The 57,671-nt window shown below is 62.6% G+C and carries 50 protein-coding genes (2 of these 50 running past the window's edge); 41 read left to right on the top strand and 9 right to left on the bottom strand.

The features are described 5' to 3' along the window. From V5F67_RS11960 to V5F67_RS11935, 6 genes are all read left to right on the top strand, one after another. Positions 1-1,342: the final stretch of a TM0106 family RecB-like putative nuclease gene (locus V5F67_RS11960; protein ID WP_394017821.1), read on the top strand. Its footprint begins 2,054 nt before the window's first position; 1,342 of the gene's 3,396 nt are visible here — the last part of the coding sequence; its start codon lies beyond the left edge, outside the window; its stop codon occupies positions 1,340-1,342. A gap of 89 nt (positions 1,343-1,431) precedes the next feature. Next, positions 1,432-3,060, top strand: coding sequence for a hypothetical protein (locus V5F67_RS11955; protein WP_394017640.1), 1,629 nt, complete (start codon positions 1,432-1,434; stop codon positions 3,058-3,060). Between the two features lie 247 nt (positions 3,061-3,307). Continuing rightward, the gene (locus tag V5F67_RS11950; protein WP_394017641.1) at positions 3,308-4,759 is read left to right on the top strand and encodes a hypothetical protein; all 1,452 of its coding nucleotides are present in this window, start codon (positions 3,308-3,310) and stop codon (positions 4,757-4,759) included. Beyond that, positions 4,746-5,471: a hypothetical protein gene (locus V5F67_RS11945; protein WP_394017642.1), complete on the top strand. Its 726-nt coding sequence runs from the start codon at positions 4,746-4,748 to the stop codon at positions 5,469-5,471. The genes V5F67_RS11950 and V5F67_RS11945 overlap by 14 nt, the downstream gene beginning before the upstream one ends. Then, complete coding sequence (locus V5F67_RS11940; protein ID WP_394017643.1) at positions 5,464-9,810, top strand: coiled-coil domain-containing protein; 4,347 nt, start codon at positions 5,464-5,466, stop codon at positions 9,808-9,810. Before V5F67_RS11945 ends, V5F67_RS11940 begins: the two co-directional genes overlap by 8 nt. Positions 9,811-9,946: 136 nt before the next feature. After that, the gene (locus V5F67_RS11935) at positions 9,947-10,849 is read left to right on the top strand and encodes a Wadjet anti-phage system protein JetD domain-containing protein (RefSeq protein WP_394017822.1); all 903 of its coding nucleotides are present in this window, start codon (positions 9,947-9,949) and stop codon (positions 10,847-10,849) included. Positions 10,850-10,979: 130 nt separating this feature from the next. Here the strand turns inward: V5F67_RS11935 and cap2-3 are convergent, their stop codons facing one another. Beyond that, positions 10,980-13,256, bottom strand: a complete 2,277-nt coding sequence (gene cap2-3, locus V5F67_RS11930; protein ID WP_394017644.1) for an anti-phage 6A-MBL system cap2_3 protein — start codon at positions 13,254-13,256, stop codon at positions 10,980-10,982. Further along, on the bottom strand, positions 13,243-14,430 hold the full coding sequence (gene mblB, locus V5F67_RS11925; protein ID WP_245303458.1) for an anti-phage 6A-MBL system MBL-fold protein: 1,188 nt from the start codon (positions 14,428-14,430) through the stop codon (positions 13,243-13,245). Before mblB ends, cap2-3 begins: the two co-directional genes overlap by 14 nt. Positions 14,431-14,772: 342 nt before the next feature. Between mblB and V5F67_RS11920 the strand changes: the two genes are divergently transcribed. The 3 genes from V5F67_RS11920 to V5F67_RS11910 are packed head-to-tail and all read left to right on the top strand — an operon-like array spanning position 14,773 to position 16,949. Next, positions 14,773-15,114, top strand: coding sequence for a helix-turn-helix domain-containing protein (locus V5F67_RS11920; protein WP_086089410.1), 342 nt, complete (start codon positions 14,773-14,775; stop codon positions 15,112-15,114). Then, positions 15,104-16,396, top strand: a complete 1,293-nt coding sequence (locus tag V5F67_RS11915) for a type II toxin-antitoxin system HipA family toxin (RefSeq protein ID WP_086089411.1) — start codon at positions 15,104-15,106, stop codon at positions 16,394-16,396. The genes V5F67_RS11920 and V5F67_RS11915 overlap by 11 nt, the downstream gene beginning before the upstream one ends. Positions 16,397-16,430: 34 nt before the next feature. Next, positions 16,431-16,949, top strand: coding sequence for a hypothetical protein (locus tag V5F67_RS11910; protein WP_086089412.1), 519 nt, complete (start codon positions 16,431-16,433; stop codon positions 16,947-16,949). Between the two features lie 93 nt (positions 16,950-17,042). On the opposite strand, the gene V5F67_RS11905 is transcribed toward V5F67_RS11910, so the two are convergent. The 5 genes from V5F67_RS11905 to V5F67_RS11885 form a co-directional block, all read right to left on the bottom strand. Then, a complete protein-coding gene (locus V5F67_RS11905; RefSeq protein WP_086089413.1) occupies positions 17,043-17,867 on the bottom strand; it encodes a hypothetical protein in 825 nt (274 codons plus the stop codon). After that, positions 17,864-18,937 carry a ComEC/Rec2 family competence protein gene (locus V5F67_RS11900; protein ID WP_394017645.1) on the bottom strand — a complete coding sequence of 358 codons (1,074 nt, stop codon included), beginning with the start codon at positions 18,935-18,937 and terminating at the stop codon, positions 17,864-17,866. The genes V5F67_RS11905 and V5F67_RS11900 overlap by 4 nt, the downstream gene beginning before the upstream one ends. A gap of 147 nt (positions 18,938-19,084) precedes the next feature. Continuing rightward, complete coding sequence (locus V5F67_RS11895) at positions 19,085-20,020, bottom strand: hypothetical protein (RefSeq protein ID WP_394017646.1); 936 nt, start codon at positions 20,018-20,020, stop codon at positions 19,085-19,087. An 8-nt stretch (positions 20,021-20,028) separates the two neighbouring features. Further along, on the bottom strand, positions 20,029-20,880 hold the full coding sequence (locus V5F67_RS11890) for a hypothetical protein (RefSeq protein ID WP_086089416.1): 852 nt from the start codon (positions 20,878-20,880) through the stop codon (positions 20,029-20,031). A gap of 6 nt (positions 20,881-20,886) precedes the next feature. Next, positions 20,887-21,660 carry a hypothetical protein gene (locus tag V5F67_RS11885; RefSeq protein ID WP_086089417.1) on the bottom strand — a complete coding sequence of 258 codons (774 nt, stop codon included), beginning with the start codon at positions 21,658-21,660 and terminating at the stop codon, positions 20,887-20,889. A 331-nt stretch (positions 21,661-21,991) separates the two neighbouring features. Here V5F67_RS11885 and V5F67_RS11880 point away from each other — a divergent pair, with 331 nt between their 5' ends. From V5F67_RS11880 to V5F67_RS11790, 19 genes are all read left to right on the top strand, one after another. Next, the gene (locus V5F67_RS11880) at positions 21,992-22,954 is read left to right on the top strand and encodes an ArdC family protein (RefSeq protein WP_394017647.1); all 963 of its coding nucleotides are present in this window, start codon (positions 21,992-21,994) and stop codon (positions 22,952-22,954) included. A 104-nt stretch (positions 22,955-23,058) separates the two neighbouring features. After that, positions 23,059-25,170, top strand: coding sequence for a ParB/RepB/Spo0J family partition protein (locus tag V5F67_RS11875; RefSeq protein ID WP_394017648.1), 2,112 nt, complete (start codon positions 23,059-23,061; stop codon positions 25,168-25,170). Positions 25,171-25,401: 231 nt separating this feature from the next. Continuing rightward, entirely contained in the window at positions 25,402-29,736 is a 4,335-nt protein-coding gene (locus tag V5F67_RS11870) for a strawberry notch-like NTP hydrolase domain-containing protein (protein WP_394017649.1), read from the top strand. A 2-nt stretch (positions 29,737-29,738) separates the two neighbouring features. Then, positions 29,739-30,788: a DUF7146 domain-containing protein gene (locus V5F67_RS11865; protein ID WP_394017650.1), complete on the top strand. Its 1,050-nt coding sequence runs from the start codon at positions 29,739-29,741 to the stop codon at positions 30,786-30,788. A 320-nt stretch (positions 30,789-31,108) separates the two neighbouring features. Continuing rightward, entirely contained in the window at positions 31,109-32,044 is a 936-nt protein-coding gene (locus V5F67_RS11860) for a DUF2493 domain-containing protein (RefSeq protein ID WP_086089423.1), read from the top strand. A gap of 177 nt (positions 32,045-32,221) precedes the next feature. Next, positions 32,222-32,665, top strand: coding sequence for a hypothetical protein (locus tag V5F67_RS11855; RefSeq protein WP_086089424.1), 444 nt, complete (start codon positions 32,222-32,224; stop codon positions 32,663-32,665). Between the two features lie 575 nt (positions 32,666-33,240). Then, on the top strand, positions 33,241-33,564 hold the full coding sequence (locus V5F67_RS11850) for a DUF736 domain-containing protein (protein WP_394017651.1): 324 nt from the start codon (positions 33,241-33,243) through the stop codon (positions 33,562-33,564). A 214-nt stretch (positions 33,565-33,778) separates the two neighbouring features. After that, complete coding sequence (locus tag V5F67_RS11845; RefSeq protein ID WP_086089427.1) at positions 33,779-33,991, top strand: helix-turn-helix domain-containing protein; 213 nt, start codon at positions 33,779-33,781, stop codon at positions 33,989-33,991. A gap of 164 nt (positions 33,992-34,155) precedes the next feature. Next, positions 34,156-34,419, top strand: coding sequence for a DNA -binding domain-containing protein (locus V5F67_RS11840; protein ID WP_086089428.1), 264 nt, complete (start codon positions 34,156-34,158; stop codon positions 34,417-34,419). A gap of 140 nt (positions 34,420-34,559) precedes the next feature. Next, positions 34,560-34,856, top strand: coding sequence for a transcriptional regulator domain-containing protein (locus tag V5F67_RS11835; protein ID WP_394017652.1), 297 nt, complete (start codon positions 34,560-34,562; stop codon positions 34,854-34,856). Further along, positions 34,780-35,379, top strand: coding sequence for a DNA -binding domain-containing protein (locus V5F67_RS11830; RefSeq protein ID WP_509210662.1), 600 nt, complete (start codon positions 34,780-34,782; stop codon positions 35,377-35,379). Before V5F67_RS11835 ends, V5F67_RS11830 begins: the two co-directional genes overlap by 77 nt. Positions 35,380-35,518: 139 nt before the next feature. Continuing rightward, entirely contained in the window at positions 35,519-35,800 is a 282-nt protein-coding gene (locus V5F67_RS11825; protein ID WP_394017653.1) for a helix-turn-helix transcriptional regulator, read from the top strand. Between the two features lie 11 nt (positions 35,801-35,811). Further along, on the top strand, positions 35,812-36,690 hold the full coding sequence (locus V5F67_RS11820) for a replication initiator protein A (protein ID WP_086089432.1): 879 nt from the start codon (positions 35,812-35,814) through the stop codon (positions 36,688-36,690). 238 nt (positions 36,691-36,928) lie between these two features. Beyond that, complete coding sequence (locus tag V5F67_RS11815; RefSeq protein WP_120265346.1) at positions 36,929-37,183, top strand: ribbon-helix-helix protein; 255 nt, start codon at positions 36,929-36,931, stop codon at positions 37,181-37,183. Beyond that, on the top strand, positions 37,180-37,689 hold the full coding sequence (locus V5F67_RS11810) for a DUF2840 domain-containing protein (protein ID WP_086089433.1): 510 nt from the start codon (positions 37,180-37,182) through the stop codon (positions 37,687-37,689). Before V5F67_RS11815 ends, V5F67_RS11810 begins: the two co-directional genes overlap by 4 nt. Continuing rightward, positions 37,686-38,231 carry a S26 family signal peptidase gene (locus V5F67_RS11805; RefSeq protein WP_394017654.1) on the top strand — a complete coding sequence of 182 codons (546 nt, stop codon included), beginning with the start codon at positions 37,686-37,688 and terminating at the stop codon, positions 38,229-38,231. The genes V5F67_RS11810 and V5F67_RS11805 overlap by 4 nt, the downstream gene beginning before the upstream one ends. A gap of 45 nt (positions 38,232-38,276) precedes the next feature. Further along, entirely contained in the window at positions 38,277-38,612 is a 336-nt protein-coding gene (locus V5F67_RS11800) for a DUF736 domain-containing protein (RefSeq protein WP_086089435.1), read from the top strand. Between the two features lie 251 nt (positions 38,613-38,863). Then, positions 38,864-39,604, top strand: a complete 741-nt coding sequence (locus V5F67_RS11795) for a lysozyme family protein (RefSeq protein WP_086089436.1) — start codon at positions 38,864-38,866, stop codon at positions 39,602-39,604. A 259-nt stretch (positions 39,605-39,863) separates the two neighbouring features. Continuing rightward, positions 39,864-41,603 (top strand): relaxase/mobilization nuclease domain-containing protein, encoded by a 1,740-nt coding sequence (locus V5F67_RS11790; protein ID WP_394017655.1) that lies wholly within the window; start codon positions 39,864-39,866, stop codon positions 41,601-41,603. Between the two features lie 16 nt (positions 41,604-41,619). On the opposite strand, the gene V5F67_RS11785 is transcribed toward V5F67_RS11790, so the two are convergent. Beyond that, on the bottom strand, positions 41,620-41,949 hold the full coding sequence (locus tag V5F67_RS11785) for a VpaChn25_0724 family phage protein (protein ID WP_086089437.1): 330 nt from the start codon (positions 41,947-41,949) through the stop codon (positions 41,620-41,622). Positions 41,950-42,103: 154 nt separating this feature from the next. Between V5F67_RS11785 and V5F67_RS11780 the strand changes: the two genes are divergently transcribed. Then, positions 42,104-44,134 carry a conjugal transfer protein TraG gene (locus V5F67_RS11780; RefSeq protein ID WP_394017656.1) on the top strand — a complete coding sequence of 677 codons (2,031 nt, stop codon included), beginning with the start codon at positions 42,104-42,106 and terminating at the stop codon, positions 44,132-44,134. A 1-nt stretch (position 44,135) separates the two neighbouring features. Further along, on the top strand, positions 44,136-44,573 hold the full coding sequence (locus V5F67_RS11775; RefSeq protein ID WP_086089438.1) for a ribbon-helix-helix protein, CopG family: 438 nt from the start codon (positions 44,136-44,138) through the stop codon (positions 44,571-44,573). 56 nt (positions 44,574-44,629) lie between these two features. Here V5F67_RS11775 and V5F67_RS11770 read toward each other — a convergent pair whose 3' ends face one another. Continuing rightward, positions 44,630-45,586, bottom strand: a complete 957-nt coding sequence (locus V5F67_RS11770) for a LysR substrate-binding domain-containing protein (protein ID WP_394017657.1) — start codon at positions 45,584-45,586, stop codon at positions 44,630-44,632. 263 nt (positions 45,587-45,849) lie between these two features. Here V5F67_RS11770 and V5F67_RS11765 point away from each other — a divergent pair, with 263 nt between their 5' ends. The 11 genes from V5F67_RS11765 to trbL form a co-directional block, all read left to right on the top strand. Then, a complete protein-coding gene (locus tag V5F67_RS11765) occupies positions 45,850-46,224 on the top strand; it encodes a cupin domain-containing protein (protein ID WP_086089440.1) in 375 nt (124 codons plus the stop codon). A 70-nt stretch (positions 46,225-46,294) separates the two neighbouring features. Next, entirely contained in the window at positions 46,295-47,458 is a 1,164-nt protein-coding gene (locus V5F67_RS11760) for an efflux RND transporter periplasmic adaptor subunit (protein WP_157699684.1), read from the top strand. Continuing rightward, positions 47,455-50,634, top strand: coding sequence for an efflux RND transporter permease subunit (locus tag V5F67_RS11755; RefSeq protein ID WP_394017658.1), 3,180 nt, complete (start codon positions 47,455-47,457; stop codon positions 50,632-50,634). Before V5F67_RS11760 ends, V5F67_RS11755 begins: the two co-directional genes overlap by 4 nt. Positions 50,635-50,740: 106 nt before the next feature. After that, positions 50,741-51,658: a LysR family transcriptional regulator gene (locus tag V5F67_RS11750; protein WP_394017659.1), complete on the top strand. Its 918-nt coding sequence runs from the start codon at positions 50,741-50,743 to the stop codon at positions 51,656-51,658. A 141-nt stretch (positions 51,659-51,799) separates the two neighbouring features. Beyond that, positions 51,800-52,798: a P-type conjugative transfer ATPase TrbB gene (gene trbB, locus V5F67_RS11745; RefSeq protein WP_086089443.1), complete on the top strand. Its 999-nt coding sequence runs from the start codon at positions 51,800-51,802 to the stop codon at positions 52,796-52,798. A 65-nt stretch (positions 52,799-52,863) separates the two neighbouring features. Then, positions 52,864-53,127, top strand: a complete 264-nt coding sequence (locus tag V5F67_RS11740) for a TrbC/VirB2 family type IV secretion system protein (RefSeq protein WP_245303882.1) — start codon at positions 52,864-52,866, stop codon at positions 53,125-53,127. Continuing rightward, the gene (locus V5F67_RS11735; RefSeq protein ID WP_394017660.1) at positions 53,127-53,396 is read left to right on the top strand and encodes a VirB3 family type IV secretion system protein; all 270 of its coding nucleotides are present in this window, start codon (positions 53,127-53,129) and stop codon (positions 53,394-53,396) included. Before V5F67_RS11740 ends, V5F67_RS11735 begins: the two co-directional genes overlap by 1 nt. A 10-nt stretch (positions 53,397-53,406) precedes the next feature. Beyond that, entirely contained in the window at positions 53,407-55,842 is a 2,436-nt protein-coding gene (trbE, locus tag V5F67_RS11730) for a conjugal transfer protein TrbE (RefSeq protein WP_394017661.1), read from the top strand. Beyond that, positions 55,839-56,576: a P-type conjugative transfer protein TrbJ gene (trbJ, locus tag V5F67_RS11725; RefSeq protein ID WP_086089447.1), complete on the top strand. Its 738-nt coding sequence runs from the start codon at positions 55,839-55,841 to the stop codon at positions 56,574-56,576. Before trbE ends, trbJ begins: the two co-directional genes overlap by 4 nt. Beyond that, the gene (gene trbK-alt / locus V5F67_RS11720) at positions 56,573-56,893 is read left to right on the top strand and encodes a putative entry exclusion protein TrbK-alt (RefSeq protein WP_183044159.1); all 321 of its coding nucleotides are present in this window, start codon (positions 56,573-56,575) and stop codon (positions 56,891-56,893) included. The genes trbJ and trbK-alt overlap by 4 nt, the downstream gene beginning before the upstream one ends. Further along, positions 56,893-57,671, top strand: the 5' portion of a protein-coding gene (gene trbL / locus V5F67_RS11715) for a P-type conjugative transfer protein TrbL (protein WP_394017662.1). It continues 571 nt past the right edge of the window; 779 of the gene's 1,350 nt are visible here — the first part of the coding sequence; the start codon lies at positions 56,893-56,895; its stop codon lies off the right edge, out of view. The genes trbK-alt and trbL overlap by 1 nt, the downstream gene beginning before the upstream one ends.

The following is a 57,671-nucleotide window of genomic DNA, read 5'->3' as shown; positions in this document are numbered from 1 at the left end:
GGAGCAGGCAGAAGCCCTCGTGCGTATCGCCGAATATGTCATCGCAAATGGAATGAAGGGGCCGGGACGCTATCAGGCGGCGCGCGATCTCCTTCTATTCGATGCGCCGAAGATCGGTGGGCAGCCGATCAGAAACGTGGATGAGACGACGCGCAGTGCAGCGGTTCGCATCTCGCCGGCATTCGAGCCTTGTGTGTTTCCCATTCAAGGACCTCCGGGCGCGGGTAAGACGCACATCGGCGCTCGCATGATTTGCGCCCTTGTTGCAACGGGAAAGAAGGTCGGTATCACCGCGAACAGCCATAAAGTCATCCGCAATCTGCTGGATGAGATTCAGCGCGCGTGCAAGCAGAGCGGCAAGCCAATTCAGAGCATCCAGAAGCTATCGGAAAAGGCGGACGACGTTCCCGGCATCCGGTTTACGACCGACAACGCCAAAATCTTCTCTTCGCTCGGGCCCGATTGTCCGGTGGCCGGTGGAACGTCGTGGCTATGGGCTCGCCCGGAAGCTTTCGAAGCCCTTGATGTATTGTTCGTTGATGAGGCGGCGCAGATGTCGCTCGCGAACGTCCTGGCGGTGTCGCACGCGGCAAAGACGGTCGTTCTGCTCGGCGACCCGCGCCAACTCGAACAGCCATTGCAAGGCAGTCACCCGGAAGGAACGGACGTATCGGCGCTCAAGCACATCCTGGGCGAACATGCCACCGTCACTGCCGACCGCGGGCTGTTCCTGGAAGAAACATGGCGGCTGCATCCGGAGATATGTTCGTTCACTTCTGAGCTGTTCTACGAAGACAGGCTGCGGTCGAAACCCGGCCTGCAGCAACAGGCGATCAAATCACAAAGCGGCGTGAATGGCTCTGGCTTGCGCTACCTAGCGGTCGAACATGAAGGCAATCAAAGCGCTAGCCCTGAGGAAGCGGACGTTATCAAGGCCTTGGTCGAAGAGATCCTTGCATCGAAGGCGACATGGATAGGACCGGACGGAGAAGAGGCTCCTGTTGCACTCGACAACATCCTGATTATTGCGCCGTACAACGCGCAAGTGTTCGAATTGCAAGATCGCTTGCCGGGTGCGCGGATCGGCACCGTCGACAAGTTTCAGGGGCAGGAAGCACCGATCGTCATCTATTCAATGACCACATCAAGCCACGCGGACGCGCCGCGCGGTATGGAGTTTCTTTACAGCGCCAACCGCTTGAACGTCGCCACGTCGCGGGCGCGCTGCGTTTGCATCCTTGTCGGCTCGCCGTCGCTGTTCGAAGCGGAATGCCGTACGCCGCAGCAGATGCAGCTTGCGAATGCCTTCTGCCGTTACTTGGAGATGGCGCAGGCAATATGACGCGCGGGCTAAGAATATCGGCCGTTGCTGCCTGACCATGGTACAATCGGCTATGCGACGTGATTCAATGACCAGGCGGATGTTGACCCATGCGCTTCAAGAATTTGGAGAGTTACAGGATCGGCGGGGTCGGCAGCGACATGCAGCTTGGAATTCCCCTGCCGAAAACGCCGGACGGCCGTGTCTATCGGTACTCACCGAACGAAAATGCGCATCCGCGACTTTTTCTGCTTGGCGACCGGGTGGAAGGCTTCGCTCTCCCGGAAACCATGAGCGCGCGTATGTCCCATATGCCGGGAACGCCCGGCACAATCTGTCCGTATAGCGGCACATTGGATGAAGACGATGCCTTCACACATCCGGACGACGTAGCGGCAGCGCAGGAAGTGGTCGCGCACGCCGCTGCGGCCGACGTCGCTGAGGCCTTTCATGGCATGTTCGCCGATCTTGGGCGCAAATTCGCCGGGAATAAGTTCGTCAAGATCAAGCCGGGTCCGCAGCCGCATCCGAAACCTCGACCCCGTTTCGCGCGCCGCGATTTGCTGCGCGAGTTGGTATGTGACGAATGCGGCCGCGATTACGGGGTCTTTGCGATCTCGCTGTTCTGCCCGGATTGCGGAGCGCCGAACATCCATCTGCATTTCGCCCGCGAGGCGATGCTCGTGCGGGAGCAAGTGGAGATGGCCGGCAAGCTGGGTGCAGAGCAGGGGGAACTGGCTTACCGGCTGCTCGGCAATGCGCATGAGGATGTCCTGACCGCATTCGAGGCAACTCTCAAAACCGTCTATCTCTACAAGCTCACGACGCGGCCCGCAGACGCGCCCGAGGTGAAGCCAGTCGGAAATGCTTTCCAGAACATCGAGCGGGGCCGGAAGCGTTTCGCCGAATTCGGCTTCGATCCATTCGGAAGCCTGAGTGTTGATGCGCTTGCTGTGCTCACGCTGAATATCCAGAAGCGTCATGTCATTGGGCATAATCTCGGGATTGCCGATGCGATGTTCACCGAGCACGCGGCTGATGCGCGCCTTGGCGAAACGGTGCCCTTGGTTGGCGAGGACATTCTTCAGTTCGCGGACATCTGCAAAATGACCGTCGACCACATCGATGCGTGGCTTGCGAGCGGCGCGCTGCCTCCAAGCCGCGATGTGCCGCCTGTAAAGCCGATTATCGCGCCTCCAGCGAAGGAGCCGGCGACATTGAGGGTCGGAAAATTAGGCAAGCTGGCCGTACGCATTGCACTATGGGTTGCGGAACGATCAGAAAAAGGCCTCGGTGATTTCATCGCCGAAGAGGAACTGACGAAGGCCTTTCCGGATTCCAGCATGGACGAGTTGGCGTTCGCCGTGGCCGAGCTTGCGAAGGACGGTTATCTGCGGACGAGCGCCGTAATCTCCAAACGCATTCCACGGATACGCGTCGCCGCCGAGCTGTTCATCACTTTCGATCCGCATGCGATAAAGACTGACCCGGCGTCGGATGTGGTTACGCTCGTGGACTTGGCGCTTGCCAGGAGCAACACGGTAGGCGTCGAAGAATTGCATGCAGCGACGGGATGGCCGCTTAGACGCTTCAATCCGGCCTTTGCTTATATGGTCTCGCAGATCGACGGACGGCGCGTTCTCGCCGGCGGGACCAATGATTATCCGGCTCGCGGCTTTTTTTTGATGGATGAGGATCGGGTTGATCTCAAGCGTTTTGCCGATCGCCTGAGGGGCTGAGACCCGTCCAGAGGAGGGGCGCATTGCGTCGTCCGGAGGGGAACGGCCGCCACGGCTGGCGGCCGTTGGGTTTGCATTTGTTCTCTAATTGTTCCATACTTTGGGTTCCGGGACAAGCCAGAGCTCCTGATTTGGTGCGGGTAGACCCCGCCTCAATCTTGGTGTGTGCTCACCAGGGGAAAAGCGCATCAAAAGTTGCACTCCGTAATGCCTGCAGGGGCGATCCACAGACAAATCGAATGCGTCCATGTCCGACCAGCGTTTCATTTCCGCCGATGCTGCGCCGCGCCTGACCAGCCATCTGCGAGCTCTGTCCTTGATTGCGCCCCTGCAGCGGGCCGAAGACAACAAAGGAATGCTGCACGTCTCCGCCAAGACGGCGGAGCGCGTGGACATGCGCTATCTGGCTCTTGCCGCCATCGAATTGCTGATCGACCGAATGGGCGCCGGCGGAACGGCGGGCCGCGCAGAGCTGATTGAATATCTTGCGGATTTGGCACGGCTTCAGTCGCGAAATCTCTCTGACCCGGATGCGACCGCGCTGGCAGAGCATGTGTTCGACGGCTTGACCAACGCTCGCGACCGCCGCGCGCGCTTCAAGGTCCGTCTGTTCGATCCAGATCAGCCTGAGGGGGTCTTTTTCGAATTCGCATTGCTGCGAGCGGAGCCGCTCCCGGACGGGACGGTGGGTTACCGGCTGACCCAGGAAGCGATTGAAATCCATCTCAGCTTGCTGGCGCACGATCCACTCACAGCGACGCAGGTCAGCGAGATCATCGTTGGAGAGTTTCTCAAGCGGGGACTCTACGATCATGCGGCGTCTGCGGCAGAACGGACGAGAACCAACAGTATTCGTCTTGCCGAAGCGATCCGGCTGCTTATGGCGGAAGCGCGCCGCGCCATCCTCAAGGTCATGTGGCATGAGGAGCTTGGCCCGAAGATGGAGGAGGCGCGCAGTCTGCTGGATGCGTCCATCATGCGCGAGGGCGCCATGCTGGCCCAATTGAGCGATACGGCGGCTGATGTAACGGATGAGACGGACCGCCGCCATCTCTCGCGCATCCGCACGCTGCTGCTCGATGTGCAAACGCGTCACCGCAAGCTCATCGTCGTGGTGCAGAAGACGGCAGATGAATATTTGCACCTCCAGGCTGACACCCTCAAGCTGCGGCCCTTGGCGCGATTGCCCGATCTCGAAAATGAGATTCTCGATCCTTTGTTGCGGGTTCCGGCGAACTTCTTGATTGAGAATGCATCCGGAGTTTTTGGCGCGATTTCCGGAACGCTGCCGCCGCTTGTCCTCGACATCGCAGCCGCGGTTGCCGCATTCGAGCCGGATGTTGAAGAGGCGGGCGTCTTCGATCCGATCATTGAATTCGATGATCCTACCGTGGGGCTGGAATTGCCTTTCGACGAGGCAACCATCACGCGGGCTGAACAATTTGCACGCGCGACCATCCTCGCGACGGGAGCCATCACCCTCGGTGAGCTTTTATCGCGGGCGGCCTCGGATCGACCTGATGACGCAGCCTTTCAACGCTGTCTTTTTCTTATCCTGGAACAGGCGATCGATCCGCGCACGACAGACGTTGCCGGCGGCGCGTCGATTTTGAGCACGCGTTTCGATGCGGGGTTCGTTGAGGGCACCGATGTGAGATTCTCGCGCGCCACGGGCGGAGGAGTTCATGCTTCCCAATGACGTGAAAGACGCCTCGAGACTTGTCGAATGGGGCTTGCATCCGCGTGCGCTGCCCGAAGCTCATCCAGAATACCGCGATCTGGTCCGTCGTTGGATGGATGACGGAGGCTTCAAGGCCATTGTCGCTTCCGTCGCCGAAGGTCTGAAGCTGCGGGTGGTTGGTGTGAACGCGCGCACGGGCATTGTGCTGGGTACGGAAATGGAGTCCGTCTTCGCCTATACGATCTCGCGCTTCCGCCGGAACTTTTCAAATGACGACGCTGCGGTTGTGGCGCTCGTGTTGGTGGCTGCGTGCGCGACCTTTTATCCGGTACAAGATGCGCTCGACAGCGATGAGATCATGTCGCCTAGCGCGACATTGTCCGAGATCAGAGATCGTCTGACCAAGCTATGTCAGGCGTTGGAATCGCAGGATCGTACGGGCGATGCGGCAGCTGCACGCTGGCGAAAGGGCTGGCAATATATCCGGGCATTACCCGAGATCGTCGAGGATGCGCGACGGACGGCACGTAGCCACCTGCATGGCCTTGTCGGGCTGGTCCTCAATCATCTTTTTGAAGCGGGTTTCGTGGCGGTCGATGAGCGTCAAGACGGAAACCATCTTTACGTTGCCACGCCGCGTTTTCGGATGATGCTCGCAGAGCATGCCTCCGTGCCGCTTCTCGATCTGGCCCGCGGCGCCAGTGAGGCGAGGGAGAATGCTCATGCTTAAGATCAGTCGCGCATATCTGGACGCCTGCGGTTATGTCGATGGCGTGTTTGAGGAGCTTCTGATCAAGCCGACAGACGCGACCGGTTCGGCACTGCATCACGTTATTCACGCGCCCAACGGCGTTGGAAAAACCACGATCCTCGCGCTCCTGTTCAGCATCTTCGAGCCGGATCGTCGCAAGTTTCTGCGCACGGAAATCAACCGCCAGCACAGGATCGAGCATTATTTCATGCCGGGACGCCTTGGCGTGGTCGCGCTTGAGCTGATCAAACCCGGCGTGAACAATAAACCGGTGCGTCATGTCATCGGCCAGGTATTTTGGCTCACGCCTGCTTCCAAGGGAGATGATGGAGAACCGGGACACCGGCGGTTCTTTGCATTCCAGGCCGACGCTGACGCCTCATTGGATACGTTGCCCTTTCGCGGGCTGTCGGGTGACACGCCATTGCGCTCGCTCGATGACTTCACGCGTTGGGCGCGCGATATGCGCAGCAAGCCGACATTCTTTTCCACCGACTCGCTCACTGCATGGCGCAAGCATTTGACCTCCGAACTCGGGGTGGAGCTGAAAGTCATCGAAGTGCAACGCCGGTTCTGCGGCACAGAGGGCGGCATCGGTGCGGCATTTCTCGATTTCAAGTCCGAGCAACAATTTCTCGAAAAGATATTCGCTTTTATGATTCCGCCGGATGCCGCCGACAGTGTCGTGCAGGCGTTGGAGACGGGACTTACGAAAATCCGCGGCCTGCCGCAGCGAAAGGACCAGCTTAAGGTTCTTACGCAGCTTGCAGATGGCTTCACGCCGTTCATTTCCGCCGCCGGAGCTCTGGAAGCCGCCGAAGCCGAGCGTGCCGACGACTTCAAGCGGCTCGGCCGTCTGTTTTCCCGCTTCAAGATCGATCAGACCAAGCTGGAAGTGGAATGGGAGATCGTCGGCGGAGAATTGGCTATCAAGAGGCAGGGTGTCGAAGACGCTCGCGCCCGCGAGCGCAAGCTCCAAGGAGAGGTTCTCTTTCTGGAGAAGGCTGCTGCCGACCGGCGATTTAGCGATGCCAAGGCGGCAGTAGAACGGGCAAAAGACAGCTCAGCAGCCGCAAGTCGCAGACTCCAAGCGGCGCGCGCCACTGATATCGGTCGCAAACTATCGTCGGCGCAAGGACAGCGAGAAGCCTTCGAGGCGGAGTTGGATCGCATCGATCGGGATCTTGCTCCTGACCGTGCACTCCTTGCGCGCGCCGGAGCGAATCTTCATGCCTTATTGGATCAGCTGGCTGCCGAGGCCGAGCGTGATGCCCATATCTACGAACAGCGGGCCCAAGAGGCAAATCAGCTGGCTGAAGCGCACGCCGAGGAGGATCGTGCGGCGAGCATTCGCGCACAGGAGTTGAAGGCCGAAGTCGAACGTCTCGCCGCACGGGTGGCGGAGCATGACCGCGAGCGCAAGGAGCTCGAGCGTCAGGGTGCCCTTCGCGCGGCAGAAAGTCCTGCTGCGGCGTTGGCGCGCATCGATAGCGAATTGAAGGTTCAAGGCGATGCCGTCGCCGATACCGAATTGCAAGACGAGCAGCGAGAAAAGGAAGCGCGCGATCTTGAAGGCCTCCGCACTGCGGCACTTGCGGATTCGCGCCGCTGCGCAGAGGAGGCTGCGCGTCTCGCAAAGCTCGGCGAGGCTGGCCGGACTTTGGAGCAGGCCATTCTTGCCAGCGAGGTACTTGCCGCAATACTGGCTGGCGAATCCAAAGACCCATATCGACCGGATTTGCCGGAGCGCGCGCGCGCCGCGCGGACGTTATCCGAAGAAGTGCACCGCAAGCTTGCGACCGAGCGCGAGGCGATCGCAGGCGAGCTTAGTTTTCTCGACGCTGAAGGCGTATCGTCCGTGCCGGCCGATGTCGCTGTGGTCGCCCAAGCCCTTAAGGAGGCCGGTATTGTCGATGCGCAGCCGGCAGAACACTATCTGGCGCAGTTCAAGCCGGATGCCGACGAAGCATTGGCGCTGTTGCGCGATGATCCGGCACGCTTTGGCGGCGTGTTCGTTGCGCGCCTTGACCGCAAGCGCCTGTCGACGCTCGCAAGTGATGGCCGTCTGAAACTCAAGGGCCCGGTGGTCGTCTCTGAAGCGACGCTGCAGACCACGGCCACGTCTGCCACGGATACGGGAATCGTCTTTGGCCCCTTCAGCGCGGCGCGCGTTAACAAACAGGCGGCTGCGGAAGAAAAGTCCCGGCTTGCGGATGCTTTGTCAGCCAAGGAAGCGGAGCTTGCGTCCTGTGTGGCACAGATCGAGGCGATTGGCACGCTCGTCGATCAACTCCGCGAGCTTCACAAGAACTATCGCGATGACCGCCCTGACGACATATTGCGCCGTTGCGAGCAGTTTAAGTCCGATAAGGAGCGCGCGGATCAGCAGGTCAAGGATGCCATTGCCCGGCAAAAGGCGATTGCGCAAGAGCGCGCGCAATTCCGCGACCGTCTGCATGAGCTTACCGATGGAATCAGCCGGCTGAAAATGGCGACACAGGCTGTCGATCAGTTCTTACGTCGGTATGTTGATATCTCCGAAATGTCCGCGCGCATTCCGGTGGCAACTGCTGAACAGCAGCAACAGCAGGATGCCGCGCTGAAATCTCGCGGCGCTGCCGTGAAAGCGCGCGCGGCGGCGACCGATTCCGGGGGCCGTGCGGTGGCGCTTCGCGCCGATGCAAACGCACGCCGATCCGACAAGGCGCACTATCCGGAGACGGACGGTGCGGCCGCCGATCGAACGGGCACGTTTGACGATCTGCGCAGCCAATACAAAACGGCTGAACATGCCCTCGCCAGCAAGCGGGACGCGCAACAGGCGACAGTTTCGCTCCAGCTCTCGGCAGTGAAAGAGAGCATTTTTAAATTTGAACAGGAATACGCGCAGGCCAGCGACGGATTGGGGCCGGCCGATTTTGGGCCGTTTAGCGCTGTCGCCGATCTTGCGCGTGCAATCAAGGAAGCGGATCAGAATGACTTGGAATGCCGCGCGGCCGTCGTCCAGGCAGACGCGACGCTAACGTCGGCTCAATCGGCGCTTGGTCCCGTCAGTGGGAAGATCGAGCGGGCTGAAAAGAAAAGCGGTCTAAAACCCATTCCGGTTCCGGAATTCGCGCAAGTGCCAGCCGAACTGTGCGCCAATGAAGCTGCGCTGCGTGAGCAACAGGGAGAGGCGCTTGAAATTGAAATTCGCAACATGGAACGCGAGCATTCGGGTTTGCGCACGCGCCATGCTGACATCAAAGGCAAGCTGACCGGCGTCCAAGCGCTTGCCAAGCGGGCTGAAGGGCACCTCCCCGAAGCGAGCCGGGACGAATTGCCAGACCTAAGCCTGAATCATGATGAGCTCGAGCCTGCGCTCGATCAGGTTATCAGCCGGATCGGAGAAACGCGTGCCACAATCAGCCGGCTAGACGACGAGGCCGAAGCATGTTTCGAGCAAATTCGCCAACTGATTGAAAGCGAAAGCTTCCGCCGTCTTGAACCTCAAGTCGCCGATCACCTGCGCCGTTACTCGCACCGCTCGGCGGGAGCGGAGCGCGAGACGCTTCAAGCACGTATCACCGAGCGCATCGGAATTGTCCGCAGCGAGATCGAAAATCAGATGCGGGACCAAAATGCGTGTCTGGAACAGCTTCGGCTCCATGTCATACACGCTGATGATCTCCTGCTGCGCGCTGCTCGCTGTTCGAAGATTCCGGACCACATTGCCTTCTACGGCGGCGAGCGCATTTTGAAGATCAAGCGGCGCCTGCGTGACGTGCCAGTCGAAATGGTACGCAACCAACTCTCGATCTGGTTGGACGAGCAGGTACAGACCGGACGTGTTCCCTCAGATGGTGCCGTCCTGGCTGCCGAATTGCTGAACCGTGTACACGCCGGTCGTGCGCTTGAGATCGAAATTCTCAAGCCCAAGCGAGATGCAATCCAGCCGTATATGCGCGTGGACCGTATGGGTCTGTCAGGCGGTGAGGGCGTAACCGTTGCGATGATGCTCTATACGGTGATCCAGAAGCTGGCGATGGACGAGCGTACAGACGGAAAGAACGCAGCGTCGGGCGGCTTCTTGATGCTCGACAATACGTACGGCATGTCCAACATGATGGAGCACATTGTGTTGCAGAAAACGATGGCGGACCTACTGGACATTCAGCTGTTCGTGACGACGTGTAGCGAGGACAAGCACGTTCTCAACATGTTCCCCGCAATTACGCGTTTGGTGCAGGGCGAGCGCGTGCTGTTGGATGGCCAGCCGAAATACATCCGGGTGCGCTCCGGCGACTATCTCCTGAAGGGGGACGAGCGTGCCGCCTGAGGCCGCGCGTCGCTTTGTACGCGCTCTCAAGAAAACGGGGCGAAGGCGTATCCCGTTAGACATGCTCCGCCGGGAATTCGCCTCGGCATGCCCCGAGCTTGCCGAGCAGCCGGATCGGCGCACCCGCTTGGCTGAGGTGCTCCTCAATGCCGCGGATACGGGAGAGATACTTCTTCCCAAGCAAAGACGAAGCTGGGACCGCGCCGGCGGCGCGGCCCTGCCGGGATTTGTTATGCTCGCCGGGCAACGACAACCACGCCCACCCGTCGTTATCGCCGGCTATGCTTGGCATCCATTGCTTAGTTTTGCAGCAGGGGAGCGCAACCGGTTGCGGTTGGAATCGGCGAAGCGCATCAACGAGTGGCTCAAAAGTGATCCCGATTTGAGCCTCATCGTGCCGATCAAAGAACGCTCACTAGAAATTTTCGGCGACGAGAAGCGGCTCGATCACCTACGCGGCGGCACAAACAATCTCTTCGGGCAAGTCAGTCTCACTTCACTTGGTTGTCGTCTATGCCCCATTCCTTTGCCGTTCGAAGCGGGACCCGCAACTGCGCGCGGCCAGCCGATCCTCATTGTTGAGAACAACGACACATGGGCCTCGTTCTCCGCCTGGAACCGCGGTGCGGGACGCTACGCCGCCGTCGCCTATGCCGGCGGCGGTCACGGCAAGAGTCTGGCCTACGATGAGATGTTTATCGATGAGTTGATTAATCGTTTCCGGGCCGAAGGGCTTTTCTACTTTGGCGATCTCGACCCCGCGGGGCTGCGCATTGCGAGCCGAGCAGCGGAGCGCCGTGCTCAGCGCGGTGGGTTGCCGCTTGAGCCTGCTGCGTCTCTCTATGCGTGGCTTCTAAACCGAGGTGCGCGAACGGCCCTTCGCCCGAATGAAAGGGCTACGCTAGCCGATCTCGCCTGGCTTCCGGAAGATCTGCGGGGCGCGGTCGAATCTCTATTCGCCGACGGACATCGAATCCCGCAAGAATCTCTAGGTACGCGTGTGCTCACCGCTGGCGAGAGTCCATTTCATCCACGTTGAACGCGTCTGCTTGCTTGACCTGCACATGACTTGAGACGGATACCGCCACAATCAGCCGCCTGATCAGACCGATAACAATCAGATCAACGGCAGGAAAGCGTACCGGTTTAGGCTACGCAGCCGTCTCCGCTCATTTTATCGCTCCATCATGCATAAGAGCGTAGAGGCGTGTGGGAGCCTGGATCAGCAATACAGAGGGAGGTGGTCGTTCCGCCGCGAGCTGCCGAGCCGTGGCGCGGTCGAGCGCGGAAGGGCCTTGATCCGCCAGATGCGAGTGCCATGTGCCGACGTCGAAAAGCGTCCCGCCGCTGGCTCGATGCCGCACTTTGATGGCAGCTTTCAAGCCGGCGGTCCCCAGCACGAAGCGGGTCGCTGAGCGCTCGCTGTCCGGCGGGGCCTCGATCAAGTCGACCACGATGATCGTTCTCAGGCGTGCGCTGCATGTGCCGATCAGGACTCCCCCGGTCTCCACGGTAGGATAGCGCGCCACCTCTTCTGCGATCTTGGTCATGACACGTGAGGAGGCCCGAACGGTCCATCCCTGCGGACCCTCAATGGTCACGACCTCGAAGGGAGCGACGCGTTCGTGCGTCCAGGTAGTGTTGGACGATCCTTCAGCTCTTGTTCCGACAACGATGCATCCCGGATCCTCATCGGCCTGCATCAGGCCGACAAGCTCTTCAGTGAGTGCCGCCGTCATCGCGGACAGACGCATGTCGGTCATCGGCATGGTGAGCGATCCGCATCCTTGACCGATTTGAATTTCCGTCAGGCCGAATTCAGGGTCAAACAACAGCTTGCGGACCCGGTCGTCCGTCACCGTGGCGTTGAGCTCGTCGGTCAGGTCGCAAAGCGTTGGATTGCGGGCAGCACCCTCAAACAGCAGGAAACCGCCATCGCCGCGCCCGAAGAGTGCCGCTTCAGCAAACCGGGCTTTGGCCTGCTTCGATCCGATCGTTGAGAGAGCTTCACGGACGGCGAGTGATGCCGTGGTATTGACAGCATAGCGCGCGTCCTTCGGCAGAAACATTTTGCGCTGCTCGTTCTTGGGAAGGTCGGCGACCATATCGCCGTCGTGCACCGCGGGCGATTGTCCGAGCAGCCCGAGCTCACTGGCGAGCTCTTTTGCCTTTGAACCGGCGAACGATGCACGGGCCAGCGCGTGTCGCGCCATGTTGTGCGGTCGAAGCATTCCATTGTCGCTGACCGCGCTAATAGTTACGCCCGACCGCGCGAGATGCATCGCCATCTTTGAACCGACGCTGCCGCAGCCCAGCATCGACACGGGAGCAAGTTCGGGAGCGCCGGAGACGTCGCGCAACAGCGTGGGATTCGTCGCATCGATCTGCATGGCCGGCACAACGGGCTCCGCATCACCTGCCGCGAAGAGTGCGGCGCGTCCCTTCATGGCCTTGATGTCCACCAGATAAGGCAGCAACTCGATATTGGATACCGATCCCACCAGATGCTCGGGCCTCCGCGCGCAGAGGATGATTCCGATTGGAACAGGCGCCTCGAGCACATAGCCCTGCCAACAGCGGTTGAGATTTTCGAGAAAGACGTCCAACCCTCGACCGCATCCAAGTTCGTTGGCGCGCTCTTTCAGACGGGCCAGGGTGTCGACGGTCTCAGGCATGTAGGCCGCAGCGACGAACTCGTCTCCACTCGGCTTCTTATCGGGCCAGACGAGGCAACTCACCGTGTCGCCGAACCAGTATCCATCCCGCGTATTTCGCCCGAATAGCTTCTTGTCATCCCGCTTGAGTGCAGCTTGAGTCTGGCTGACGTCCAGCCACGTGGTGCCTTGCTTGTCGACGAGCGAACCGTCCCCGCCGCTACGGAAGAAGGTGGACTTGAAAACCCGATATCCACCGTTGCGATCAACGACCGCGCGGCAAGCTTCGGCATTGAGCGCGATCACGTCGTTAAGGTCACGACGTAAGGTCGGCTCCCATCCTCGTCCGTGATGGATCAGCGTGCCTTCGGCTGCGCGCTGAAGCCAGAGAATAAGCTGATGCACGAGGTTGAAGATGCCGAGCTCAACCAGGCCAAACTGGAAGAAATACTCTCGCTGGTTGCCATCGATCAGGCAGGGGCGCGGCGGCTCGGTCACCGGACCTGGCTGAACGTGGGGAAGATCCCTCGGGAAGTCCATCCGCAAGGAGAACGAGGGCGATGACCATGGGTAGCTGGGCCAGAGCCTCACGTTGACCGTCTCGACAACGCGAACGCCGTTCGGGCTCGCGCCGTCGACCTTGAACTGGAGCGGCATCTCGACGTTCAAATCGAGCTCAATACGCGAGCCGCCAGCATCGACAGATACTAGGCGGCCGCCCCGGCACTCCGGATGACGAAGCGCTGCCGCAAGAAAACGTTCGGCGTGGCCGCGAAAGTCATTTCCCGCCATGCCCGGTTCCATGCGGGCGGGCCTGCGAGGCGGTCGCGCTGATGCCGAGAGCCGGTGCGGCGAGAGCCGATGCCTTGCCGATTTTCCGCACGATGCCGTTCGACTTCACCTCGAACTCCAAGGCGACCTTCTTGTCGTTCCAGTATTCGTCGGTGCAGAAGAACCGGTCGGCATCATCGTCGAGAATGTCGACGTACTCGCGCTTCGCCCGCTCGTGCGGCGGATTGTCGTCGTCCGCCTTGATGGGCTTGCAGCTCGCCACGATGATCGCGCCTTTGCGCGTCTGCGAGAGCGCGCTTCGCGCGTCAGGATCGACCTTGACCGCTTCGCCCATCTCGCTCCAGCGATCAAAGCTCAGACTGCGCCAGGAACAATGATGCGGTGTCTCCATGATGTCGTAGGTGAACCAGTCCGCGCGCTCTGCCTTGTGCAAATTCCACAGCCGATTCCAGATCGCGACTTCGGCGTCGCCGCCGGTCAGGAAGCGGCAACGATCGCTGATGCCGCCACCGCGCAGCGAGAAGCGGATGATGACCGACGACTGATTGTGCCGCAGCGTCTCCTCGTCGTCGTCGTCAATGGGAGGAAGGGGGGCCAGCAACCGCCCCTGGAACGAGCCGTCCTCCACCCGGTTGCAGGCGTCGATCGTCTCATCGCGCTTGATGACGATGTCGAGAATATCGTCGGTCTTCCCGTCGATGTCCTCGCCCATGATCAGAATGCGATCGCCTTCCCCCGTCGAAAACCCGTTCTCGCGGAAGAGCGCGACGCGTCGCCGTGCTTCCTTTTGCCAGGCTTTGGCATCCTCGCAGAGCGACTCGCCGTTGGCGCCGGCGCGGCGGAACACGACAGGTGACGACCACATCTCGCGGATCAGGATCTTGTCGTCGTCTTCGTCCCAGGAGTCTGGTGGCCCAAGATGAAAATGATTGCGCAGGCCCGCGACGTGGTCGCTATGGGGATGGCTGACCAGGAAGGCGTCGACGTAGAGGCGGCCCTGGTTGTCCCGCTCAAGCCTACTTCGCAGATCTTCGGCGACGTCCGGCGTGTCGTCATCGTCGTCGTCCGCCTTGCCGCGGATATTGATGTCGATGAGGATGCGCTGACCGTTGTCGAGGCACATCAGAACCATGTCTCCGTTGGAAACAGGGAAAAAGGTGAGAGAGGCGGTCATGGTCGTTCCCGTACTGGATTTGTTCTATAAACGTGGTGCGTCCCAAAAATGATGGGTCGCCGGCGCTTTGGAACCTGAGATAGGAACTCATCGGAGTTCCGCAATATTTGGTTCAATGTGATTCTTTTTCCACAAGATATTGACTCTGGGAGTGTTTGGAGTCCGCACATTTCCGCGATTCGGTAGGCTTGGTCGCTGCTCGCCTATTCGAGGTGAGTGCTCTTAAGAGCACTGAATGACCTTTTTGGTGCTCTTAAGGGCATAAGATACTTGCCGTTAAGGAGTTGCCTCCTATATGCTCTTAAGAGCACGAAAACCGGGATTTGGAGCCCTTAAGAGCCCATGACTGCCAAGAACAATCTCGTCCAGGCGCCCCCCTTCGAGGTCGATCGAACCTTGAAGAAGCTAGGGGCCGATCTGCGGACCGCCCGCCTGCGCCGCAACCTGACCGTCGACGCCACCGCCGCCAAGATCGGGACCGGCCGTCGTGCCATCCTGGACGCCGAGAAAGGCAAGGTCTCGACGCAGATCGGTGTGTATGCGGGCTTGCTGTGGGCCTACGGCCTGATCGATCGCCTTGGTGATGCAGCCGATCCGCGCTTCGATGAGGAGGGTCAGCGTCTCGCCTTGATTCAGGATCGTGTCCACGCCCGTAGCCCGAAGGGATTGGACAATGACTTCTAAGGTCACGCCGACGGAATGCTTCGTCTACATCACCTTGCCCGGTCAGACCGCGCCGGTCACCGCGGCGCGGTTTGAACTCACCAAGGACAGGCGCGACATTGCGATCGGCAGACTGGTCTACGGCCGTAGCTATCTCGCCCGCGCCGACGCGGTGCCGATCGATCCGATCGAACTCAGGCTTGCCGGCCAGACCTACGAAACTGTCGGCATGAAAGGCCTGTTCGGCGCGCTGCGCGACGCGGGACCGGACTATTGGGGGCGCCGCGTGATCGAGCGACATGTCGGTGCAGCCCAGCTCAACGAGATGGACTACCTGCTGCACTCACCCGACGACCGCGCAGGCGCGCTCGGCTTCGGACTGAATCAGCAGCCTCCAGCGCCCAAGCGCGATTTCAACAAGACGCTGAGCCTCGCTCGGCTGCAGAAGATCGCCGATGCCATCATCGATGAAGAAGATCGCCCAGACGATGCCGAAGCCGCTCAGGTCGAGGAGTTGCTGCTGGTCGGCACGTCGATGGGCGGCGCGCGGCCGAAGGCCGTCGTCGAGGACACCGACGGCCTATGGATCGCCAAGTTCAACAGGAAGGACGACAAATGGAACAGCGCGCGCGCTGAGCATGCGATGCTCGTGCTCGCACGGGCGTGCGGTGTCACAACGGCGGAGAGCAAGGTGATCGTCGTCGGCGGCCGTGACGTCCTCATGGTCAAGCGATTTGATCGCGAGCGGGCAGAAGGCGGCTATCTCCGCGCCCGCATGCTCAGCGGCCTGACACTCCTGCGCGCCGAAGAGGGGCACGACACACGCGACCGGTGGTCCTACGTTCTGCTGGTTGAAGAGCTGCGGCGAATTTCGGCCAACCCGCGTGCCGATGCTGCCGAATTGTTCCGCAGGATGTGCTTCAACGCATTGATCTCCAACACCGATGATCACCCGCGCAATCATGCGGTTATGGCGATGACGCCGGATTGGAAGCTCTCGCCTGCCTACGATCTCACGCCCACGCCGTTGATCAGCGAGGAGCGACGCGACCTCGCCATGGTCTGCGGCGACGCTGGCCGCTATGCCAACGCCGAAAATATCGTCTCGCAAAGCATGCGCTTCCTGCTTGAAAAAGACGAAGCCGAAAAAATCGTGTTGGAGATGGAAGAGCAGGTTCGAAACAAGTGGTACGAGGTCGCGCGGCGAGAGGGACTCTCGGAAGCGGACTGCAACACGATCAGCCGATCGTTTGTTTATCCTGGCTTTCGCCTCCCGATGTCGCCAGCCGCACCACCGGCCTGACCCTTCAATTCCGACTGCCTGACGGAGAACCAAGATGGCGCGCCATCCGCAACGCGATCTTTATGAATCGACGCTCGTCGAGATCGGCCGGATCACCACCACCTGGGCGAAGTTCGAGCACTGGGTCGATGTTGCAATCTGGTACTTGGCCGACGTCGAGGACCGGCGCGGCGCCTGTATCACGACGCAGCTCGGATCGATTCATGCGAAATTCCGCGCGCTCGAAGCGCTGATGGTCGAGGCCGGCCGGCCGGAGCCGATCCTCAAGATCATCCGCGGGATCGCCGGCGAAGCGGCCGAGGTGGTGAAGACGCGAAACAAGTTCGCCCATGGCCCGCTCGACATGGATGTGAACAAGGAGACCCGAGAGTTCGAAGTCTACCTCAAGCACATCAGCGTCAGGGGCAAAGGGGTGCTGACGTTGGAAAGTGAGGTGCTGACCAAGTCAGAGCTTGAGAGCGCGCAAGCGAAAGTGGCCGGCGTCTATCAGAAGCTGATCAAGCATTGGCACGAGATCATCGATATTCCGAGCGCCGAGGAACTTGCGCAGTAAGCGCCCGACACAGCGTCGAGCGTGCGACCGCGCTTTGCAAGAGAGCGCAAGGCAGCGACATACACATAGACCGCCGCTGATCTCTTGATGTGTTCAGGGTGACGGCTGTTGCGGTGCCTTCGAGCGAGATGCTGCCGCCTTCTTTGCTGGCTTTGTTGCGGCTTTTTTCGGCGTGATGAGCGTTTCGCAAGACAAGATCAGCTCTCGCGCATAAGTCCGCGCTGCGGCAATCACGCTCTTCCGGTTCACGGCCAGAAGAAAATACAGGGCATGGGCGGCAGCCACGATCAGGACGACAAGAACGCGTTTCGCGTCAGCGCTCCCGATGTCGAGCGTCCCGTGATAGACGAGCACAGCCGCACAAATAGCAACGACGATTCCGTTCAATGCGAGCGCCGTCCACTTCGCGCCCAGCAAATTCCGGCGGAAGCCATACGCGCAGTTCTCGTTGAACAAGATCGGGAATTTCTTGGCATCCCGGGTGTGCGTGCGAAGCCACGTCCCGGCAAGTTCATAAAATGCATTCGCTGCGGCGGGGTTCTGTTGCTCGTCGTTCGCGCTCGGCTCCGGCTTCTCGATCTTGGCCGCAAGAAAGGCGCGGTATCGATCCTTTGAGGCCTGGTCGATCGTGTTGTCAGAGCGATGCATCATCGTGACCGACGGCTTGCCGCCGATCTCGCTGTACAGGCCCGGCTCGAGCGCCTGTCCCTGTTTCCGTGCCCAGTCGGACAACGCATACAGTAGCGCCAGCATCGCCACCGTGGTCACCGCCACGTAGAGGTCCAGCTCCTTCCACGGCACGAGCAAGAACAGGGCGGCCAGAGCCGGTGCGACCGCGAGGATGGCGGGGATGAACCGAGCCCTCACGGTGTAGGCATCGAAGAAACGAAGCATCGAAGACCCCATTTGCTCGATCATGCCGCAACACCCGGCGCCGCCTTGTCTTCGACCTCGGCCTGGAACGGAACGGGCGTGCTCGACGGCCAACCACGGCTGCTGCCGGAATGGTGCATGATCGTGCTGCCCCGCGTCACATACACGGGATAGCCGCGGCGCAAGAAGGCGTTGCTGATCTGGCCGCGCGGATATTCGGGCTGGCCATCGCCGACCGAGCAGATCGCGCTTCCGCAGGTGACGCCACTGGCGACCTTTCCTCCCAGCCAGCGGTCGAGCACATTCGGCGTGACGTTTCGCCGGCTGCCATGATGAGGCACCTGAACCATGTTGGGGATCTTCAGCTTGCCCAGCAGCGCTGCGTAGTCGGCGGCTTCGTTGAGGCCTTCCGGTCCGACGTCGGCTGTCAGCAAGATGCGCTGCCCGTCGAGTTCGCCCAGTTGCACGACGCTGGTCTCGTTCGACGCCGATGTCGGGTCGGGGGAGTTTGAAAGCGTTTCGATGTCCCATGTCTCCAGCAACTTGTTCCGTGCCTTGCGCAGCGCTTCGAGGAGGAAGTTGCCGGCCGAATCCGCGGTGGTCATGCGCTGCGGCGTCTTCTCAAGATCCGGGACCAACCGCACATAGCGGGCGCGCGACGGCGCAAGCACCGTGAAGTTGCCAATCGTGGCGCCCTGGAACACTTCGTGCACGATGGTGCCTTGTTTGGCCGCAAGATCTTCGAGCTCCACAAGATAGGGATGCAGCTCGCGCATCTTGTTGATCAGACCCTGAAGCGTATAGCGCCCGTGGAAGTGCTGAAGCGTCTCCGCGGCGTACAGCCACGGCCGGTTCATCCAGAGATTCTGAACCTTCATCTTCTTCATCACCTCGACCAGACCGGTCGCGTGATCATCGTCGGCGTGCGAAAGCACCATGTGGTTGATGAAGTAGGAGCTGCCGTAATGTGTCTGAATGTGCGCGACGATCTTGTCGCCAACGTCCTTGTAGGCGCCGTCCACCACATGAACGAGGACGCCGCCCGGCACGCTGTACTGGACGCAAATGGCGTCGCCGTTGCTGTTGCCGACCGGCAGGAAATCAATTTCGAACATGAACTCCCCCGCTTGGGCGCAATTGCCCTAGTTTGTTCATGTAGTGTTCTGACTCCGGCGCCGCAAGGCAATGGTTCACAAGTTCTTAAGGCTGCACGAACGTTCAGAATTATCAATTAGATTCAATGGTTTGCCTGGAAGGCGGTATTAAATCGACCGAACTTCGTCGCCGGATCGGGGACTCGAACCCTGTACAGGCCGAGCCGGAACCTCGGTCTGGAGCTGCCGGGTCTGTTTCGTCGCCTGCAGACAGCGAATCCACGCCGCCAAGAGCTTATCCTCCCCAACCGCGGAGACGACCTCCCGGTTTTGCGGATGGCGCGCCGAGTCGAAGTGGCGCAGCAGGGCCTGCTCCATGCGAAAGGCATCGAACGCCGTCTCCCATATCTCGTGATAGACCGTGCGGTATCGCAACCCGCCGGCCGCAGGCATGGCCGCCTGATTGAATTGCCGCTCGCGCTGCTTCCAGTCAAAGGCCCAGCCGATCTTGAATGCGGACGTCGTCGCACCTTCTAGCCTCATGGCATAAGTAAAGGCCGGTGCGCGCCGGAGGTGCATGATGCCGGTGCGTGTCGTTGATGGGGGAGGCGCGGCTCTCCGCCGGGCGGCGTCAAGCCCTTCCACGCGGACTCTCGCGCGCAGCGGGCTGAGCAGCGGCACAGACTCGCGCGGTAAATTAAGGATCGCGTCCGCTTCGTTCGGCAGCAGCGGGACAATGCCTTGCGCGGAATCCATATGAAATTGCCGTGCGGAGATGTCGCCTAGCGCGGTTCGGGGTTCGGTGAAACGCCAGGCGGCGCGGAGTTCAAGGCCGAAGGGCCAACGATAGTTGCCGTGTTCGTCGCGATCGACCTCGCGCACCGCGTCGAGGTCGAAATAATCGAGCGAACTGACGACCACCGTCGACGGCTCCATCAGGCCGAGGATCATGCCGCGTTCCTGTTCGGGCGTATTGGCGCCGAATGTGCCGACAATGGCCACAAGATCGCCAGGTTGGAGCAAGCCACGAGCGCGGTCCCGAAATCCGCTCAGACTGAATTGCAACGGACCGCAGGGCACGCTGAAACCCCAGGTCTTGGTCATGTACATTGTCATGAGGAGCGCCCGCTCAGGCGTTCGTGTTCTCCGATAAGAAAGGTGATGTAGCTGCGGATCAGGTTGCAGTAGAGGCGGGCTTCGTTGATGTGAAGCGCGAGCCCATCGCGCAGATCGACGCCGTGGCGAACGCCGCCACCGGTCGGCGAGGACAGATAGCCATGCAGCGTCATCATCCATTGCAGGATCTGATCCTGATGGCCGCCACGACCACGTGATTTCAGTTCGCCTATGATCTTGTTGAAATACCGGCCCTGGATGGAGCCGTCGAAAATCTCGTCGCTTCGGAAAGCGGTCGAGACCGTCTCGAGAAGCCATAGAACTTCTTGCACCGCCTGCCGGCCGTTGCCTTCGGCGAGAGCTCTCTCCGTCGCTTGAAGGGCCGTGTCGATCAGGGCGCGAGCTTGAGCATCGAGGGAAGGGGCCTGCTCAGGAACCGTGATCGGAATGTGAGTCCGCGTTGCGATGAGATTCGGAAGATCGATCTGATAGCCGGCCCCATGCTCGGTCAGGATGCGGTTGATGCGCGTTGCGTCGGGCAGCGCCATTTCGGGATTGCGCTGCTGCAACTGCTCACATCCGGAGTAAAAGGCGTCGATAAACAAGGGTGCGTTAGCAGCGGCCTCGTCCATCGCCCGATCGAGATCGCTGGCGGCCCAACTCGCGTCGCTGCTCGAATGATAGGGGATGCCGGCTGCGGCGGCGAAAGCCGATTTGAAGTGTTCGAGGATAGCCTTTCGCGACCCTTGACCGCTGATGCGGTTGATCAGATTGAGAAAATCGCTGACGACGCCGGGCTCGATCGGACCGGGACTGTCAAACCGCCATTGGTTGTTGAATCTCAGCATCGGTGGTCAGCCTTGGTTGTTCAGCGGCTCGGGATCGTCAGATTCCACGAGGCCCTCCGCGATCATGAGCTTCACGGCGTGATTGAGCGCTGCGCGCTCGCGGTCGGTGAAGGCATGATTGGGATGGCGCTCGTCGTAGTCGAGGCTCAATTCCTCGATCAAATGGATCATCAGGGTGATGTGCAGCGCAAAGGATCGACGGGCCAGGCCTGTATCGGTCTCGGGAAAGTAACGGGTCATGGCCGTGGGCCCAGGAAGATCTTCCATAGGACCATCCCAGGCAGTCACGCTTTCAACGACGTCGTGCTTCGACACATGCGCCGCAGCGGTGAGATCGCCATAGAGCCGGCGCAGGGATTTCTCGAGCGCCGTCACATTGGGGGAGCCATTCGGTTTGCGCCGACCTTCGCGGACCGCCTTTAGCTGCGCCAGGATTTCCATCTCCTGTCGCAGCAGCGCGTGCGCTTGCAGATAGCGCGCTTCTTCAATGGCGCTCTCGCAGGCGTTCAGCCCAATGACAAATCCAGCGAAGAGTGCGTTGCGCTCTTCCGACGTGGCAGTGATCGGTGTCACCACGCCATTGGTGCGCAGCAATCCGGCGCCCAGCACGCCGGCGACGAGAAGGTGGGCGTCGATGAGGCGTCCATAAGCCTGCTTGGCCTTCACTCTGGCCTGATCGCCAAACATCTTCTGAACACCGTAAAGCATCGCCGCCGGATGAATCAGCGCCTGCTTATGCTCTTCAATTGACTCATTATCGTCGCCAGACGCCGCCGCCATGTTTCCCGCCCGTGGTCACTGTCCTGGTCGAACCGACAATAGATGCTTTTGGGGGCATTCGGCGGAAAGTGGCAGTCAAAGGCGCTATCCGAGATGGATCGGGCGTCTCCCTGCGGGACCGCGCCGTCGGCTGTCGCTGAAGCCCCGGCTATGCCGGGTCTTCACCCTCCGGGCTTCCGTCCCTGACGCGGCGCTTGCGGATTCGTTCGGTGAAACCGACGCCCGCGTGCGCTGCTGGTGCGCAGGAGGAGAGTGAGAGTGCCGGCCGGGTGGGCCGTGACGGGTTGGAAGCCGCGGGAGAGGCTCGCGGCGCCCGTCGCGGAGACCCGCGATGTCGAGAAATGCTTATCGTGCGCGCGCCGGCGAGGACCGGGCGAGCCTCTATGACGAAATCACCGACAAGATCATCGCCGAATTGGAGGCCGGTCGCGTACCCTGGGTCCAGCCTTGGGGTACGGCTGCCGCAAAGGCGCCCCTCGCAATGCCGCAAAACGCTTCCACTCGGCGGCAATACAGCGGCGTGAACGTCCTGATCCTCTGGGGGTCTGTGATCGAGCACGGCTTCACCGGCCAGAGCTGGCTCACGTTCCGCCAGGCACTCTCGCTCGGCGGCCATGTCCGCAAGGGTGAGCGCGGCACGACTGTCGTCTATGCCGACCGCTTCATTCCCAATGATGAGAAGAAGCGCGCGGCAGAATCCGGGGAAGAACCGCAGGCGATTCCGTTCCTAAAGCGCTTTACGGTGTTTAACACCGACCAGTGTGATGCGCTGCCGGACGAGATCGTAACCATCGCGCCGCCGCCACCTCCCGGTGTGATCGAGCCGGAGGTAGAAGCGCTCATCAAGTCGACCGGCATCGACTTTCGTATCGGAGGCAACCGCGCCTTCTACATTCCATCGGAGGACTACGTGCAGGTGCCGCCGCCTGCCGCGTATTTCGAACCCATCAACTGGCACCGCACAGCCCTGCATGAATTGGGCCACGCCAGCGGCCATCGCTCACGCCTCAACCGCGACCTGTCCGGCGCGCACGGCTCGAAGAAATACGCCTTCGAAGAACTGATCGCTGAGCTGTGCGCGGCGTTCTCCTGCGCGTCGCTCGGCATCGTGCCGACCGTGCGCCATGCCGACTATATCGGCTCGTGGCTCGACGTGTTGCGCGAGGACAATCGCGCGATCGTCCGCGCCGCGTCGCAGGCAAGCAAAGCGGCTGATTGGCTGCTCGGCTTCCGTTCAGAGCCGCTTGCCAGCGCCTTCGCTGAGATCGCCGTCGGAGATCAGGAGGCCGCGTGACAGGCGTGGGTTGGGTCGCCAGAGAGGGAGAGGGGAGCGGGTTTTCCCGCGACGGGTTGGAGGTCGAGAGAGAGGCTTTCGGCCGCCCGTCGTGGAGAACTCACATGGCAAAGGCCGTGCAGAAGATCACTCTGTCGCGCTCGCGTGACATCCCATTCAACAAGCTGGTACTCAGCCAGTCGAACGTACGCCGCGTCAAGGCCGGCGTGTCGGTCGAGCAACTGGCCGAGAGTATCGCGCAGCGCACTTTGCTGCAGAGCCTCAACGTCCGCGCCGTCCTTGATGGTGAGGGCAACGAGACCGGCATGTTCGAGGTGCCGGCCGGCGGTCGCCGCTACCGCGCCCTCGAACTGCTGGTGAAGCAGAAGCGTTTGGCGAAGACGCAGCTCGTTCCCTGCGTCGTCCGCGAAGGGGGTATCGCCGAGGACGACTCGATCGCCGAGAACGATGAGCGCGTCGGCCTGCATCCGCTCGACCAGTTTCGCGCCTTCCAGACCCTGCGCACTCTCGGCATGAGCGAGGAAGACATCGCCGCGCGGCATTTCGTGACCGCGGCGATCGTCAAGCAGCGCCTGCGCCTGGCATCCGTGTCGCCGAAACTGCACGAGGTCTATGCAGAGGACGGCATGACGCTCGAACAACTCATGGCCTTTTCCGTGACCGGCGATCACGCGCGACAGGAGCTGGTCTGGGAAAACGTCAGCAAATCTGGCTATGACGAGCCGTACCAGATCCGGCGCATGCTCACCGAGGATACGGTGCGTGCGTCGGACAAGCGGGCGCAGTTCGTCGGCGTCGCGGCATATGAAGCCGCCGGCGGAGGTGTTTTGCGCGACCTGTTCGAGCGCGACGATGGCGGCTGGTGGCAGGACGTGCCGCTGCTCGAGCGTCTCGTCACCGAAAAGCTGAAGGCGGATGCGGAGACCATTGCCGCCGAGGGTTGGAAATGGATCGAGGTCGCAATCAGCTTTCCCTATGGCCATGACAACGGTTTCCGTCAGCTCGAGGGAACGCCTGCAGACATCACGGCCGAGGAGCAGGCGATGGTGGAAGCGCTGCAAGCCGAGCACGCGAAGCTCGAGGCCGAGTATCAGGACGCCGACGAGATTCCCGACGAGGTCGACGCCCGCCTCGGCGAGATCGAGAAGGCGCTGTCCGCCTTCGACAATCGGCCGCATATCTTCGATGCGGCCGACATCACCCGCGCCGGGGTTTTCGTTAGCATCGACAGCGATGGCAGCCTGCTGATCGATCGCGGTTTCGTGCGTCCGGACGACGAAGCGCCGGTTGAGGGCGCAGACGCAAATGCCGACCCTTCTGACACGGACGCTGTCGATCCCGACGCGTCATCCGTACGGCGGACCGTCATCACGGTTAGCGGCCAGCCTGAGGCCGAGGACGAAGAAGACGACGGCATCAAGCCGTTGCCTGAGCGCCTCGTGATGGAGTTGACGGCCCATCGCTCGCTCGCGCTGCGTGACGCCGTAGCGACCAATCCCCAGGTCGCGATGACGGCGCTGCTACACAAGCTCTGCCTCGATACCTTCCAGCGTGAGATGCCGAACGGCTGTCTGCAGGTAACAGTTCGGCAGGTCCACTTCTCTGCGCAGGCATCCGACCTGAAGGACTCCCCGCCGGCGAAAGCCATCGACGAAAGGAATAAGGCCTGGGCGGCGGAGATGCCGAACGACGAAGTTGCACTGTGGGATTGGCTCGCCGCGCTCGACGACGCCAGCCGTTCGGCGCTGCTGGCGCATTGCGTGTCGTTCGGCGTGAATGCCTTGTTCGAGAAGATTGATCGATACGGCGGCACCGGCGTGTCGGCGCACGGCCTGCGCCATCGGATCGATCAGGCCGATCGCCTGGCACGTGCCGTCAATCTCGACATGGCGGAAGCAGGCTGGCGCCCGACAGTCGACAACTATCTTGGTCGCGTCACCAAGAGCCGCATCCTCGAAGCCGTGCGCGAGGCAAAGGGTGAGGCGTCGGTGCAACTCATCGACCATCTCAAGAAGAACGAGATGGCGAAGGAGGCAGAGCGGCTGCTCGATGGCATGGGCTGGCTTCCCGAGCCGTTGCGCCTTGCCGAGGTGGCTGCGGCATCAGGCGAACCCAACACCACAGGCGAACCGCTTCCCGAATTCCTCGCCGATGACGAGGACGAGGCGGGTGAAACCGGCGAGGACGAACAGCCCCACGCCGTTGCGGCTGAATGACTCCACGAGCGGGGCGGCTCCGGCCGTCCCGCTTCCTTTCAACAGCGACATTTGTTCGTCAGACCGGCCTGCGCGAACCGATGCCCACGATCAACTCGCTGTTTCTTGGAGTTGGCCCGTTCATGCGTTGGCGCAGGAGAGGGAGAGGCGGGCCGGGACGGATTTGAGCCGCCGTGGATCGAGAGAGCGTCCGGGCGGCTGATCCGTCCCCGCTCTCGCGAGGCTCCCTCCATGTCCCGCCGTTCAGTGTCCACGGCCGTCCCCGCGGCCAGCCCTGTCCCTGCCGCCGATCCGGCGTCCGCAGTCTTCGTCGCCGCGCGCCTTCTCCTTCCCCACCTCGAACACGGCCGCCGCATCGACGCGCCGATGTTGAGGACCGCGCTGGAAACCGCATTCGGCGCTTCCGACGCCGATGGCGCATGGGATTGGAAGACGGCTTACGACGCCTGCGAGGCGGCGAGCGTCCTGTTCGTGCGCAGGTTCGGGCCCGCGATGCGGGCGAGGTCCGGCTCGGACGCGGCTATGCTGCCGATGCTTGCCAAGCTCGCAAGACTTCTTCCTACCCACACGCGCCGCTCCGAAGAGAGCGAGGCATTTCAGCAGTTCTCGACACCGATCGCCTTGGGCTTCGCCGCCAGCGTCGCTGCCGCGATCACGCCAGCCGACATTGTGCTGGAGCCGTCGGCCGGCACCGGCCTGCTTGCCATCTTGGCCGAGCTGTCGGGCGCAGCGCTCGTTCTCAACGAGCTCGCAGATACCCGCGCTGGCATTCTCGAGCGGTTGTTCGCCGGCGTCTCCACGACGCGCTTCGACGCTGCGCAGATCGACGATCACCTCGATGCCGGGATCGTGCCGAGCGTCGTGCTGATGAATCCGCCGTTCTCGGCGGTCGCGCATGTCGATCGGCGCATGGCCGATGCGGCCTTGCGGCACATCGCATCCGCGCTTGCGCGACTGCCCGAAGGCGGACGCCTGGTCGCGATCACCGGCGCGAGCTTCGCGTCCGACAACCCCGCGTGGACCGACGCCTTCGTGCACCTGCAGGAGCGCGGCCGCGTCGTGTTCTCCGCCGCCATCGACGGTGCCGTCTATGCGAAGCACGGCACCACAATCGACACGCGCCTGACCGTGATCGACCGTCTGCCGGCTGACGATACGACGGTGTTTCCGCCGTATCGCGATGTCGCGCCCGACGTGACGACGCTGCTCGGCTGGGTCACGGAGCGCGTCCCGCCGCGACTACCGATCGCGGGCAACGTCATCGCTCCGACGGTTCAGCGCGCGGCCATTCCGCGGACCGTTCGCGCGTATGTCTCACGGCCGTCCGCGTCCACGACATCGACGGCCGATCCGGAGGCCGTCGAACTCGCTTATGAGCAGGTCGCGTGGGCACCCACGGAAAGCCGTAAACTCACGGATGCGATTTACGAAGAATACGGATTGCAGTCGATCCGTATTCCCGGATCGACGGCGCATCCGACGAAGCTCGTGCAGTCGGCCGCGATGGCGTCGGTCGCGCCGCCGATTCCGACCTATCGGCCGCATCTGCCGGCGAACCTCGTCCAAGGCGGGTTGCTCTCGGATGCCCAGCTCGAATCCGTCGTCTATGCCGGCGAGGCCCATTCCGACTTCCTCGCCGGGTCCTGGAGCGTCGACGAGACCTTCGATCTCGTCACGGCCGCATCGGATGATGCCGAAGATGCGGTGCGCTTCCGGCGCGGCTGGTTCCTGGGCGACGGCACCGGCGCCGGCAAGGGCCGCCAGGTCGCGGGCGTTCTCATCGACAACTGGCTGAAGGGCCGACGCCGCGCGGTTTGGATCAGCAAGTCTGACAAGCTGATTGAGGATGCCCAGCGCGACTGGTCGGCGCTCGGCATGGAGCGGCTGCTGGTAACACCGCTGTCGCGCTTCCGGCAGGGCACATCGATCCGGCTCGCCGAAGGCATCCTGTTCACGACCTATGCGACGCTGCGGTCCGATGCGCGCGACGAAAAGGCTTCGCGCGTCCGCCAGATCGTCGACTGGCTCGGCGCGGACTTCGACGGCCTGATTGTGTTTGATGAATCACACGCGATGCAGAACGCCGCCGGCGGTAGGGGCGAGCGCGGCGATGTCGCAGCCTCGCAGCAGGGCCGGGCCGGACTGCGGCTGCAACATGCCTTGCCGAACGCGCGCGTTCTCTACGTCTCGGCGACGGGCGCGACCACGGTCCATAATCTCGCCTATGCGCAGCGCCTCGGCCTCTGGGGCGGAGAAGACTTCCCGTTCGCGACGCGCGCGGAGTTCGTCGAGGCGATCGAGGCGGGCGGCGTCGCCGCGATGGAAGTGCTGGCCCGCGATCTCAAGGCGCTCGGCCTCTATGCGGCGCGGTCGCTTTCCTACGAGGGCGTCGAGTACGAACTGGTCGAGCACCGTCTGAGCGATGAGCAGATCCGCATCTACGATGAATATGCGGGTGCCTTCTCGATCATTCATAACAACCTCGATGCCGCGATGCGCGCGGCGAACGTCACCGGCGAGACCGGCACGCTGAACGCGCAGGCCAAGTCCGCCGCGCGCTCCGCTTTCGAGAGCGCCAAGCAGCGCTTCTTCAACCATCTCATCACGGCGATGAAGACGCCGACGCTGATCGCGTCCGTCGAGCGTGACCTGAAGGCGGGTCATGCCGCGGTGATCCAGATCGTCTCGACCGGCGAGGCGCTGATGGAACGCCGGCTTGCCGAAATCCCGACCGAGGAATGGGGCGACGTGCAGGTCGACATCACCCCGCGGGAATACGTGCTCGATTATCTGGCGCACAGTTTCCCGACCCAGCTCTACGAGCCGTTCACGGACAGCGAAGGAAACTTGTCGTCACGGCCAGTCTATCGCGACGGCCAGCCGGTGCAGAGCCGGGACGCAGTCGCACGCCGGGATCGCTTGATCGAGAAGCTCGCGTCATTGTCCCCCGTGCATGGCGCGCTCGACCAGATCGTGCAGCGCTTCGGCACGGACATGGTGGCGGAGGTCACGGGCCGCTCGCGCCGCATTATCCGCAAGACTGGATCGGACCGGATCGACCGCCTCGTCGTCGAGAACCGTGCCGGCTCCGCGAACCTCGCCGAGACGCAGGCGTTCATGGATGACGTCAAGCGTATTCTGGCGTTCTCGGAAGCTGGCGGCACGGGACGCAGCTATCACGCCGAACTGTCGGTCCGGAACCGGCGGCTGCGCATACATTATCTCTTGGAGGCCGGGTGGAAGGCCGACGCGGCGATTCAGGGGCTGGGCCGTACCAATCGCACCAATCAGGCGCAGCCGCCGCTGTTCCGGCCGATCGCCACCAACGTGAAGGCGGAAAAGCGCTTCCTCTCGACCATCGCGCGGCGCCTCGACACGCTCGGGGCCATCACCAAGGGGCAGCGCCAGACCGGCGGGCAGGGCCTGTTCCGCCCCGAGGACAACCTCGAGAGTCACTATGCGCGCGACGCCTTGCGTCAGCTCTATCTCCTTCTGGTCATGGGCAAGGTCGAAAGCTGCTCGCTTCAGACCTTTGAGGATGCCACGGGACTGAAGCTGACCGACGCGAACGGCATCAAGGACGAACTCCCGCCGATCACGACGTTCCTCAACCGTCTGCTGGCGCTGACTATCGACCTGCAAAACATCCTGTTCGTCGCCTTCGAGCAGTTGCTGACCGCACGGGTCGAGGGCGCGATCGCGTCCGGCACCTATGATGTTGGCCTGGAGACGCTGACGGCCGAGAGCTTCAGCGTCACGGATCGGCAGACCATCTATACGCATCCCAACACCGAGGCCGAAACGCGATTGCTGACGATCACGCAACGCCAGCGCAACCGGCCGGTTACGCTCGACGAGGCGTTGGAGCATCTCTCCGATCCGCGCGCCTTGCTGCTGGTCAACACGCAATCCGGCCGCGCCGCCGTGCAGGCGCCGGCGCGCAGCGTCATGCTCGATGACGGCCAGGTCGAACGTCGCGTGCGCCTGATCCGGCCCATGGAGCACCCGGTCATCGCGCTTGCGACCATGCCACAGACCCATTGGCGTGAGGCGGATCGTGAGAGCTTCGCGCGCGTCTGGTCGGCCGAACTGGCCGACGTGCCGGCGTTCACCGACAGCGAGATTCACATTGTCGCCGGTCTCCTGCTGCCGATCTGGAAGCGGCTGCCGAATGAATCGACACGCGTCTATCGGCTCCAGACCGATGATGGAGAACGCATCATCGGCCGCAAGGTGTCACCGGCCTGGGTTGCCAGTGCGACCGCGATCGGCGCCTCGACGCTGACGCCCGATGCAGCGCATTCGGCTCTGCTCGACGGCAAGACCATCCTCGATCTCGCTGAAGGCCTTCAGCTTCGCCGTGTCCGCGTCATGGGCGCGAACCGCATCGAACTGACCGGGTTCGCCGGTGCCATGCGCGAGCGGCTCACGGCCTACGGCCTGTTCCACGAGATCATCTCGTGGAAGCTGCGCATGTTCGTGCCGACCGATGCCGCCGGCGTGGATGTCCTGCGCAAAGTGCTCGACCGATATCCGGTTGCGCGCGTTGCCGAGCGCGTGGCCTGATCATGCCGGGACATGCGGCCGAACTGGCACGCCGTCTCGCGCGCGAGGCCGAGGCGGTGTGCCGGCACTATCTCTCCAGTGGTCGCCGCGAAGGCCGCTACTGGATGGTCGGCGACGTCAACAACACGCCCGGGCGCTCGATGTTCGTGCGCCTCAGCGGCCCTGAATCCGGCAAGGGCGCTGCCGGCAAGTGGACCGACGCCGCGACCGGCGAGCATGGCGACCTGCTCGATATCATCGGCGCGACTTGCGCGCTCGACGACTTCCGCGACATCGAGACGGAAGCAAGGCGCTTCCTGAGCTTTCCGCGACCGCAACATGAACTCGCGTTGAAGCGGCGTCTGACACCAGCTCCGGTCGGATCGCCGGAATCCGCCCGGCGCCTGTTTGCCATGTCGCACCCGATTCCGCGCACACTCGTGGAAACGTACTTGCGCAATCGTGGCATCACGGCTTTGCCCGAAACCGGAAATCTCCGTTTCCACCCACGCTGCTATTATCGTCCCGATCGCGACATGCCGACCGAGACCTGGCCGGCGATGATCGCCGCCGTTACCGATCTCGACGGCCGTATCACCGGCGCGCACCGGACCTGGCTCGATCCGAACGGCTTCGACCCCACCACGCTCGGCAAGGCGCCGATCGACTCGCCGCGGCGCGCGATGGGCCATCTGCTCGGCAACGCGGTGCGCTTCGGTGTGGTGCGCGACGTTGCGGCCGCGGGCGAAGGCATCGAAACCATGCTGTCGCTTCGCTGCGTCCTGCCCGACATGCCGATGATGGCCGCGCTCTCGGCCGCTCATCTCGCCGCCATTGTATTTCCGGCGACGCTGCGCCGGCTCTATATCGTGCGCGACAACGATCCGGCAGGCGACGGCGCGATGGCCAGTCTCTTCGACCGTGCCCACGCGGCACGAATCGACGCGGTGGTCTTGTCGCCCCACGGTGACGACTTCAACGCCGATCTGCGCCGCTTCGGCACCGATGCGCTACGGATGGCCGTGCGGGTTCAACTCGTGCCGGAGGACGTCGCACGCTTCATGCGTCTGTGAGATGTGGCCGGAACGGGTGACCGGCGCGTTGCCGCTGTGTCGGCGTGTGAAGGCGCTTCCGTCGGAGAGGGCCGGGCCACGGCCTTCTTGCGAGGGCGACCGTGCGGCAAGCGGCCCGGGCCGGCAATGGCTGCGGCCGGCTATTTTCCGCCGGCGCTACGCGCCTTTGCATCGCGAAGCAAAATAGCCGTCCTCCGCCATCCTCCGCTTCGCTCCGGCCGCTGCGCCTCGCGCCGCGGTGCAGGTCCGGTCCGCCCGCCGCCCTGTGTCGCCATGAAGGCCGCGATGGGCGCGGCCGATCCGACAGAAGGAAGCACCTCATGACGACCGACTATGACGACACCGGCTACGAGTCGCACGCCGCATCCGCCACCGACACCATCCTCACCGAACTGCAACTGCATGGCTATCGCCCCTTCCAGGACGAGCCCGATCCCAGACCGCTCCCCGAAGCGCGTAATGTCGCCGGTGCCGTCGCCGACATCTTCGATGCGCTCGTGGCAACCCTGACCGACACTCGCCTCGAACCGGACCTCGAAGACTTTCTGTGGTCGACCGTCAACCTCTTCCATCGCGCCAATGGCCGGATCGAGCGCCAGCTCGACGACAACGAGCAGGCGCAGCGGCGCTGCCAGCGTGAACAGGACGGCTCCGAGATCCGCTCCGTCGAACTGGAGCGCCTCACGGCCGAGGGCATGACGCTGGTCGAACGGCGCAACGTGATGGAGTTCTTCCGCGATCAGGCCGCGGAGCACTTCGCGCGCCACACCGGATCGCATTGGCATCCGCGCAACGGATCGATGGTCAACCATCGCACCTTGACCGCGGCGATGATCGATAGCCGCGACTTCATCGCAGCCAAGCGCCGGGCCGAAACCGAAGTGATGCTACCGGCCGGTCCGAAGATCGCCTTCACGGGCGGGCTCGACTTCAACGATCACCGCCTGATCTGGGATCGTCTCGATCAGGTCCGCGCCAAGCACCCCGACATGGTGCTGCTGCACGGCGGATCGCCGAAGGGCGCCGAACGCATCGCCGCCCGCTGGGCAGATCACCGCAAGGTGCCGCAGATCGCATTCAAGCCCGACTGGACGAAGCACGCCAAGGCTGCGCCGTTCAAGCGCAACGACGCGATGCTCGAAGCGTTGCCGATCGGCGTCCTGGTCGCACCGGGCTCGGGCATCCAGGAAAACCTAGCCGACAAGGCGCGCCGGTTCGGCATTCCGGTCTGGAAACTCGGAAAGAGCGGCGCGTGAGCGCCGCCGCTTCAATCGCAGGGACTCTCGCGCTCGCGAAACGCATGTCGCGACGAAACATGGCGATGGAGCCGATCCATTGCTGTCGTTTCGCGCGAATTCTGCTATTCTGCCGACCGCGCCGTGGAGGTGGTGGAAGGCGCAACCCATGTCATTGTTGTCACGGGAGGATCCACCATGCTCGCACTCGGCATCGTCCTCAACATCATCGGCCTCGGCTTCTTCTGCTGGGTGCTGTTCACGCTCGCGATCTACGCGCTGCCGTTCTTCGTCGGCATGACGGCTGGCCCTTACGCACACGGCGTAGGCGCAGGCCCGTTTGGCGCAATCGTTCTTGGCCTAGTCGCGGCTGCCTTCACACTTGTCATCGGCCAGACGATCTTTTCGATCGTCCGCACGCCCTTTCTGCGGATCGCGGTCGCACTGATGTTCGCGGTGCCGGCTGCGCTTGCCGGCTATTATGCAACGTTTGGGCTCTCCGGCCTCACCATGACGTCCGATCTCTGGCGGCAAGTCTTCGCCGTAATCGGCGCGATCGTGATCGGCGTGACGGCCTGGACGCGGCTTGCGGCATCTCCCCCCGACGGCTCCAGCGGGCATGGAAGACCGGCACTGTCGTAGTCCGGCGACGCCGCTACCTAATGAGTCGAGTGCTGCGCCGTGTCGCTCAGTGAGGGTACTGATCGGAGCAAAGCCGAAGCAGGGTGCTTTCAGGCCTGACGTGACAGTGAGTGTGCGGCCGGCGGATCGCTTGTCGCCGCGGCGCGCCGGGCTCCGGCGGACTGATGTTGCGATGGCCGGGCGTTCTTTGCCGCCGCGTGTCTTGGGGAATGCGAGACGTCGCCTGCAGCAGGGCAGAGCGATTTCAGCATCGGCGCGCGCGTGGTCTCGTGGTGGTGACGTTCGCTGGCTTCTCCTTGCACTATTCCTGTTTCGAGCAGCGCGTCCATTCGGGTCTCTACGATGGCCAGACCTGGCCGGACAACGGCTGCGCCTCGCTCGACTAGCCGCAATGCCGGCATTCAACTTTCTTCCCCTGGGCTTCGCCCATTCCTCGCGAGACAAGAAAGTTGCCTGCCTGGCATCCTCCGCTGCGCTTCGGTCCTTCGGATGCGGCGTCGATCGTCTCCGGCCTGTCGGTCGCCATCGAGACCGCGATGGTCGCGGCTCGGCAACAGAAAGCAAGGAGAACTATCATGGCGAACATCGGCACCTTCACCAAGACCGAGCAGGGCTTCGTCGGCGAAATCGTCACGCTCAGCTTCCAGGCAAAGAACGTCCGCATGGTCCCGGAGAGCAACGGCACCAACGAGAACGCCCCGAGCCACCGCGTCTATGTCGGCCGCGCCGAGATCGGCGCCGCCTGGGCCAAGCGGTCCACCGAGGGCCGCAACTACCTGTCGGTCAAGCTCGACGACCCGAGCTTCAACGCGCCGATCTACGCGAACCTCTTCGACGACGAAGACGGCGAGAGCTACACGCTCATCTGGTCGCGCGGCCGCAAGGCCAACGTCGACTGAGCCAGCCTTCCGACACCCCGCCCGGACCGCCGGGCGGGGTTCTGGCATGGCGTCGCGACGCCTCGCTCAGGCCGCCGGGCCCCGACATCGGCCCGGGGGGTGGGCGTCGACGCTCAACCAGACGCTCGGATTCCACGTGCATTAAACTCGCCAGCCCGACGAATACCTAGTATACTGGGTGGCAGTATATTAGTGATCCGGCGACGTCTCCCGCATGCGATTGCGCGAGACCGTGGCCAGAAATTTGCGCCGGCTGCGGCAGGCTAAAGGCCTGTCGCAGGAGGAGCTTGCCGATCGTGCAGACATCAATCGCAACTATGTCGGAATGCTCGAACGCGAACAGCATGCGGCAACGATCGACATGCTGGAAAAACTCGCCGACGTCCTTGAAACGGATCCCGTGGAGTTCTTCCGGCGCGGAGCGTGAGGTCGGGGGCGACCCAGGTCCGCATTATAAAATACGCGGTCTGCTGGGCGAGCATGGCTCGATATCATTCGGCGATAGCGTAATGCCGCCTACGTGATGCCAGCGCGAAATCAATTCCGGTTGGCTAATTTCTGGTAAATAAGGATGAGCGCACGAGTAAACCTGTGACCATTACCCCCTTCGAAGACTGTCCTCCGCAGCTTGATCGCGTCAGTTCCTATGACGAGAAACATCTGGCGAGCTACATCCGGCTGCTGGATGCCGAGGCCGAAGGCGCGGATTGGCGCGAGGCCGTCTCGATCATTTTCGGCCTCGATCCCAACAAGCATCCGGAGCGCGCCAAGCTCGTGCACGATAGTCATCTCGCACGCGCACACTGGATGAGAGATAAAGGCTATCGGAATCTCCTCGAACCGCGCATGCAATAGCCCTCGCGTGCAGCGCACGCCGAGGTCAAACCCGACGCTATCGCGTCATTCAATCTTAATATCTAGCTGACGTTGCAATCCTCTCAATACTCAACGATTGCGATCCGTACCAAGGATCAGTCGATGGGAGGGTAGTAATCATGCCACCTGCGTCCGACTGGCGATCTGCGAGCACCGCCGAAAAACTCATGAGCCTCGATCGCCCGCAATTCGCCGCCGAGTTCCTCCGCCGCAATCACGACTACAGCGAAGATTACCGCGTCACACAGGATCAGATCGCGTCAGGCGTCGTCGAGCATGCCGCCGGAATGGACAGGCTCGCACGACGTTGGGGTTTGAGTTTTCGCGCATGCCCCCGACATCGCTGCCTGGAACTCGCCTTCCATATGGCGACCAGAAAGTTCGCCATCCGCTGTTATTATTGCTCCCGCGCCTGAGACCTTCATCGCGGCGCGAACCATCCGTCTCGAAGATCTCTCGCCGATCCTGGCGAGCGTGACGACCGGCGATGGCCGTCATCTTCTCCTCGCTGACGCCGACGGCTATCATCAGGTCTGGTTCGTCGGCGGTCATCATGCGCGCGGCAGCAGTTTCATCATCCCCCGCGATGACGACCGCGCCGCGCGCATGCATGCCATTCAGCGTTTCGAGCGACGCCTGGCCGGCGAGCGGTCCGGTCCCCTGATGCGCAGCTTGCAGCTCTCGGTGCATCAGCGCAGCAGGTTCACGCTCCAACTCCGCGCGCTCGATGGTGTTCGGGATGGCGCGTCGCGTCGTGAGATCGCAGCGGTCCTTCTCGATCCGCAAGCGCGCGATATCCCCGCCATCGAATGGACTAACGCAGCACTGCGCAAGCGCATCAACCGCATCATCGCGCGCGCCACGCTTATGACAAACGGCGGCTATCTCGCGCTACTGCGCGGCGACGCCAAACGTGCGAGGCGCTTCCGCCGGCGCTAGCCGCGACCGCCCCGCCGAGCTCTCGGGCGCCAAACGAAGGGGACACTTCAGGAGGCCTCCTGGGGCGGGTCTCCCCCACGACGCCGATCTTCCGTCACGCTTGCCTCCGATCCGTTGCCTTGTCCGGCAGCGGCCGCCAATGACCCGGAGGCTCATCTTGGACACTTCTCCTCCTCGCGTTACGCCCCGTTTCTTGCGCACGCACGATGCCGCGGCGTTTCTCGGTCTCTCCGGACGCACGCTTGAGAAACATCGTTGCACCGGCACAGGCCCGATCTTCCGAAAGCTTGGCGGCCGCGTCGTCTACGCCATCGATGACCTCGAGACCTGGGCCGCCGAGCGCGCCCGCAACTCCACGTCCGATCCCGGCCCGCAGCCGTCCTCTCGCTCGGCGCGAGCCACGCCGTCGCGTAGCCGCTGACGGGTGTTCGCATGCGACGTTCCATCGACGACGATCATCAACTCGAACTCTTTCGCGCCAGGCCCGGCGATATGCCGCCGCGCGACGCGCAAGACCTCATGTCATGGCCGTTCTTCTCACTCGCCAAGACGCCGCGCGTCCGGCCCATCGACTTCCACATGGGGGACGTCACGATTGTCGTCGAAGCGACGCACGAACACGGCATGGCGACAATCTGGGACGCCGACGTGCTGATCTGGGCCGCGTCCCAAATCGTCGATGCGCGCGACCGCGGATTGCGCACATCACGGCTGATGGCTGCGACGCCATATGAGATTCTGAGCTTCATCGGACGCGGCGACTCCGCACAGAACTACGAGCGGCTCAAGGCCGGCCTCGATCGTCTGCAGTCGACAACCGTCGCCACCTCGATCCGTCAACCGACAGAACGCCGGCGGCATCGTTTTAGCTGGATCAACGAATGGAAGGAGCGTGCCGACAGCGCCGGCCGGCCGCGCGGCATCGAACTGATCCTGCCGGACTGGTTCTACGCCGGCGTCATGATGGAGGCGCTCGTCCTCACCATCGACCGCGAATATTTTGCACTCACCGGCGGACTTGAGCGCTGGCTGTACCGTCTTGTGCGCAAGCATGGCGGACGCCAGCGTCATGGCTGGATCTTCGACTTCCGGCACCTTCATCTAAAGTCCGGCAGCCTCTCGCCTTACAAGCGCTTCGCATTCGAGCTGCGCGACATCGTGCGCCGCCAGCCGCTGCCCGGCTACCAACTCGCCTGCATCGCCGGCGCCGAAAACGCGCCGTGCCTGAGCTTCCAGCCCGTCACCAATCCATTTCCGTCCGCACCACGCCTGCGCACGCCGCGGCCGCAACACGATGGGGATAAGCTGTGAAAAGAACCGTCCTATCAGGAACCCGAACACCCGTCCTATCGGGAACCGCAAACCCGTCCTATCAGGAACCCAAATCGTGCTTAACCCGCGAAGCACGCTTGCGAAATCACCCGCCTAACTTCTCTAACAGAGAATCCTTCGGATTCTTGCTAACGGCGGGCATCCGTTGCGGATTGCTAGGTGCAGCCACTCGCAACGACGTTGCCTCGCTGAGCAATGCAGAGTTCGCGGTGACGCCATGACCCGGCGACCGCGCAAAACCAAACTCAAGTTCTGGCCAGTCGACGTCAAGCGCCGGACCAAACGACGAAAGCCTCCGCGCCAGGCTCGGCGCAAGCGCAATGCCTTCTCGGCAAGACTGACCATCGACATCACGCCTGACCTGCGCGCCCGCATCAAGATCACGGCATTCGAGCGCGGCGTCACCGTCGCCTACATGCTGCGTCTCCTCCTGCTGAAGACCTTTCCTCGCGCCAGGGGAGGCCGGCGATGAAGGGCGTCACGATCACGGATGTCTCGCGCGCGCATGACACAGACGGCAGTCTCACCTTGGTCGAGTTGACCTGGCTTAAACAGCGCATTGAGAACCGCGTCCGCTTCGGGCATCCGGCAGGACAGCAGATCCTGGACCGCCATCGCCGCGTCCTCAGTTTCACTGCTGGAAGCATCTTCTGCTTCGTGCGGTGGGCAGCCAACGATTACGGCACCATCCTCTCGCGTGCCGACATTGTGCGCGCGATCGCTCCCGGCGCGCGTTACCAGACATTGCCGTTTGTGCGCCCCGGCGGCGACATCCTCCTGCGCATGGACGGTTGGCCCAAGGTCGAGCGTGTGCTGCATGCCGTTGACGCCGTCGAGGCGCTCGGCATCGATCCGGCCGATGTTGCGCCGGACTACTGGCAGCACGTCCACAACCGACTGTCCGTCAACGAGACGCCGCGCAATTACACGCGCACACGTCATCAAGCCTGGCTCAAACGGCGCGAGGTCGGCTCATGACCCGCATCGCCACGCTGCTCGCAACAGCGCTGTCTACGGTCACGGTCGGCGCGTCGGCATTCGTCGATCCGCCGATAGACCTGATCTGGAACGCCAGCGCCAGCGCGCCGATCGGCCTCTACACCGTGCAGCCGGCCGACAATCTCGACGTCACCGATCTTGTTGCGGTGGCGGCGCCGCCACTCATCGCCGAGTTCATGGCCGATCGCGGTTATCTGCCGATGGGTGTGCCCATGATGAAGCGCGTCCTGGCGCTTCCAGGCCAGACTGTCTGCCGCCACGGCCTCGACATCGTCGCCTATGGCTCGACCATCGGCCACGCCCGCGAACGCGATAATGCCGGCCGCAAGATGCCGGTCTGGCAAGGCTGCCGCCGCATCGGCGATGACGAACTGTTTCTCATGAACTTCGATGTCCCGGACAGCGTGGACGGCCGCTACTTCGGTCCGTTCCCGCGCGGTTCGGTCATCGGCCGCGTACTGCCCGTCTGGACCGACGAGGCCGGTGACGGCCGTTTCCAATGGCGCGCCGCCAGACGTTGACGCCGTGCCGAAAGACTCAACCTCACCAACAGAAGGGACCATGACATGGCGCAAATCGGCAACTTCATCCGCACCCGAAACGGCTTCTCCGGACGTCTGCGCACGCTCTCGCTAGACATCGAACTGACCATCGTGCCGGCCGATCATTCAGACACCGAGAACGCCCCGAATTACCGCATTCACGCCGGCGACGAGGAGGGACCCGAAGTCGGCGCGGGCTGGACGCGCACCGGCGAGAAGGCCGGTGAGTACGTCGCCGTGCAGATCGACGATCCTGGTTTCCCGCAGCCGGTTCGCGCCAACCTGTTCCAGTCCGGCAGCGATCGCTCCGCCTTCCATCTGCTCTGGACGCGTCCGAGCAAACGCGAGACGCGGAGCTGATCCGTGTCGCCGATGCGTGACCGGGATGTCGGACATCCGCGCACCACGCGTGAAACTGCCGTCATTCCTCTGTTCGCGAAAAGCGCGACTCATTCCTCCGTCCCGCTCAAGGCTCACGCGGCCGTCGCGCACAGCGGCGGTCAAGGGCGGCCGCAGGCCGGCGCTCGCGCCTTGCCCTTGACGGCCGCGAGCACGATGGCATCGGCCGGTTGCTTAGCGGGCGGAGGAGCTTTGTTCATGGAGCATACGTTATGGACCTTCTTACGCTCGTGACCGCGTGCGCGCTCACTGTCGATCCGAAGTTAATGCATGCGCTGGTCTGGCACCATTCGGGCGGCGAGCCCTGGGCGATCTCAATGCCGGGCGAGGCAAACCCGCGTGTGTATCGAAACATGCGTGACGCGATCCGTGAAACGCGGGAATTGTCTGTCGACAGTATCGTGCGCGTCGGTCTCGCCGGCGTGTCCGTATCTCCATCGCGAGTCTCCGCGTCGGTCCTTTTGCCGTGCCGCAACGTCGCGATGGCGGCATCCCAACTCACCAAGCTCGCCACTCGTTGCAAAGCTCATCCGCGCTTCAAGACCGATCCGAATCTCTGCGCCGTTGCAGCCTATCGTGGCTCGTGGGATCGGCCGGACGTCAAGTTCGCGACCGACGTCGCGGCGACGGCGGCGAAGGGCGATGCACCGAACTTCGACATGCCGCGCGGCACGAGCACTGAGATCTTCGATACGGCTGATGACGCGCCGTCCGACACCGGGACGCCCATCGTCGACATCACGACGACATTCGCCGACCAGGCGCGTAGCTGGTCGAGCGCACTCTTCCCGACGAAATCCAAGCCTCCGACGGAGGGATCGGAGCACATCCCAACGGCGGCGCCATCGGCACCTGAACCGCCATCGTCCGGTTCATCTGCCACGTCTCCATTCAAGAGCAATCCGCAAGATCGCGACTTGTTCGTGCGTCGCATCGGGACCGGGCGTCCATGATGAAGCGTATCGCAGGCCATCGTCAGACAGCGAAGACCGGCGCACGAATGTGTGTAAGCGGGGAGGAGAGCGGCAACACGACCGTTGGAGGGCAAGATAAAAGGCCGCGAGGTGCGGCCCGGTTGGGGGACGGTCGGGGCATTGTTTCTGCACACGTTTCACCCCGCACACTGCGACGTGCGCGAGCATGGCGCGACATCGCGCACGCGAAGATTCCGCAATCTCTTCAACGTATATCGCACATCGCGGAGCATTCGCGATGAGCAACGAGGATGACTTCCGCATCCGCCCCGGCAAAATCCGCTCGCGTCCGAACATGCAAGCCAAGCCTTTCATCGCCCAGGCGCTCGCTGCCGCCGAACGTGCCGGGGGCCATGTTACCAGGTCGAGACGGATCACCGCGCCGCGACGTTCCCGCTTCGGCCGTGGCCGCGCCGCCAGCGTGCGGGCGAACCGACTGGTGACGTCCCGTTCGCGCCTTGCCACGGTTAAGACCCGCATCGTCCGCAACACCCGCGCCCGCGCGACGCTTCGGGCACATCTCAATTACCTGCGCCGCGAGGGCGTGACGCGAGACGGCGAGCGGGCACGTATGTTCGGTGCTGAGACCGACGACGCCGACATGAAGGCGTTCAGCGAGCGATGCGAAGAAGACCGGCACCACTTCAGAATCATCGTGTCGCCGGAGGACGCGGCGAACATGTCGGACCTGAAAGCGTTCGCGCGCGACCTGATGCGACAGGCGGAGAAGGACCTCGGCACGAAACTCGACTGGGTCGGCGTCGATCACTGGAACACCGACAACCCCCATGTCCACATCATCATCCGTGGCCGCGCCAGCGACGGCAAAGACCTCGTCATTGCGCGGGAATACATCAGCGAGGGAATGCGGGCGAGGGCGCAGGATCTCGTCACGCAGGAACTAGGGCCGCGCTCCGACCTCGACATCCGGCGCAGCCTCGAGAGCCAGGTGGAGTCCGAGCGCTGGACACGGCTCGATCGCCAGCTTGTCCGGGATGCAAACCGGCATGGCATCATCGACGTTGCGCCGATTGCGGGCAAACAACCCGACGAGTACCTCCCGCAGAAGGTCGGCCGTCTGTGCAAACTGGAGTCGCTCGGGCTTGCAAACCAGATTGCACCGGGACAGTGGATGATTGCCGACGAGGCTGAGTCCACCTTGCGCGAACTGGCCGAGCGCGGAGACATCATCAAGCGCATGAACAGGGCGCTCACCGAGCGCGGCCTCGAACGCGGCGCGTCGAGCTATGTGCTGGCTGGCGAGAGCCTCGCCGATCCCATCGTCGGGCGTCTGATTGACCGCGGCCTCGATGACGAGTTGAAGGCCTCTGCCTACGCCGTCGTCGATGGTACCGATGGGCGGACCCATCACATCAAGCTTGCCACCCTCGATGCCACGGGCGATGGCCCGACAGGATCAATCGTCGAACTGCGCCGGTTCGAGGATTCCCACGGCCGCGAGCGCGCTGCCCTTGCGGTGCGGTCCGACCTCGATCTCGATGCGCAGGTGAAGGCGTCAGGCGCGACCTGGATCGATCGGCAGCTCATCGCGCGCGATGCAACACCCCTCGGAAACGGCGGGTTCGGCGCCGAGGTGCGCGCCGCGATGGAAAGCCGGGCCGAGCATCTGATCGAGCAAGGTCTCGCTCGCCGGCAGGGGCAGCAGGTCATCTACAGTCGCAACCTCATCAACACGTTGCGGCAGCGTGAACTCGATTCCATGGGCGAGAAGCTCGCGACTGAGATGGGAATGCCGTTCCGGAAGACGGCGAGTGGTGAGTATGTCGCCGGCCTCTATCGTCAGCGATTGATGCTCGCGTCCGGCCGCTTCGCCATGATCGACGACGGTCTCGGCTTCCAGCTCGTGCCTTGGTCGCCGTCGCTGGAACGCAATCTCGGTAGGCATGTCTCAGGCATCGCCCGCGCCGATGGCGGAATAGACTGGAGTTTCGGGCGACAACGCGGATTGGGACTTTGATCCTGCGGCGGCGCGGTCAGTACGGGCAATCGACGCCTGGCCGCAGGACTCCCTCGACCACGACAAGGCCTTTGCCGACCTCATCGCCTTTCGCCGTCAGGCGGATGACAGACAGCATCTCAACCGTTGAGACCTCGATCAGGCCGGGCCGTTCGAGCATCGCGAGGCATTCTCTGACCTGCGCGCGCGGGCACGCGAGGCCCAGCCGGGTAAAGTAGCAGCCTACGATCTCTTCGTTGCTCGCATAGGACGGCTCACGCCCGAGCATCCGCAGGACGGCAAGCGCGCGATGCTCCGATTTCTGTTGTTCAAGCGGACTGGGACAATTGGCTTCGGGGACGGACATTCGGCTAACTCCACTGTCGGCATCACTGGCGAATCACACCTTCAGTATTTTTTCGCATTCCTACGCCTGTTTGCGATACGGGATTGATCGTTGTTGAAGCCCCTCACGGGCTACGCTTTGTTCGCGGTCGCCGCCGATGGCATCGGACAGGACCATGACCGCGACGAAAATCCTCTGGGGCCAGATCCTCACCGTCTTCTCGATCGCGCTTTCGACGATCTGGGGCGCGACGCAGTGGACGGCGTGGCGGCTCGGCTTCCAGCCGCAGCTCGGTTCATCGTGGTTCGACCTCGCCGGGCTACCGGTCTATCCGCCGCCGGCCTTCTTCTGGTGGTGGTACTTCTTCGATGCTTACGCGCCCGGCATCTTCCTTGAAGGCGCCGCCATAGCAGCGTCCGGCGGCTTCACGGCGATCGCCGTCGCCATCGGCATGTCGGTCTGGCGGGCGCGCGAGGCAAAGATCGCCGAGACCTACGGCTCGGCGCGATGGGCGAATGCCGACGAGGCGAGGACCGCAGGACTGCTCGGCCCGGACGGTGTGGTGCTCGGCCGGTTCGAGAGCGAATACCTGCGTCATGACGGACCCGAGCATGTGTTGTGCTTCGCGCCGACACGATCGGGCAAGGGCGTGGGCTTGGTCGTGCCGTCGCTCCTGACCTGGCCGGGCTCGGCCGTCGTCCACGATATCAAGGGCGAGAACTGGCAGCTCACCGCCGGACTGCGTTCGCGCTTCGGCCGCGTGCTTCTCTTCGATCCGACCAACGCCGAGAGCGCAGCTTACAACCCGCTGCTTGAGGTCCGGCCAGGCGAGTGGGAAGTCCGCGACGTGCAGAACGTCGCCGACGTCCTGGTCGACCCGGAAGGCTCGTTGGAACGGAGAAACCACTGGGAAAAGACCAGCCACTCGCTCCTGGTCGGTGCGATCCTTCACGTCCTCTATGCCGAGGACGACAAGACGCTCGCCGGCGTTGCTTCATTCCTCTCCGATCCTCGGCGTCCGATCGAGACCACGCTGGTCGCGATGATGACGACGCCGCATCTCGGCAGAGACGGGCCGCACCCCGTCGTCGCCTCGGCCGCGCGGGAGTTGCTGAACAAATCCGACAATGAACGATCCGGCGTCCTTTCCACCGCCATGTCGTTCCTCGGTCTCTACCGCGATCCCGTCGTAGCCCAGGTCACACGGCGCTGCGACTGGCGCATCGCCGACATCGCCGGAGACGTGAAGCCGTCCACGCTCTACCTCGTGGTGCCGCCGTCCGACATCAGCCGCACCAAGCCGCTCATTCGCCTGATCCTCAACCAGATCGGCCGCCGGCTGACAGAGGACCTGAAGGCAACCGACCGGCGGCATCGCGTGCTGCTCATGCTGGATGAATTCCCGGCGCTCGGCCGGCTCGATTTCTTCGAGTCCGCGCTCGCCTTCATGGCTGGCTACAAACTCAAGTCGTTCCTGATCGCGCAGTCGCTGAACCAGATCGAGAAGGCTTACGGCGCCAATAACTCGATCCTCGACAACTGTCACGTCCGCGTCAGCTTCGCGACCAATGACGAGCGCACCGCCAAACGCGTGTCGGACGCGCTCGGCATCGCGACCGAGATGAGGGCGATGAAGAACTATGCCGGCCACCGGCTCAGCCCGTGGCTCGGTCATCTGATGGTGTCGCGGCAGGAGACAGCCCGTCCGCTCATGACCCCGGGCGAAGTGATGCAGCTCCCACCCGACAATGAGATCGTCATGGTCGCCGGCGTTCCGCCGATCCGCGCGAAGAAGGCTCGATACTTTGAGGATCCGCGCCTGGCCGAGCGCATCCAGCCGCCGCCGAAGCCGGGTGGCTCAAAGCTGCCGCCGAAGCTCGACGACTGGTCGGCACGCGCTCCGCTTCGATCGGTCGCACCCGCAAAGGCAGACGGAGCGGCTGAGAAGGAGTCCACTTCATTCGTCAACCGCAAGTCGGCCGGCACGACCGACAGCGATCCGGCCAACGCAGGACTCCGGCGCGAGCCGGGGCTCGAACGGCACAAGGATATCGCGCCGGAGCCGGTCAAGTCCCCGGTGAACGAATTTGAGCCGGATCGCGAAGACGACGACAGCGATGCTATGCGTCTCCGTTTGGTCGGCCGCACCGTGCGGCAGGTCGCGCGGCAAGCGGCAATGGATCCTCGCGACGGCATCGAGCTCTGACATGGAAAAGAAATCCCGTCTCTCCGTCTATCTCGACCCGGACCTGATGCGCTCGCTGGCCGACTACGCCGCGCGGCGCGACCAGTCTCGCTCGCTCATCGCCGAGGCTGCCGTCGCGTCCTTCCTGTCTCCCGATGCCGACGAGCGCCGCGAGGCTGCCACCGCCAAGCGGCTCGACGGTATCGACCGGCGGCTGCAACGACTTGAGCGCGACATCGGCATTTCGGTCGAGATGCTGGCGGTGTTCATCCGCTTCTGGCTTGCCTCGACGCCGCAACTACCCGACGCCGCCCAGGCGGCAACGCGGGCCAAGGCCGGGGAGCGGTATGACAGTTTCCTCGATGCCCTAGGACGCCGCCTCGCCAAGGGGCCAAGACTTAGACAAGAAATCTGCGATGATATTTCAGAAGAGGCATGCAACCTCACACGTCGAGGTTAACCCGACAGCCGAATTAGTTCAGACATATTTGAGAATTCGCTACATCGATTTTGCTGCTAGCGCTTACGCACCTTAGGACGCGCTCTTATTGCTCCCATTGACCCTCGGTTCACCAATTCGGTTTCAACTTGACGTTCGCGATCAGCTTCCTGATGCAGCCATTCTCGAAAGGCTAGAAGTGCTGGATCCTCCCGACGAACAGGCCGATATTCTAGAAACCAGCTGTCTCGTGTGTGTGCGATGATCGGAAATGGCGCGACTAAGCGGCCCGTTGCCAGGGCGTCGCTGACGTAAGGGAATTGAGCTATGGCGACTCCGACGCCATCGAGCGCCGCCTGCATCGCCATGGCGTTGCTCTCGAATGACGCCTCCCCGGCGGGATGGGGCGGAGAGCGCAGGCGCGCCGCCTCGAACCAATGCGGCCATTCGTTGGGCATATTGGACACGACAATCAGAGTCGCGTTGCGCAAGTCGTCGGGCGAACGCAGCGTCGATGCGAGCTCCGGCGTACACACCGGTACGACGATGCTGGGGAACAGGCGCTCAGCAGTATAGCCCGGCAGCGCGTCGGTATCGCGCCGGATGGTGCAGGTCCAGTCGTCACGCACCGGACGGGTCGCGCCGCCGGTCGCCACGCGCACCTCGATGGCGGGGTGGCTGCGATAGAAAGTGGCCAGCCGCGGGATCAGCCAGCTGACCGCCAGGGTTGGTCCTACTCCCACCGTGAGCACGGGGCCGCCGCGCATCGCCTCGACGCTTTCGGTGAGGCGGGCGATTGAATCGAAAGCATCGGTCAGACCGGCCAGCAGCGCTTGCCCTTGAGCGGTTAGTTCGAGCGCACTCGCGTGGCGTCGGAACAGTGCAAAGCCGAGACGGTCCTCCAGCAGGCGAACCAAGCGGCTCACCGCGGTTTGTGTGACGTTCAGTTCTCGCGCGGCAGCGGTGAAACTGCCATGCCGGCCGGCCGCTTCGAACGCCCGCAATCCGTTCAACGAAGGCAAGCGCCGCGTCATGTTGGACCCCAACCTTTTGTTGGGCGAACATTAAGTTAAAGGCGTTTGCGGGACAATCATTTTCGCCCAATATGTCTTCCATCAATGAACATCAGAGCAAGACGCTCTATTGACTTAAGGCTCTGTTTTCAATGGGCTGATTCCAGATGGATCTGACTCGGTCAGAGTGACCGTTCGTCAGACACCCTCGCAGGGTCCGGAGGCAAAACGTGACCAAAGGTTCACTCTTCAGCATCGGCATTTTAACAGCAGGAGTTCTATGCATGCTCTACGCCCAGCCAGTTTCCGCCCAGGAAAAGCGAGGCGTGATCCCGCATGCGCCGCTGCTGAAGACGGCCGTGCCCAATACGGCGAACCAGGAAGTCGCCGTCTATCACGTCGAATACGAGCCTGGTGGCATCAATCCACGACACCTTCATCCGGCAGCGATCACCTTCCACATCCTTTCCGGCACCGCCGTCTTTCAGGAGGAAGGCAAGCCGGCAGTCACCCTACGTGCCGGCGACAGTCTGTTCGTTCCCGCCGGCACCATTCATGCGCACTGGAATCCGAGTTCAACGGAAAGTCTCCGCTTTCTCGAATTCATCGTTGCTGAAAAGGACAAGGGCCGGTCCATTCCCAAACCGTTGAAGGATTGATCGCGCCTCACGCCGGTCCGTTCGAATGAGCGGGTTTCCATCTACCGGCGGATCAAACGGGATCGCGGATATGTCTGCCCGAAACCTGTATCGCAAAGTTCTTGTTCTTGCGGGCGGAGCGATTGCTGTCACCGGATTGCTCTACTGGCAATTTGCGCCGAGTCCGCCGCCGCAGCGCAGCGGCGGATCGCAGACGCGCGCACCGGCGCCTGTGAGCGTTGCCACGGTGAAGCGACAGGATGTGCCGATCTACCTCACGGGACTGGGAACGGTGCAGGCGTCGTTTACCGTCGCTATCCGTTCCGAGGTCGATGGCAAGCTGCAGGAGGTGCTGTTCACTGAAGGGCAGCACGTCCGGAAGGGAGACGTCTTGGCGAAGATCGATGCGCGGCTGTTCCAGGCAGCGCTCGATCAGGCCGCCGCCAGAAAGCGCCAGAATGTTGCTTTGCTGACCGGCGCAGAGAAGGATCTGGCACGTTCCAAGGCCTTGGCGCAGAAGGATATCGGAACCCAGCAGAATGTCGATCAGCAGCAGAGCAAGGTCGATCAGCTGAAAGCCTCCATCGAGGCCGATATGGCGGCGATCGCCACTGCGCAAACACAGCTCGACTATACCACGATCACGGCGCCAAGCGACGGCCGCATGGGGGTTCGTCTGGTCGACCCCGGCAACCTGATACGCGTGTCGGATTCCGGACCGATCGCCACTCTCGTCCTGCCCCAACCGGCGGCAGTCCAATTCACGCTGCCGGCGCGGGCGCTGCCGGACATCCGTGAAGCCATGGCGCATGGGCCGGTCGAGGTGACGGCTTTCGACCAGGACAACAGTCGCGTACTCGGCACCGGAACGATCCTGCTCATCGACAACATCATCAATCAGGCTACCGACATGATTCGGCTGAAGGCTATGTTCGCCAATGCCGACGACCAGCTCTGGCCAGGTCAGTATGTCAATGCGCGCGTGCTGGTCACGATCAAGCGCAATGTGCTGACGATCCCCTCTAGCGCAGTGCAGCGCGGGCCGCGGGGGCTGTTCACCTGGATTGTGACCGACAAGAACACGGCGGAGCCGCGTTCGCTGCAGGTCGGCCCGACGTCGGGCGACCTGACGGTGGTTGCGTCGGGCCTGTCGGGAGAGGAGCGGGTGGTAACGGACGGGCAATACCGGCTGCAACGCGGCGGCACGGTGAGCATCACAAAGCAGCAAACCGCCGATGCACGGAGTGGATCGTGAACCTCTCCGAGCCATCGATCAGGAGACCGGTTGCGACCACGCTGCTGATGGTGGCGTTGGCATTTGTCGGAACGACGTCATTCTTCCTGCTACCTGTCGCACCGCTCCCACAGGTTGATTTCCCGACGATTCAGGTCACGGCTACGCTGGCGGGCGCCAGCCCCGAAACCATGGCTTCGTCGGTTGCAACGCCGCTCGAGCGCCAGATCGGGCAGATCGCCGGCGTCACGCAGATGACGTCCTTCAGCGCGCTCGGCGCGACGTCGATCACCATCCAGTTTGATCTGGACCGCAATATCGACGCGGCCGCGCAGGACGTGCAGGCGGCGATCGCTGCCGCCTCCAGGAACTTGCCAGACTCGATGACATCGCCGCCGACCTACCGCAAACTCAATCCGGCAGAGGCGCCAATCCTGATCCTCTCGGTGAGTTCGGAGACGTTGCCGCTGACGGCCGTCAGCGAATATGCGGACAGTTTCCTCGCGCAGCAGATTTCACAGGTGCAGGGTGTCGCCCAGGTTGCGATTGGCGGCGAGCAGAAGCCCTCCATTCGGGTTCAACTGGACCCGGGAAAACTCTCGGCGCGCGGATTGACACTTGAAGAGGTGCGAGACGCCATCGTCAATATCACCACCAACGCCCCAAAGGGCAGCCTGACCACACCGAAGGCGAGCTTCGCATTTGTCGCAAACGATCAGATCACCGAGGCAGATGAGTTCGAAGACGCGATTATTGCGTATCGCGACGGCGCTCCTGTTCGGGTACGGGACGTGGGGCGCGCGGTTTCGGCGCCATCGGACAGGAATACAGCAGCTCATTACAACAACGTTCCGGGCATCTTGCTTTCGGTCAATAAGCAGCCCGGTGCGAACGTCATCGCAACGGTCGACCAGATCAAGGCTCAACTGCCCAAGCTGACTGCGAACCTGCCGCCCGCGATTACGGTCGAGACCGTGCTCGATCGTACCATCACCATTCGGGCGTCCGTTCACGAGGTCGAATTCACGCTTGTTCTCACGGTCGCGCTGGTGGTGCTGGTGGTTCTGCTGTTCCTGCGCAATCTGTGGGCGACCCTGATCCCGAGCATCACAGTGGCGCTCGCGCTGATCGGGTCGTTCGCCGCGATGTATCTTCTCGGATTCAGTCTCAATAACGTTTCACTGATGGCGCTCATCATCGCGATTGGTTTTGTCGTTGATGACGCGATTGTGGTTGTCGAGAACATCTATCGGCACATGGAAGAGGGACAATCGCCGCTCGATGCGGCGCTGGCCGGGTCCCGCGAAATCGCCTTCACCATTGTGTCGATCAGCGTGTCGCTGGTTGCGGTCTTCATCCCGCTTTTGCTCATGGGCGGCATTGTGGGGCGGATGTTCCGCGAGTTCGCCCTCACGGTCACGGCCTCGATTCTGGTGTCGGCCATCGTCTCGCTTACGCTCGTGCCGATGCTCTGCTCGCGCTTCATGCGGCCGAATACCGACCAGCATGGGCGCCTCTATCGTGCGATCGAAAGCGCGTTTGACGGAATCCTCTCAGGATATCGCCGCACGCTCGACATCGTGCTTCGACACCAGGCAACGACTCTGGCCGTGTTCTTCGCAACCATGGCGCTCACCGTGTATCTGGCCGTTCAGATTCCGAAGGGGTTCTTTCCGATACAGGACACCGGACTGATCGGGGGCGTGGCGGAAACCGCGCAGGGGGCCTCGTCCGAGGAAATGCAGCGCCTGATGAAAGTGTTGGCCGAGGTCGTCCTGCGCGATCCCGACGTTGCGGGTGTCAGTGCAACGACCGCCAGCACGGGCGGCAACGGAAATGCGCAGACCGCCAACACCGCCCGCTTCACCATTGTCCTGAAGCCGCGCGAGGAACGCACTCAGACGGCCTCGCAGATCATCAACCGGCTGCGGCCGCAATTGGCCAAGGTCCAGGGTGCAAACCTGTCCATGCAGCCGATCCAAGACATCACGGTAGGCGGTCGAAGTTCGCGCGGAAGCTTTCAATATACACTGCAAAGCGTCGACGTCGGTGAATTGACGACGTGGTCGCAGCGCATGCTGGAAAAGATGCGCACGCTGCCGCAGATTGCGGATGTCGCAACGGATCTTCTCGCCAATGCGCCGCAAATCCAGGTGCAGATCAATCGCGATCAGGCGGCGCGTTTCGGGATTTCGCCGCAACTAATCAATGACACCCTCAACGATGCCTTCGGTCAAAGACAGGTCACGCAGTACTTTACGCAGCTCAACACCTACCCGATCATTCTGGAACTGCTCCCAGAGTTGCAGACGGATTTCTCCTCGCTTCAGCGCATCTACCTGAAGTCGCCGCTGACCGGAGCCGCTGTGCCACTTTCCGCGCTGGTGACTTTCGATACCACCAGGGTCGGGCCGCTGTCCGTGACCCATCAGGGGCAGTTTCCGTCCGTGACTTTGTCGTTCAACCTCGCGCCGGGGGGCGCTCTCGGCCAAGCTGTCGAGGCCATCAGACAGGCGGCACTTGATATCGGCATGCCCGGTGCGGTCACCGGCACGTTCCAGGGCAACGCACAGGCCTTTCAGGCCTCCCTGTCGAGCATGCCAATACTGATCATCGCCGCGCTCGTGGTGGTCTACATCGTGCTCGGGGTTCTCTATGAGAGCTTCGTCCATCCGCTGACGATCCTCTCCACGCTGCCATCCGCAGGCATCGGCGCACTGCTCGCACTGCAATTCGGCCATATGGATCTGTCGGTGATCGGAATCGTCGCCCTCATTCTGTTGATTGGTATCGTCAAGAAGAACGGCATCATGCTTGTTGACTTTGCCATCGTGGCCGAACGCGACCGACATTTGCCGCCAGTCGTCGCTATTCGCGAAGCCTGCCTCTTGCGATTTCGCCCAATTCTGATGACGACTGCCGCAGCGCTTCTCGCCGGTGTGCCGTTGGCAGTCGGGACCGGTACCGGCTCGGAGCTGCGGCAGCCGCTCGGTTACGCAATGGTCGGCGGGTTGTTGGTCAGCCAGCTGCTAACATTGTACACGACACCGGTCGTCTATCTCTATCTGGTTCGATTGCAGCAGTGGTTCACATCGCGGCAGCAAGACCTGCAATGCACGAAGAGTTCGTACAAAATACATAATGAATTCGCACAACGAAAAGATGGAGTGAAGCTGGTCAGTCGGTCAGGCGCGTGAAACTGAAACTATTATGCAACATCAATGTGGTCAGTTCAAGACAATGAAATCTGGATTGTCTGCTGTATCGGGTTCAGTTGTGAGGATCGACGGCTGTATCGCGAGTATGAAGGTAGCCCACTTCTTCTATTTCTCTATCGCGGCTAGGCACCGCAGTTTCCGTCGTGCAGCCATTGATCTAAACATCACGCAACCAACGCTGAGTAAACGAATTCGTGAACTTGAGGATCAATTCGACGTTCTACTCTTTGAGCGCCGTGCCGGCGGAGCGCGATTGACGCCCCCAGGTGAGAAGTTTGTGCAGTCGGCCGATCGCATCCTCGCCGAGTTGGAGTTTATGAAACAATCCGCGCAGGCTGCGAAGCGCGGAGATTTAGGCCGAATCGATGTCGGCTTTTATACTTCTCTATCGGCAGGAGCTTTGCGCGACACCTTGGTCGCATTCGCCAATCAGCATGCCGAAGCTGAGCTCAATATTATTGAGGAAACTCGTGCGGCACTAATTCCGCTTCTTGATCGCGGCGCGATTGATATCGCTGTGGTTTTGGGCGAGCCCGGCTATCGAGACTACGCGCATATGAGTCTGTGGTCCGAGCGGATCATGGTCGTGCTCCCCGAAACACATCGGCTTGCCGAACGTGATGTTGTGTATTGGACTGACCTGAGGAACGAGCGCTTCGTCATAAGCCACCGTGATCCAGGGCCGGAGATCAATGATGTCTTACTCAACAAGCTAGCGGCTCCTGGCGATCGTCCCCTAATCAAGCACATCAACGCCCACCATAGCGTGACGATCGGTGCCGTTCGCGGCGAGCGCGGCATTACACTGGCCTGTGAATCCTCGTTTGCCCCGTTGCCAGGGGTTGTGTTTCGAGAATTGCGCGACGGCAACGGACCAACTCGGCTTGGATTCGTCGCTTATTGGCGGCGCAATAATGACAATCCGACCCTGAAGCAGTTCTTGGCTCTGCTCCGGGCCCATCCCGCCGTTCCCCACCTCGTTAGCAGTGCATCCATGTCATAAGCGGCACCGCATCTCTCCTGTATTTTTTCGCTCCGCTACGATGACCACCTGACTCTTGTTGCGCTGCTACGTTTCCTGCCTCTTCTATTCGTCCCCGATGTCCGGCCCGACTCGACAGGCCGACGCAGCGCCGGGGGCAAGATGGGAAACGCAACTCCCAAGGCAGAAGCGGTCACGCGCGGTGCCCGCATGCTGCGCACGGCGCTCGGGCCGGACATCGCCACCTTTCTGGAAGACCCCGCCGTCGTCGAGGTGATGCTCAACCCGGACGGCCGCCTCTGGATCGATCGTCTCTCCGAAGGATTGTTCGATACCGGCGCGACGCTTCTTTCCGCCGATGGTGAGCGCATCATTCGCCTCGTCGCGCATCACGTCGGCGCCGAAGTCCATGCCGGCGCCCCGCGCGTCTCCGCCGAGTTGCCCGGAACGGGAGAGAGGTTCGAGGGACTGCTGCCGCCGGTCGTGTCCGCGGCGGCGTTCTCGATCCGCAAGCCGGCCGTTGCGGTCTTCACGCTCGATGACTATGCGGCCGCCGGGATCATGACAGTCGCCCAGGCAGGAGTCCTGCGCAAGGCCGTCACGGAGCGCCGCAATATCCTGGTCGCCGGCGGCACCTCGACGGGCAAGACCACGCTCACCAACGCGCTGCTCGCAGAAGTCGCCAAGTCATCCGATCGCGTGGTGCTGATCGAGGATACCCGCGAACTGCAATGCGCGGCGCAGAATCTTGTCGCACTGCGCACCAAGGACGGCGTGGCCACACTGTCGGATCTCGTGCGCTCCTCGCTGCGGTTGCGTCCCGATCGCATACCGATCGGCGAGGTGCGCGGCGCCGAGGCGCTCGACCTCTTGAAGGCATGGGGCACCGGCCATCCCGGCGGCATCGGCACCATCCATGCCGGCACCGCGCTCGGTGCCCTCCGGCGCCTCGAGCAACTCATCCAGGAAGCCGTCATCACGGTGCCGCGCGCTCTGATCGCGGAGACGATCAACATCGTCGCGGTCCTCGCCGGGCGTGGTGCGCAGCGCCGCCTCGCCGAACTCGCTTTCGTCGCCGGCCTCGATCCCGCAAGCGGCGACTACCTCATCCTCCCGTCTGAAGCGGGCGGAACATCAACATCCCACGGAGACCACCCATGACCGCACTGTCGCGCGGCCTGCGCTCGCAGGTCGCTCTGCTCACCGCCACGATCGCAATTGCTGCGATGTCGGCGTCCACGGCAAATGCCGCGGGCTCCTCGATGCCTTGGGAAGCGCCGCTTCAGAAGATTCTCGACTCCGTCGAAGGACCGGTCGCCAAGATCATCGCCGTGATCATCATCATCGTCACCGGGCTGACGCTGGCCTTTGGCGACACGAGCGGTGGCTTCCGGCGTCTGATCCAGATTGTGTTCGGCCTGTCGATCGCGTTCGCCGCATCGAGCTTCTTCCTGTCGTTCTTCTCGTTCGGCGGCGGAGCGTTGCTCTGATGCAGACGGGCGAGCCCATTGCCGGCTTCCATGCGCCGGTCCATCGCGCGCTGACCGATCCGATCCTGCTCGGCGGCGCGCCGCGCGCGGTCGCGATCGCCAACGGAACGCTCGCGGCCGCTGTCAGCCTCGGCCTGCGGCTGTGGCTCATTGGCCTCGTGCTCTGGGCCGTCGGTCACTTCGCAGCCGTATGGGCAACGAAGCGCGATACGCAGTTCGTCGACGTGGTGCGCCGGCATCTGCGTTATCCCGCGTATTTCCGGTCGTGAGGTTCGGTCCATGATGAACCTCGCCGAGTATCGCAATCGCACCGCAAGCCTTGCCGACTATTTGCCCTGGGCCGCCCTGGTCGCACCGGGCGTCGTCCTCAACAAGGACGGTTCGTTCCAGCGCACGGCGCGCTTCCGCGGCCCGGATCTCGACAGCGCGACGCCGGCTGAACTCATCGGCACCACGGCGCGCCTCAACAGCGCGCTCCGCCGCTTGGGCTCCGGTTGGGCCATTTTCGTCGAGGCGCAGCGCAGTCCGGCGACCGCGTATCCAGACAGCATCTTTCCTGAGGCCGCGTCCGCCCTGGTCGATCTCGAACGCCGTGAGCAGTTCGAAGCCGCTGGCGTTCACTTCGAGAGCCGGTACTACCTCACATTCCTCTGGATGCCGCCCGCCGAGGATGCGTCGCGCGCCGAGAGCTGGCTCTACGAGGGGCGGGATCAGACCGGCGTTGATGCCCGAGAGTTGCTCCGCGGCTTCGTCGACCGCACCGATCGCGTGCTGCAACTCTTCGAAGGCTTCGTACCGGAGGTCGATTGGCTCGATGATCCAGAGACGCTGACCTATCTTCATTCGACCGTCTCGACCAAGCGCCAGCGCGTTCGCGTCCCCGAAACGCCGATGCACCTCGACGCGCTGCTGATTGATCAGCCGCTGGTCGGTGGACTGGAGCCGCGCCTGGGAAACTCCCATCTGCGCACGCTCACGGTCATCGGATTCCCGACCGCGACCCATCCCGGAATCCTCGACGAATTGAACCGGCTTGCCTTCCCGTACCGCTGGTCGACGCGCGCGCTCCTGCTCGACAAGACGCAGGCCGTAAAGCTGCTCACGAAGATTCGGCGGCAATGGTTCGCGAAGCGAAAGGGCATCGCCGCGATCCTCAAGGAAGTGATGACCAACGAGGCGTCGGTCCTGGTCGACAGTGATGCCGCGAACAAGGCGGCCGATGCCGACATGGCGTTGCAGGAACTGGGGGCCGATGACGTCGGCCAGGCCTACGTCACAGCGACGGTGACGGTATGGGATGAAGACCCCAGCATTGCGGCCGAGAAGCTGCGGCTGGTCGAGAAGATCATCCAGGGTCGCGACTTCACCTGCATCGCCGAGGGCGTCAACGCGATAGAGGCGTGGCTCGGCTCTTTGCCAGGCCACGTCTACGCCAATGTCCGACAGCCGCCGGTCTCGACGCTGAACCTCGCCCACATGATCCCGGTCTCCGCGATCTGGGCCGGCGAGGTGCGGGACGAACACTTCGCGGCGCCGCCATTGTTCTTCGGCCGGATCGAAGGCTCGACGCCGTTCCGCTTCTCGCTGCATGTCGGCGACGTCGGACACACGTTGGTGGTCGGTCCGACCGGCGCCGGCAAGTCGGTCCTGTTGGCGTTGATGGCGTTGCAGTTCCGGCGTTATCCGGGCTCGCAGGTGTTTGCCTTCGACTTCGGTGGATCGATCCGCGCCGCCGCACTTGCCATGCAGGGCGACTGGCACGATCTCGGCGGCGGGCTGTCCGACGGCGCGGAGACATCCGTCTCGCTCCAGCCGCTCGCCGGCATCCACCACATGCCGGAACGCGCCTGGGCCGCCGACTGGGTCGTCGACATGCTCGCGCGCGAGCAGGTCGCGCTGACGCCCGAGTTGAAGGAGCATCTTTGGGCCGCGCTCGCTTCGCTCGCCAGCGCTCCACTCGGCGAGCGGACGCTGACCGGCCTTGCCGTCCTGCTACAGTCCGCCAAGCTCAAACAGGCGCTGCGGCCGTTCTGCATCGGCGGCGCCTACGGGCGGTTACTCGACGCCGAGCAGGAGAGACTCGGCGAGGCGTCCGTACAGGCATTCGAGACCGAAGGTCTGATCGGCACCGGCGCCGCCGGCGCGGTGCTCGCCTATCTCTTCCACCGCATCGAGGGCCGGCTCGATGGTCGCCCGACGCTCCTGATCATCGACGAAGGTTGGCTCGCGCTCGACGACGGGGGGTTCGCCGCGCAATTGCGCGAATGGCTGAAGACGTTGCGCAAGAAGAACGCGTCCGTCGTCTTCGCCACGCAGTCGCTATCCGACATCGACGGCAGCCCGATCGCGCCCGCCATCGTCGAGAGTTGCCCGACGCGCATCTTCCTTCCCAACGAGCGCGCGATCGAACCACAGATCACCGCGATCTACCGGCGGTTCGGCCTGAACGATCGGCAGATCGAGATCATCGCGCGCGCGACACCCAAGCGCGATTACTACTGCCAATCCCGCCGTGGCAACCGCCTGTTCGAACTCGGATTGGGTCCGGTTGCGCTCGCTTTCTGCGCCGCCTCGTCCAAGACCGATCACGCGGACATCGAGCGCGTGATCGCTGAGTTTGGCCACGAGGGCTTCGTTCACGGCTGGCTCGCCGCACATGACCTTCTCTGGGCCGCCGATCTCATTCCCAACCTGACCAACCTGGAGTCATCATGAGCATCAAGCAGTCCGGCCGCCGTGCGGCAATTCTTGCGGCAACTGTCGCCGTCATCTTGTCGATCGCGCCGGCATCGGCACAGATCGTGTTCGATCCCAACAACTATGCGCAGAACGTGTTGCAGGCGGCACGCGCGCTGGAGCAGATCAGCCATCAGGTTACATCACTGCAGAACCAGGCGCAGATGCTGATCAACCAGGCGCGCAACCTTGCGAGCCTGCCGCAATCATCGTTGAACCAGATCGTCGGATCGATCCAGCGCACCCAGCAGCTTCTCGGTCAGGCCCAACGCATTACCTATGATGTCGGGCAGATCGACCACGCCTTTTCCACGACTTACGGCGCAGCCTCAACGACCGCCAGCGACCAGGCGCTGATCGATGGCGCGCGCGAGCGGTGGCGCAATTCCGTCGCAGGCCTTCAGGACGCCATGAAGGTTCACGCCGGAGTCGTCGCCAATCTCGAGACCAACCGCACCGAGATGTCGTCGCTCGTGACCGCGAGCCAGTCCGCGACCGGCGCGTTGCAGGCGACCCAGGCCGGTAACCAGCTCATCGCCTTGCAGACACAGCAAGTTGCCGATCTCACCGCGGCCGTCGCGGCGCAAGGCCGCGCACAGAACCTCGAAGCCGCGCAACGCGCCGCTGCGCAGGAGCAGGGCCGTGAGCAACTCCGGCGCTTCCTGACCCCCGGCGCGGGCTACCGTCCCACCACAGTGCGGATGTTCCAGTGATCAAAGTCTGGCTGCGCGACAACGGCAAAGGTGGAAACGGGCGTGATGCGGCCGTCCGCTCCTTTCTGCGCTTCACCGCGATCGCTGTTGTCGTGGCGGCCATCGTCATCGCCATCGGTGAGGCCAGCCGCACCGATGACGCAAGCCACGATGTTGTGCCTCTAACAACGAAAAGCGATCCGATGGCAGCCGATCTCGCGCGCTGCCGCGACGTCACGGCCGAGCAACTTGCGGCCGACGACACTTGCCGCCGCGTCTGGGCCGAGAACCGCCGGCGCTTCTTTGCACCCAACAACAAACCGGCTGAGGCGCGCTGATGGGCGGCACTGGCGTCATCGATCATTTCCTCGAAGTCTTCACCCGCTACATCGATTCCGGGTTCGGTCTGTTGAGCGGCGAAGTCGCGTTTCTGGCCACGACCTTGATCGTCATCGACATTACGCTCGCCGCGCTGTTCTGGAGCTGGGGCGCCGACGAAGACATCATCGCGCGGTTGGTCAAGAAGACGCTGTTCGTCGGCGTCTTCGCCTACATCATCGGCAACTGGAACGCGCTCGCGAAGATCGTGTTCGAGAGCTTCGCCGGCCTCGGCCTGAAGGCGTCCGGCACGGGATTCTCCGCCGCCGACCTTCTGCGTCCCGGTCGCATTGCTCAGGTTGGGCTCGATGCCGGCCGCCCGATCCTGGAATCGATCTCCGGCCTGATGGGCTACATCGCCTTCTTCGAGAACTTCATCCAGATCGTCGTGCTGCTGTTCGCCTGGGGGATGGTGCTGCTCGCCTTCTTCATCCTCGCGATCCAGCTCTTCGTCACGCTGATCGAGTTCAAGCTGGCCACCTTGGCGGGCTTCGTGCTGATCCCGTTCGGTCTGTTCGGTCAGACCGCCTTCCTTGCCGAGCGCGTTCTCGGCAATGTCGTCTCCTCCGGCGTCAAGGTGCTGGTGCTCGCCGTCGTCGTCGGCATCGGCTCGACCTTGTTCTCCGAATTTACGGCGGGTTTCGGCGGCAATCAGCCGACCGTCGAAGACGCAATGGCAATCGTCCTTGCCGCACTCTCGCTGCTCGGCCTCGGCATTTTTGGACCCGGCATCGCCAA

Source organism: Xanthobacter pseudotagetidis (assembly GCF_043194795.2).
Taxonomy (GTDB): domain Bacteria; phylum Pseudomonadota; class Alphaproteobacteria; order Rhizobiales; family Xanthobacteraceae; genus Xanthobacter; species Xanthobacter tagetidis_A.
Note: the sequence above shows the minus strand (reverse complement) of the source record. Positions and strands in the feature narration are given on the sequence as shown.

Coding starts and splice junctions, on each gene's coding strand:
- V5F67_RS11805 (WP_394017654.1), top strand. CDS start 37,686: ATGACCCGCATCGCCACGCTGCTCGCAACAGCGCTGTCTACGGTCACG.
- V5F67_RS11875 (WP_394017648.1), top strand. CDS start 23,059: ATGGCAAAGGCCGTGCAGAAGATCACTCTGTCGCGCTCGCGTGACATC.
- mblB (WP_245303458.1), bottom strand. CDS start 14,430: ATGACCGCCTCTCTCACCTTTTTCCCTGTTTCCAACGGAGACATGGTT.
- V5F67_RS11740 (WP_245303882.1), top strand. CDS start 52,864: ATGTCGGCGTCCACGGCAAATGCCGCGGGCTCCTCGATGCCTTGGGAA.
- V5F67_RS11860 (WP_086089423.1), top strand. CDS start 31,109: ATGACGACCGACTATGACGACACCGGCTACGAGTCGCACGCCGCATCC.
- V5F67_RS11795 (WP_086089436.1), top strand. CDS start 38,864: ATGGACCTTCTTACGCTCGTGACCGCGTGCGCGCTCACTGTCGATCCG.
- V5F67_RS11845 (WP_086089427.1), top strand. CDS start 33,779: ATGCGATTGCGCGAGACCGTGGCCAGAAATTTGCGCCGGCTGCGGCAG.
- V5F67_RS11785 (WP_086089437.1), bottom strand. CDS start 41,949: ATGTCCGTCCCCGAAGCCAATTGTCCCAGTCCGCTTGAACAACAGAAA.
- V5F67_RS11880 (WP_394017647.1), top strand. CDS start 21,992: ATGTCGAGAAATGCTTATCGTGCGCGCGCCGGCGAGGACCGGGCGAGC.
- V5F67_RS11820 (WP_086089432.1), top strand. CDS start 35,812: ATGCGACGTTCCATCGACGACGATCATCAACTCGAACTCTTTCGCGCC.
- V5F67_RS11915 (WP_086089411.1), top strand. CDS start 15,104: ATGACTTCTAAGGTCACGCCGACGGAATGCTTCGTCTACATCACCTTG.
- cap2-3 (WP_394017644.1), bottom strand. CDS start 13,256: ATGGCGGGAAATGACTTTCGCGGCCACGCCGAACGTTTTCTTGCGGCA.
- V5F67_RS11895 (WP_394017646.1), bottom strand. CDS start 20,020: ATGACCAAGACCTGGGGTTTCAGCGTGCCCTGCGGTCCGTTGCAATTC.
- V5F67_RS11770 (WP_394017657.1), bottom strand. CDS start 45,586: ATGACGCGGCGCTTGCCTTCGTTGAACGGATTGCGGGCGTTCGAAGCG.
- V5F67_RS11775 (WP_086089438.1), top strand. CDS start 44,136: ATGGAAAAGAAATCCCGTCTCTCCGTCTATCTCGACCCGGACCTGATG.
- V5F67_RS11855 (WP_086089424.1), top strand. CDS start 32,222: ATGCTCGCACTCGGCATCGTCCTCAACATCATCGGCCTCGGCTTCTTC.
- V5F67_RS11870 (WP_394017649.1), top strand. CDS start 25,402: ATGTCCCGCCGTTCAGTGTCCACGGCCGTCCCCGCGGCCAGCCCTGTC.
- V5F67_RS11810 (WP_086089433.1), top strand. CDS start 37,180: ATGAAGGGCGTCACGATCACGGATGTCTCGCGCGCGCATGACACAGAC.
- V5F67_RS11815 (WP_120265346.1), top strand. CDS start 36,929: ATGACCCGGCGACCGCGCAAAACCAAACTCAAGTTCTGGCCAGTCGAC.
- V5F67_RS11945 (WP_394017642.1), top strand. CDS start 4,746: ATGCTTCCCAATGACGTGAAAGACGCCTCGAGACTTGTCGAATGGGGC.
- V5F67_RS11900 (WP_394017645.1), bottom strand. CDS start 18,937: ATGTTCGAAATTGATTTCCTGCCGGTCGGCAACAGCAACGGCGACGCC.
- trbJ (WP_086089447.1), top strand. CDS start 55,839: ATGAGCATCAAGCAGTCCGGCCGCCGTGCGGCAATTCTTGCGGCAACT.
- V5F67_RS11780 (WP_394017656.1), top strand. CDS start 42,104: ATGACCGCGACGAAAATCCTCTGGGGCCAGATCCTCACCGTCTTCTCG.
- V5F67_RS11760 (WP_157699684.1), top strand. CDS start 46,295: ATGTCTGCCCGAAACCTGTATCGCAAAGTTCTTGTTCTTGCGGGCGGA.
- V5F67_RS11750 (WP_394017659.1), top strand. CDS start 50,741: ATGAAGGTAGCCCACTTCTTCTATTTCTCTATCGCGGCTAGGCACCGC.
- V5F67_RS11885 (WP_086089417.1), bottom strand. CDS start 21,660: ATGGCGGCGGCGTCTGGCGACGATAATGAGTCAATTGAAGAGCATAAG.
- V5F67_RS11825 (WP_394017653.1), top strand. CDS start 35,519: ATGACCCGGAGGCTCATCTTGGACACTTCTCCTCCTCGCGTTACGCCC.
- V5F67_RS11920 (WP_086089410.1), top strand. CDS start 14,773: ATGACTGCCAAGAACAATCTCGTCCAGGCGCCCCCCTTCGAGGTCGAT.
- trbE (WP_394017661.1), top strand. CDS start 53,407: ATGATGAACCTCGCCGAGTATCGCAATCGCACCGCAAGCCTTGCCGAC.
- V5F67_RS11890 (WP_086089416.1), bottom strand. CDS start 20,880: ATGCTGAGATTCAACAACCAATGGCGGTTTGACAGTCCCGGTCCGATC.
- V5F67_RS11910 (WP_086089412.1), top strand. CDS start 16,431: ATGGCGCGCCATCCGCAACGCGATCTTTATGAATCGACGCTCGTCGAG.
- V5F67_RS11905 (WP_086089413.1), bottom strand. CDS start 17,867: ATGATCGAGCAAATGGGGTCTTCGATGCTTCGTTTCTTCGATGCCTAC.
- V5F67_RS11765 (WP_086089440.1), top strand. CDS start 45,850: ATGCTCTACGCCCAGCCAGTTTCCGCCCAGGAAAAGCGAGGCGTGATC.
- V5F67_RS11865 (WP_394017650.1), top strand. CDS start 29,739: ATGCCGGGACATGCGGCCGAACTGGCACGCCGTCTCGCGCGCGAGGCC.
- V5F67_RS11850 (WP_394017651.1), top strand. CDS start 33,241: ATGGCGAACATCGGCACCTTCACCAAGACCGAGCAGGGCTTCGTCGGC.
- V5F67_RS11835 (WP_394017652.1), top strand. CDS start 34,560: ATGCCACCTGCGTCCGACTGGCGATCTGCGAGCACCGCCGAAAAACTC.
- V5F67_RS11790 (WP_394017655.1), top strand. CDS start 39,864: ATGAGCAACGAGGATGACTTCCGCATCCGCCCCGGCAAAATCCGCTCG.
- V5F67_RS11940 (WP_394017643.1), top strand. CDS start 5,464: ATGCTTAAGATCAGTCGCGCATATCTGGACGCCTGCGGTTATGTCGAT.
- V5F67_RS11735 (WP_394017660.1), top strand. CDS start 53,127: ATGCAGACGGGCGAGCCCATTGCCGGCTTCCATGCGCCGGTCCATCGC.
- V5F67_RS11950 (WP_394017641.1), top strand. CDS start 3,308: ATGTCCGACCAGCGTTTCATTTCCGCCGATGCTGCGCCGCGCCTGACC.
- V5F67_RS11800 (WP_086089435.1), top strand. CDS start 38,277: ATGGCGCAAATCGGCAACTTCATCCGCACCCGAAACGGCTTCTCCGGA.
- trbB (WP_086089443.1), top strand. CDS start 51,800: ATGGGAAACGCAACTCCCAAGGCAGAAGCGGTCACGCGCGGTGCCCGC.
- V5F67_RS11955 (WP_394017640.1), top strand. CDS start 1,432: ATGCGCTTCAAGAATTTGGAGAGTTACAGGATCGGCGGGGTCGGCAGC.